This window comes from Nocardioides antri (genome assembly GCF_008373765.1).
GTDB classification, from domain to species: Bacteria; Actinomycetota; Actinomycetes; order Propionibacteriales; family Nocardioidaceae; genus Nocardioides; species Nocardioides antri.
In genome coordinates this window covers 1-54,816 of the sequence record NZ_VUJW01000012.1, presented here as the reverse complement: position 1 = coordinate 54,816, position 54,816 = coordinate 1, and the positions used below count along the sequence as shown (strand labels likewise).

Annotated in this window: 64 protein-coding genes, 1 tRNA gene and 1 other RNA gene (1 of these 66 only partly in view); 44 read left to right on the top strand and 22 right to left on the bottom strand. The window is 71.7% G+C overall.

From position 1 onward, the window contains the following. The 4 genes from smpB to F0U47_RS18765 form a co-directional block, all read left to right on the top strand. Positions 1-106 carry the end of an SsrA-binding protein SmpB gene (smpB, locus tag F0U47_RS18780; RefSeq protein WP_149752014.1) on the top strand. It extends 404 nt beyond the left edge of the window, so only the last 106 of its 510 coding nucleotides appear in the window; its start codon lies off the left edge, out of view; its stop codon occupies positions 104-106. Then, the gene (locus tag F0U47_RS18775) at positions 99-980 is read left to right on the top strand and encodes an amidohydrolase family protein (RefSeq protein WP_149752013.1); all 882 of its coding nucleotides are present in this window, start codon (positions 99-101) and stop codon (positions 978-980) included. The genes smpB and F0U47_RS18775 overlap by 8 nt, the downstream gene beginning before the upstream one ends. 44 nt (positions 981-1,024) lie before the next feature. Then, positions 1,025-1,392, top strand: a transfer-messenger RNA (tmRNA) gene (ssrA, locus tag F0U47_RS18770). Between the two features lie 238 nt (positions 1,393-1,630). Then, complete coding sequence (locus F0U47_RS18765; protein ID WP_149752012.1) at positions 1,631-1,876, top strand: hypothetical protein; 246 nt, start codon at positions 1,631-1,633, stop codon at positions 1,874-1,876. Between the two features lie 27 nt (positions 1,877-1,903). Here F0U47_RS18765 and F0U47_RS18760 read toward each other — a convergent pair whose 3' ends face one another. Then, a complete protein-coding gene (locus tag F0U47_RS18760; protein WP_149752011.1) occupies positions 1,904-3,049 on the bottom strand; it encodes a hypothetical protein in 1,146 nt (381 codons plus the stop codon). A 62-nt stretch (positions 3,050-3,111) separates the two neighbouring features. Continuing rightward, positions 3,112-3,771, bottom strand: a complete 660-nt coding sequence (locus F0U47_RS18755; RefSeq protein WP_149752010.1) for an SDR family oxidoreductase — start codon at positions 3,769-3,771, stop codon at positions 3,112-3,114. Positions 3,772-3,853: 82 nt separating this feature from the next. On the opposite strand from F0U47_RS18755, the gene F0U47_RS18750 reads away from it, so the two are divergent. Genes F0U47_RS18750 through F0U47_RS18735 form a run of 4 tightly spaced genes read left to right on the top strand, consistent with a single transcriptional unit; the run spans position 3,854 to position 7,314 of the window. Further along, complete coding sequence (locus F0U47_RS18750; RefSeq protein WP_149752009.1) at positions 3,854-4,981, top strand: glycerophosphodiester phosphodiesterase; 1,128 nt, start codon at positions 3,854-3,856, stop codon at positions 4,979-4,981. 10 nt (positions 4,982-4,991) lie between these two features. Beyond that, positions 4,992-5,408, top strand: a complete 417-nt coding sequence (locus F0U47_RS18745; RefSeq protein ID WP_149752008.1) for an HIT family protein — start codon at positions 4,992-4,994, stop codon at positions 5,406-5,408. A 59-nt stretch (positions 5,409-5,467) separates the two neighbouring features. Next, on the top strand, positions 5,468-6,238 hold the full coding sequence (locus F0U47_RS18740; protein WP_149752007.1) for an SDR family NAD(P)-dependent oxidoreductase: 771 nt from the start codon (positions 5,468-5,470) through the stop codon (positions 6,236-6,238). 50 nt (positions 6,239-6,288) lie between these two features. Beyond that, on the top strand, positions 6,289-7,314 hold the full coding sequence (locus tag F0U47_RS18735; RefSeq protein WP_149752006.1) for a DUF3048 domain-containing protein: 1,026 nt from the start codon (positions 6,289-6,291) through the stop codon (positions 7,312-7,314). 15 nt (positions 7,315-7,329) lie between these two features. Here the strand turns inward: F0U47_RS18735 and F0U47_RS18730 are convergent, their stop codons facing one another. Beyond that, positions 7,330-8,055 (bottom strand): TetR/AcrR family transcriptional regulator, encoded by a 726-nt coding sequence (locus tag F0U47_RS18730; protein ID WP_149752005.1) that lies wholly within the window; start codon positions 8,053-8,055, stop codon positions 7,330-7,332. 280 nt (positions 8,056-8,335) lie between these two features. On the opposite strand from F0U47_RS18730, the gene F0U47_RS18725 reads away from it, so the two are divergent. The 8 genes from F0U47_RS18725 (at position 8,336) to F0U47_RS18690 (ending at position 16,364) form a co-directional block, all read left to right on the top strand. Beyond that, positions 8,336-8,872 (top strand): hypothetical protein, encoded by a 537-nt coding sequence (locus F0U47_RS18725; RefSeq protein WP_149752004.1) that lies wholly within the window; start codon positions 8,336-8,338, stop codon positions 8,870-8,872. A gap of 150 nt (positions 8,873-9,022) precedes the next feature. After that, positions 9,023-9,583, top strand: a complete 561-nt coding sequence (locus F0U47_RS18720; RefSeq protein ID WP_149752087.1) for a YqgE/AlgH family protein — start codon at positions 9,023-9,025, stop codon at positions 9,581-9,583. 94 nt (positions 9,584-9,677) lie between these two features. Further along, positions 9,678-9,938, top strand: a complete 261-nt coding sequence (locus F0U47_RS18715) for a DUF3039 domain-containing protein (protein WP_223162832.1) — start codon at positions 9,678-9,680, stop codon at positions 9,936-9,938. Then, on the top strand, positions 9,935-11,737 hold the full coding sequence (locus F0U47_RS18710) for a DEAD/DEAH box helicase (protein WP_149752002.1): 1,803 nt from the start codon (positions 9,935-9,937) through the stop codon (positions 11,735-11,737). The genes F0U47_RS18715 and F0U47_RS18710 overlap by 4 nt, the downstream gene beginning before the upstream one ends. Before the next feature lie 59 nt (positions 11,738-11,796). Then, positions 11,797-12,615, top strand: a complete 819-nt coding sequence (locus tag F0U47_RS18705; protein WP_246159696.1) for an ABC transporter ATP-binding protein — start codon at positions 11,797-11,799, stop codon at positions 12,613-12,615. A 43-nt stretch (positions 12,616-12,658) separates the two neighbouring features. Beyond that, a complete protein-coding gene (locus F0U47_RS18700; RefSeq protein ID WP_149752001.1) occupies positions 12,659-13,681 on the top strand; it encodes an iron-siderophore ABC transporter substrate-binding protein in 1,023 nt (340 codons plus the stop codon). Positions 13,682-13,712: 31 nt separating this feature from the next. Next, a complete protein-coding gene (locus F0U47_RS18695; RefSeq protein ID WP_223162827.1) occupies positions 13,713-15,812 on the top strand; it encodes an iron ABC transporter permease in 2,100 nt (699 codons plus the stop codon). 15 nt (positions 15,813-15,827) lie between these two features. After that, complete coding sequence (locus F0U47_RS18690; protein WP_149751999.1) at positions 15,828-16,364, top strand: DUF1697 domain-containing protein; 537 nt, start codon at positions 15,828-15,830, stop codon at positions 16,362-16,364. Here F0U47_RS18690 and F0U47_RS18685 read toward each other — a convergent pair. Next, entirely contained in the window at positions 16,333-17,577 is a 1,245-nt protein-coding gene (locus F0U47_RS18685; protein WP_149751998.1) for an MFS transporter, read from the bottom strand. The genes F0U47_RS18690 and F0U47_RS18685 overlap by 32 nt on opposite strands. Further along, on the bottom strand, positions 17,574-18,080 hold the full coding sequence (locus tag F0U47_RS18680; RefSeq protein WP_149751997.1) for an ArsR/SmtB family transcription factor: 507 nt from the start codon (positions 18,078-18,080) through the stop codon (positions 17,574-17,576). The genes F0U47_RS18685 and F0U47_RS18680 overlap by 4 nt, the downstream gene beginning before the upstream one ends. A gap of 225 nt (positions 18,081-18,305) precedes the next feature. Here F0U47_RS18680 and clpS point away from each other — a divergent pair, with 225 nt between their 5' ends. Further along, on the top strand, positions 18,306-18,590 hold the full coding sequence (gene clpS / locus F0U47_RS18675) for an ATP-dependent Clp protease adapter ClpS (RefSeq protein ID WP_246159700.1): 285 nt from the start codon (positions 18,306-18,308) through the stop codon (positions 18,588-18,590). 17 nt (positions 18,591-18,607) lie between these two features. Continuing rightward, positions 18,608-19,201 (top strand): DUF2017 domain-containing protein, encoded by a 594-nt coding sequence (locus F0U47_RS18670; RefSeq protein ID WP_149751996.1) that lies wholly within the window; start codon positions 18,608-18,610, stop codon positions 19,199-19,201. A gap of 10 nt (positions 19,202-19,211) precedes the next feature. On the opposite strand, the gene F0U47_RS18665 is transcribed toward F0U47_RS18670, so the two are convergent. Genes F0U47_RS18665 through F0U47_RS18650 form a run of 4 tightly spaced genes read right to left on the bottom strand, consistent with a single transcriptional unit; the run spans position 19,212 to position 22,709 of the window. After that, the gene (locus tag F0U47_RS18665; RefSeq protein ID WP_149751995.1) at positions 19,212-19,604 is read right to left on the bottom strand and encodes a universal stress protein; all 393 of its coding nucleotides are present in this window, start codon (positions 19,602-19,604) and stop codon (positions 19,212-19,214) included. Next, positions 19,601-21,115 carry a tripartite tricarboxylate transporter permease gene (locus F0U47_RS18660; protein ID WP_149751994.1) on the bottom strand — a complete coding sequence of 505 codons (1,515 nt, stop codon included), beginning with the start codon at positions 21,113-21,115 and terminating at the stop codon, positions 19,601-19,603. Before F0U47_RS18660 ends, F0U47_RS18665 begins: the two co-directional genes overlap by 4 nt. After that, on the bottom strand, positions 21,115-21,639 hold the full coding sequence (locus F0U47_RS18655) for a tripartite tricarboxylate transporter TctB family protein (protein ID WP_149751993.1): 525 nt from the start codon (positions 21,637-21,639) through the stop codon (positions 21,115-21,117). Before F0U47_RS18655 ends, F0U47_RS18660 begins: the two co-directional genes overlap by 1 nt. Then, entirely contained in the window at positions 21,636-22,709 is a 1,074-nt protein-coding gene (locus tag F0U47_RS18650; protein ID WP_246159695.1) for a Bug family tripartite tricarboxylate transporter substrate binding protein, read from the bottom strand. Before F0U47_RS18650 ends, F0U47_RS18655 begins: the two co-directional genes overlap by 4 nt. A gap of 47 nt (positions 22,710-22,756) precedes the next feature. Between F0U47_RS18650 and F0U47_RS18645 the strand changes: the two genes are divergently transcribed. The 8 genes from F0U47_RS18645 to F0U47_RS18610 all read left to right on the top strand — a co-directional run bounded on the left by F0U47_RS18645 (position 22,757) and on the right by F0U47_RS18610 (position 29,481). After that, positions 22,757-24,442 carry a sensor histidine kinase gene (locus F0U47_RS18645; protein WP_223162826.1) on the top strand — a complete coding sequence of 562 codons (1,686 nt, stop codon included), beginning with the start codon at positions 22,757-22,759 and terminating at the stop codon, positions 24,440-24,442. Then, positions 24,439-25,128 carry a response regulator gene (locus F0U47_RS18640; protein ID WP_149751992.1) on the top strand — a complete coding sequence of 230 codons (690 nt, stop codon included), beginning with the start codon at positions 24,439-24,441 and terminating at the stop codon, positions 25,126-25,128. Before F0U47_RS18645 ends, F0U47_RS18640 begins: the two co-directional genes overlap by 4 nt. Next, positions 25,125-25,709: a sugar O-acetyltransferase gene (locus tag F0U47_RS18635; protein ID WP_246159694.1), complete on the top strand. Its 585-nt coding sequence runs from the start codon at positions 25,125-25,127 to the stop codon at positions 25,707-25,709. The genes F0U47_RS18640 and F0U47_RS18635 overlap by 4 nt, the downstream gene beginning before the upstream one ends. Positions 25,710-25,763: 54 nt before the next feature. Then, entirely contained in the window at positions 25,764-26,714 is a 951-nt protein-coding gene (locus F0U47_RS18630) for an acyl-CoA desaturase (RefSeq protein ID WP_149751991.1), read from the top strand. A gap of 42 nt (positions 26,715-26,756) precedes the next feature. Then, positions 26,757-27,197, top strand: a complete 441-nt coding sequence (locus F0U47_RS18625; protein ID WP_149751990.1) for a M67 family metallopeptidase — start codon at positions 26,757-26,759, stop codon at positions 27,195-27,197. Position 27,198: 1 nt separating this feature from the next. After that, a complete protein-coding gene (locus tag F0U47_RS18620) occupies positions 27,199-27,513 on the top strand; it encodes a MoaD/ThiS family protein (protein WP_149751989.1) in 315 nt (104 codons plus the stop codon). A gap of 2 nt (positions 27,514-27,515) precedes the next feature. Next, the gene (locus tag F0U47_RS18615; RefSeq protein WP_149751988.1) at positions 27,516-28,481 is read left to right on the top strand and encodes a PLP-dependent cysteine synthase family protein; all 966 of its coding nucleotides are present in this window, start codon (positions 27,516-27,518) and stop codon (positions 28,479-28,481) included. A 61-nt stretch (positions 28,482-28,542) separates the two neighbouring features. Beyond that, positions 28,543-29,481, top strand: a complete 939-nt coding sequence (locus F0U47_RS18610; RefSeq protein ID WP_188111423.1) for an alpha/beta fold hydrolase — start codon at positions 28,543-28,545, stop codon at positions 29,479-29,481. A gap of 1 nt (position 29,482) precedes the next feature. On the opposite strand, the gene F0U47_RS18605 is transcribed toward F0U47_RS18610, so the two are convergent. Continuing rightward, the gene (locus tag F0U47_RS18605; protein WP_149751986.1) at positions 29,483-30,514 is read right to left on the bottom strand and encodes an alkaline phosphatase family protein; all 1,032 of its coding nucleotides are present in this window, start codon (positions 30,512-30,514) and stop codon (positions 29,483-29,485) included. Between the two features lie 80 nt (positions 30,515-30,594). Here F0U47_RS18605 and murI point away from each other — a divergent pair, with 80 nt between their 5' ends. The 7 genes from murI (at position 30,595) to rdgB (ending at position 36,166) form a co-directional block, all read left to right on the top strand. Beyond that, complete coding sequence (gene murI / locus F0U47_RS18600) at positions 30,595-31,413, top strand: glutamate racemase (RefSeq protein WP_149751985.1); 819 nt, start codon at positions 30,595-30,597, stop codon at positions 31,411-31,413. A gap of 8 nt (positions 31,414-31,421) precedes the next feature. Further along, on the top strand, positions 31,422-32,216 hold the full coding sequence (locus tag F0U47_RS18595; RefSeq protein ID WP_149751984.1) for an MBL fold metallo-hydrolase: 795 nt from the start codon (positions 31,422-31,424) through the stop codon (positions 32,214-32,216). Between the two features lie 48 nt (positions 32,217-32,264). After that, positions 32,265-33,266 (top strand): ABC transporter ATP-binding protein, encoded by a 1,002-nt coding sequence (locus tag F0U47_RS18590; protein ID WP_188111422.1) that lies wholly within the window; start codon positions 32,265-32,267, stop codon positions 33,264-33,266. Further along, the gene (locus F0U47_RS18585) at positions 33,263-34,078 is read left to right on the top strand and encodes an ABC transporter permease (protein ID WP_149751982.1); all 816 of its coding nucleotides are present in this window, start codon (positions 33,263-33,265) and stop codon (positions 34,076-34,078) included. The genes F0U47_RS18590 and F0U47_RS18585 overlap by 4 nt, the downstream gene beginning before the upstream one ends. A 100-nt stretch (positions 34,079-34,178) precedes the next feature. Continuing rightward, positions 34,179-34,823: a sulfotransferase family protein gene (locus F0U47_RS21365; protein ID WP_188111421.1), complete on the top strand. Its 645-nt coding sequence runs from the start codon at positions 34,179-34,181 to the stop codon at positions 34,821-34,823. Between the two features lie 36 nt (positions 34,824-34,859). Then, positions 34,860-35,567 (top strand): ribonuclease PH, encoded by a 708-nt coding sequence (rph, locus tag F0U47_RS18570; protein WP_149751980.1) that lies wholly within the window; start codon positions 34,860-34,862, stop codon positions 35,565-35,567. Beyond that, the gene (rdgB, locus tag F0U47_RS18565) at positions 35,564-36,166 is read left to right on the top strand and encodes an RdgB/HAM1 family non-canonical purine NTP pyrophosphatase (RefSeq protein WP_149751979.1); all 603 of its coding nucleotides are present in this window, start codon (positions 35,564-35,566) and stop codon (positions 36,164-36,166) included. The genes rph and rdgB overlap by 4 nt, the downstream gene beginning before the upstream one ends. A gap of 7 nt (positions 36,167-36,173) precedes the next feature. On the opposite strand, the gene F0U47_RS18560 is transcribed toward rdgB, so the two are convergent. From F0U47_RS18560 to bcp, 3 genes are all read right to left on the bottom strand, one after another. After that, positions 36,174-36,254, bottom strand: a tRNA-Leu gene (locus F0U47_RS18560). A 32-nt stretch (positions 36,255-36,286) separates the two neighbouring features. Next, positions 36,287-37,573 (bottom strand): hypothetical protein, encoded by a 1,287-nt coding sequence (locus F0U47_RS21360; protein WP_188111420.1) that lies wholly within the window; start codon positions 37,571-37,573, stop codon positions 36,287-36,289. A gap of 25 nt (positions 37,574-37,598) precedes the next feature. Next, positions 37,599-38,081: a thioredoxin-dependent thiol peroxidase gene (gene bcp, locus F0U47_RS18550; RefSeq protein WP_149751978.1), complete on the bottom strand. Its 483-nt coding sequence runs from the start codon at positions 38,079-38,081 to the stop codon at positions 37,599-37,601. A 75-nt stretch (positions 38,082-38,156) separates the two neighbouring features. Here bcp and nicT point away from each other — a divergent pair, with 75 nt between their 5' ends. From nicT to F0U47_RS18515, 7 genes are all read left to right on the top strand, one after another. Next, positions 38,157-39,275: a Nickel transporter NicT gene (gene nicT, locus F0U47_RS18545; RefSeq protein ID WP_246159693.1), complete on the top strand. Its 1,119-nt coding sequence runs from the start codon at positions 38,157-38,159 to the stop codon at positions 39,273-39,275. Then, a complete protein-coding gene (locus F0U47_RS18540; protein ID WP_149751977.1) occupies positions 39,272-39,517 on the top strand; it encodes a DUF3618 domain-containing protein in 246 nt (81 codons plus the stop codon). Before nicT ends, F0U47_RS18540 begins: the two co-directional genes overlap by 4 nt. After that, on the top strand, positions 39,514-39,846 hold the full coding sequence (locus F0U47_RS18535; protein ID WP_149751976.1) for a GroES family chaperonin: 333 nt from the start codon (positions 39,514-39,516) through the stop codon (positions 39,844-39,846). The genes F0U47_RS18540 and F0U47_RS18535 overlap by 4 nt, the downstream gene beginning before the upstream one ends. 231 nt (positions 39,847-40,077) lie before the next feature. Further along, positions 40,078-41,040 carry a WYL domain-containing protein gene (locus F0U47_RS18530; protein WP_149751975.1) on the top strand — a complete coding sequence of 321 codons (963 nt, stop codon included), beginning with the start codon at positions 40,078-40,080 and terminating at the stop codon, positions 41,038-41,040. Further along, entirely contained in the window at positions 41,033-42,034 is a 1,002-nt protein-coding gene (locus F0U47_RS18525) for a helix-turn-helix transcriptional regulator (RefSeq protein ID WP_149751974.1), read from the top strand. The genes F0U47_RS18530 and F0U47_RS18525 overlap by 8 nt, the downstream gene beginning before the upstream one ends. A 79-nt stretch (positions 42,035-42,113) precedes the next feature. Then, complete coding sequence (locus F0U47_RS18520; RefSeq protein WP_149751973.1) at positions 42,114-42,545, top strand: limonene-1,2-epoxide hydrolase family protein; 432 nt, start codon at positions 42,114-42,116, stop codon at positions 42,543-42,545. Positions 42,546-42,687: 142 nt separating this feature from the next. Next, the gene (locus F0U47_RS18515; protein ID WP_223162825.1) at positions 42,688-43,641 is read left to right on the top strand and encodes a PDDEXK family nuclease; all 954 of its coding nucleotides are present in this window, start codon (positions 42,688-42,690) and stop codon (positions 43,639-43,641) included. Between the two features lie 65 nt (positions 43,642-43,706). On the opposite strand, the gene F0U47_RS18510 is transcribed toward F0U47_RS18515, so the two are convergent. Beyond that, a complete protein-coding gene (locus F0U47_RS18510; RefSeq protein ID WP_149751972.1) occupies positions 43,707-45,008 on the bottom strand; it encodes a DUF2786 domain-containing protein in 1,302 nt (433 codons plus the stop codon). Positions 45,009-45,075: 67 nt separating this feature from the next. Continuing rightward, positions 45,076-46,512, bottom strand: coding sequence for a sulfatase family protein (locus F0U47_RS18505; RefSeq protein ID WP_149751971.1), 1,437 nt, complete (start codon positions 46,510-46,512; stop codon positions 45,076-45,078). Positions 46,513-46,790: 278 nt separating this feature from the next. Here F0U47_RS18505 and F0U47_RS18500 point away from each other — a divergent pair, with 278 nt between their 5' ends. Beyond that, on the top strand, positions 46,791-47,492 hold the full coding sequence (locus F0U47_RS18500; protein WP_149751970.1) for a hypothetical protein: 702 nt from the start codon (positions 46,791-46,793) through the stop codon (positions 47,490-47,492). A gap of 152 nt (positions 47,493-47,644) precedes the next feature. On the opposite strand, the gene F0U47_RS18495 is transcribed toward F0U47_RS18500, so the two are convergent. The 5 genes from F0U47_RS18495 to trxA form a co-directional block, all read right to left on the bottom strand. Then, a complete protein-coding gene (locus F0U47_RS18495) occupies positions 47,645-48,655 on the bottom strand; it encodes a zinc-binding dehydrogenase (RefSeq protein WP_149751969.1) in 1,011 nt (336 codons plus the stop codon). A 19-nt stretch (positions 48,656-48,674) separates the two neighbouring features. Beyond that, a complete protein-coding gene (locus F0U47_RS18490) occupies positions 48,675-49,256 on the bottom strand; it encodes a YceI family protein (RefSeq protein ID WP_149751968.1) in 582 nt (193 codons plus the stop codon). Positions 49,257-49,305: 49 nt separating this feature from the next. Continuing rightward, complete coding sequence (locus F0U47_RS18485; protein WP_149751967.1) at positions 49,306-49,638, bottom strand: rhodanese-like domain-containing protein; 333 nt, start codon at positions 49,636-49,638, stop codon at positions 49,306-49,308. A gap of 105 nt (positions 49,639-49,743) precedes the next feature. Continuing rightward, entirely contained in the window at positions 49,744-50,259 is a 516-nt protein-coding gene (locus F0U47_RS18480) for an ester cyclase (protein ID WP_149751966.1), read from the bottom strand. Beyond that, positions 50,256-50,600: a thioredoxin gene (gene trxA / locus F0U47_RS18475; protein WP_149751965.1), complete on the bottom strand. Its 345-nt coding sequence runs from the start codon at positions 50,598-50,600 to the stop codon at positions 50,256-50,258. Before trxA ends, F0U47_RS18480 begins: the two co-directional genes overlap by 4 nt. 71 nt (positions 50,601-50,671) lie before the next feature. On the opposite strand from trxA, the gene F0U47_RS18470 reads away from it, so the two are divergent. Further along, positions 50,672-51,106 carry a MarR family winged helix-turn-helix transcriptional regulator gene (locus tag F0U47_RS18470; protein WP_149751964.1) on the top strand — a complete coding sequence of 145 codons (435 nt, stop codon included), beginning with the start codon at positions 50,672-50,674 and terminating at the stop codon, positions 51,104-51,106. Between the two features lie 28 nt (positions 51,107-51,134). On the opposite strand, the gene F0U47_RS18465 is transcribed toward F0U47_RS18470, so the two are convergent. Beyond that, positions 51,135-51,833: an SDR family oxidoreductase gene (locus tag F0U47_RS18465; RefSeq protein ID WP_149751963.1), complete on the bottom strand. Its 699-nt coding sequence runs from the start codon at positions 51,831-51,833 to the stop codon at positions 51,135-51,137. Between the two features lie 93 nt (positions 51,834-51,926). Between F0U47_RS18465 and F0U47_RS18460 the strand changes: the two genes are divergently transcribed. Both F0U47_RS18460 and F0U47_RS18455 read left to right on the top strand, forming a co-directional pair. Continuing rightward, positions 51,927-52,358, top strand: a complete 432-nt coding sequence (locus F0U47_RS18460) for a winged helix-turn-helix transcriptional regulator (protein WP_149751962.1) — start codon at positions 51,927-51,929, stop codon at positions 52,356-52,358. Positions 52,359-52,458: 100 nt separating this feature from the next. Next, positions 52,459-54,246, top strand: a complete 1,788-nt coding sequence (locus tag F0U47_RS18455) for a SpoIIE family protein phosphatase (protein ID WP_223162824.1) — start codon at positions 52,459-52,461, stop codon at positions 54,244-54,246. A gap of 2 nt (positions 54,247-54,248) precedes the next feature. On the opposite strand, the gene F0U47_RS18450 is transcribed toward F0U47_RS18455, so the two are convergent. Beyond that, positions 54,249-54,716, bottom strand: coding sequence for an MFS transporter (locus F0U47_RS18450; protein WP_149751960.1), 468 nt, complete (start codon positions 54,714-54,716; stop codon positions 54,249-54,251). Between the last annotated feature and the right edge of the window lie 100 nt (positions 54,717-54,816).

The window sequence follows — 54,816 nt, the reverse complement described above, 5'->3', positions numbered from 1 at the left end:
GAAGGGCAAGAAGTCCTGGGACAAGCGGCAGTCCATCGCCGCCCGCGAGTTCGACCGCGAGAAGCAGCAGGAGCTGGGGCGACGGCTCAAGGGCCTGAGTGACTGACGCCGAGGCCGGGTGGGTCCGGGCGTTCTGGCAGGACCTCGGCCTGCCCGGGCTGATCGACCTCCACGTCCACTTCCTGCCGCCGCCGATCGAGCGCGCCGTCTGGCGCGAGTTCGACACCGGCGGCGCCAAGATCGGGCGGCCATGGCCGATCCGCTACCGGCAGTCGCAGGAGGAGCGGGCCGCGCTGCTGCGCGACTTCGGCGTCCGGTGCTACCCGACCCTTCCCTACGCCCACAAGCCCGGGGTGGCGTCGTACCTCAACGAGTGGTCGCGTGCCTTCGCCGCCGACGTGCCCGAGGCGCTGTGGACCGCCACGTTCTACCCGGAGCCCGAGGCGCCGGCGTACGTCGAGGACCTGGTCGCCGACGGCGTCCGGGTCTTCAAGATCCACCTGCAGGTGGGGGAGTTCCACCTCGATGACCCGTTGCTCGACCCGGTGTGGAAGACCCTCGAGAGTGCCGGGACGCCGGTCGTCGTGCACGCCGGCTCCGGCCCCGTCGGCAACGAGTTCACCGGTCCCGCGTCGACGGCGCGGCTGCTGGCCCGGTTCCCGCGGCTGGTGCTGGTCGTCGCGCACATGGGCACCCCGGAGGCCGAGGCGTTCCTCGAGCTGGCCGAGCAGTACGACGGCGTCCACCTCGACACCTCGATGGCGTTCACCGACTTCTTCGCCGAGCGCCACGTCTATCCGCGGGAGCTGCTCCCGCGGCTCGCGGCGCTCCAGGGGCGGGTGGTGTACGGCTCGGACTTTCCCACGCTGCCGTTCGCCTACGTCGACCAGCTCGGGTGGCTCGCTGGCCTGGGCCTCGGCGACGACTGGCTGCGGGCGGTGTGCTGGGGCAACGCGGCGCGGCTGCTGGGAATCCCGTGAGCGTTCTGTCGGTTGGAACCGTAAGATGGACACATAACTCAAGAGGGGCTGATCGGTTTCGACTTGGGACGTTAGTTCCAGGGGAAGCGGGTCGAGGAGCCAGCGTCATCTCGTAAACGATCGCTGGAAACCAATAACTGCCAACAACAAGCAGTCCTTCGCTCTCGCCGCCTGAGCGGTGATCGAAGCGTCAGACAGGGCATCCGTCTCCGTCCCTGATCCTGGCGTCGACTAGGAGACTTGCTGGCCAGACCCCCGTCGGGAGGGTCGGCCGGGACTCTTTCCCGACTAGGCCTGTCGGCGACGTGTCAGTGCGAGCGCCGGGGCCGATAAAACGACATCACTGACTGCACCCGGAGAAGACCTGGTTCGACGCTCGAGGACGCGGGTTCGATTCCCGCCAGCTCCACATGACGCATCGGCGGCGCCTTGCGGCGCCGCCGTTGTCTTTTTTGGGGCGTGCGGTGGGGCGTGGAATACCCGGTCGACCGGGTATTCCACGGGTTGTCGGCCACTGCAGAGGCGGACAACCCGCGGGAGAGGCGGACAACCCGCGGGAGAGGAGGACAACCCGCGGGAGAGGCGGACAACCCGCGGGAGAGGCGGACAACCCCGGCACCCACCGCACCTAGCCGTGGCACGATCGCCTCATGGAGCCGGTTGTCGACCTCGTGCCCAAGGTGAAGGGCAGTCTCGCGATGGGGGCGTCGGCGTACGGCGCCTCGGCCGTCGGTGCTGCCGCGCTCGGCGCTCTGGCCATCGGAGCCGTCGCCGTGGGGGCGGTGGCGATCGGTCGGCTCGCCCTCGGCGAGGGCCGGATCAAGAGGCTCGTGATCGACGAGCTCGAGGTCAAGGTGCTCCGGGTCGGCTCGTTCGAGCAGCTTGCAGAGGACTAGAGCCAGCCCCAGACGGCGGCCAACAGATCATCCCGCGCCCTCGAGGTCGGGCCAGTGCGCGATCCACGCCTGGCTGCCGTCTCCGCCATCAGCGACGAGGAGCACCGCGGCGTCGGAGGAGGCAACAGCCAATGCCCCGTCGCCTGCCGGCGCTGCCGGGAGCTCCACCCGCGACCACGTCGTGCCGTCGACGGAGCCCCACAGCTCGGACACCGCGCCGTCGGTCACCGTGGTCAGCACCCCGCCCGGCCCGCTGGTCGCGCTCGTGACCGCCGGCGCGCCGGGCGCCTCCGGGTCGGCCCCGCCGAAGGCCCCGGCACGGTGCCAGCCGGCGCCGTCGCGCACCCAGCTCCCGAACCCGGGACCGCGCACCCCGACGGCCACGACCGAGCCCTCGAGCAGGACGGCCCGGTAGAGGTCGTCGTACTCGGCGGTGTCCGGCACCGGCTCCCGCACCCAGTCGCGGCCGTTCGTCGAACGCCACGCCACCGGCACCCGGTCGAGGGCGTCCTCGCCGGTGCTACCGCCGACGATCGTCCATCCCGACCCGTCCCACACCGCGCCGCGTGCCAACGGTGCGTCGGAGCCGTCACCGACCAGCCCCGGCGCGCGCTCGACCAGGTGGAAGCGGCGCGGGGAGACAGCGACCCAGGCCGCCGGGCCGGTCCGCCGGTTGCCGGTGATCAGCCACCCGTCGTCCCCCGACGTCACCGGCCCGACGTTGACGGCCGACGGGCCGCCGTACTGCTCGAAGGGAGCGGCCACGTCGACCCACACGCCGCGACCCTCGGGCCGGAAGGTCACGACCCGCGGGTTGCCGTGCGCGCCCCCGGACATCGCCCCGACCGCGACCGGGACCGTCCCGCGGCACGCGACGGTGGCGAGCACAGCGCGGCCGCCCCAGTACGTCGACGTCGGGAAGCGGACCTCCCCCCAGGACCGGCCGTCGGGGGACGTCCACGCCGCCGGCCGGCTCGCACCGCCCGGACCGAGGAGCCCGCCCACGACGACCCACCGGTCGCCGCACCATGCCGCATCGCGCACGGCGACCCTTCGGCCGCGGGGTGCCTCCGGCAGCGCGACCTCCCTCCACTCGACGCGCACCTCGGACACGGCCGGTGTCGCCGGGGGTCCGTCGTCGGATGAGTCACCGCTGCAGGCGGTCATCCCCACGGCGAGCACGATCGCTGCCAGCGTGGCGGAGCCCGGTGGCCTCGATCCCGGGAGCACAGCCCCTAGCCCGCGGCGGCCTGCGCAACGGCGTCACGCACGGGTACGTCGCCGGCCACCAGGTTCCATTGGTGCCCCACCGAGGAAGCGTCCTCCTGCACGGCCGCGAGGACTGCTGCGACGTCGGCGCGCGGGACCGGCGCCCGATCCACGTCCGATCCGAGCGCCACCCGTCCGGTCGGCGGGTCGTCGGTGAGCAGTCCCGGTCGGACGATCGTCCAGTCGAGGTCGGACGCTCGCAGCGCCGCGTCGGCGTCGCGCTTGGCCTCGACGTAGGCCCTCCAGACGTCGCCCGAGTCCGCGGGGACCGGTTTGTCGACATCGATCGCCGACACCTGCACGAACCGCCGGATCCCGGCGAGGCGCGCGCCCTCGACGGACTTCAACGACCCCTCGAGGTCGACGGTTCGCTTGCGCTCCTTGTTGCCGTCCGGTCCGCCACCCGCCGCGAAGACCACGGCGTCGCACCCGTCGAACGCCCGGGCGAACGCGGGCGCCTCGTCCTGCTCGATGTCGAGCAGCCGCACCTCTGCTCCGGCGTCCTCGAGGTCGCTGCGGTAGTGCTCGTTGCGCACCAGCGCGACCGGCGCGTGACCGGCCGTGACGAGGAGCGGGTGGAGCAGGCGGGCTATCTGTCCGTGGCCACCGACGATCGCGACGCGCATGTCACCAACGTACGTGCCTCAGGGCGATCAGCGTTCACCGTGCGCTCAGCCGGCCGCCACCTCCGGCTGGTCAGGTGACGCCATGACCTCTCGGTTCCCACTCCCGTCCCGGTGTGCCCTCGTGGCCGCCTCCGCCCTGGCTGCGCTGGCGATCACGCCCGTGACCGCCCCTGCCGACGCCGCGCGCCCGGTCGAGCAGGTCGACGACCCGCTGGTCCTCGGGCACCGCGGCGCGTCCGCCTACCGCCCCGAGCACACGCTGGCCGCTTACGAGCTCGCCGTCGCCCAGGGCGCGGACTACGTCGAGCCCGACCTCGTCCCGACCAAGGACGGCGTCCTGGTGGCCCGCCACGAGAACGAGATCAGCGGCACCACCGACGTCGAGCAGCACCCCGAGTTCGCCGACCGCAGGACCACCAAGACCATCGACGGCCGGCCGGTCACCGGCTGGTTCACCGAGGACTTCACCCTCGCGGAGCTGAAGACGCTGCGAGCGGAGGAGCGCATCCCCGCGGTGCGGCCGGGCAACACCGCCTACAACGGCCTGTACGAGGTGCCCACCCTCGAGGAGGTGATCGGGCTCGTCGAGGAGCTCGAGGCCGAGACCGGTCGCGAGATCGGGATCGCCCCGGAGACCAAGCACCCCACCTACTTCGACTCGATCGGCCTCTCGATGGAGGAGCCGCTCGCGGAGGCCCTCGAGGCGCACGACCTCGACGACGCCGACGACGCGGCCGTCGTCCAGTCCTTCGAGATCAGCAACCTGCAGGACCTCGACGCGATGGTCGACACCCCGCTCGCGCAGCTGCTCGACGGGTCGGGCACGGCGCCGTACGACCAGGTCGCGGCCGGCACCGGCGTCACCTACGACTCGATGCTGACGAAGAAGGGTGTCAAGGAGATCGCGAGGTACGCCGACTGGCTGGCGCCGTACAAGCTCTGGGTCGTCCCGCGGACCGCGGCCAACGAGCTGGGCACGCCCTCCAACGTCGTCGGGCTGGCGCACCGGGCGGGTCTGTCGGTGGTGGTCTGGACGATGCGGGCGGAGAACCAGTACCTCCCGGTCGAGTGCCGGGTCGGCACCGACCCCAACGCGATCGGCGACCTCGGGTGCGAGGTCTCGGCGTACCTCGACGCCGGCGTGGACGCGTTCTTCACCGACCACCCGGACCTGGGCGTCGCCGCCCGCGACGCCTGGACCGCGGGCTAGCCTCTCGATCATGGCCGGGTGTGTCTTCTGCGAGATCGTCGCGGGGGACACCCCGGCCGACGTCGTGCTCGACGAGCCGGACCTGATGGCCTTCCTGGACCGCCGCCCGGTCTTCAAGGGCCACGTCCTGCTGGTGCCCCGGACCCACGTCGAGACGCTGCCGGACCTGCCGGCCGACCTGCGGGACGGCTTCCTCGCGGCCGCCCAGCGGCTGGCCTCGGCGGTGGTCGACGGGCTCGGGGCGCAGGGCAGCTTCGTCGCCATGAACAACGTGGTCAGCCAGTCGGTGCCCCACCTGCACTGCCACGTCGTGCCCCGCACGAAGGGCGACGGCCTGCGCGGGTTCTTCTGGCCGCGGACGAAGTACCGCGAGGGCGAGGCCGCGGACTACGCCGATCTCCTGCGGCGGACCCTCGGGTCGGGGTGACCCGTTCTGGCCGTAGGCTGTCGAGCCGCCAGACGCGAGGACGCGAGGAGACAACAGCCATGGGTCGTTTCGACGGACGAGTCGCCGTGATCACCGGAGCAGCACGCGGGATCGGGTTCGGCACCGCCACCCGCTTCGCCGAGGAGGGCGCGTCGGTCGCGATCGTCGACCTCGACGAGGGCGCGGCGAGCGAGGCGGCCGCCAAGCTGCCCGTCGCTGACGGCGCCAAGGCGATCGGCGTCGGGGCCAATGTCTCCGACTCCGCGTCCGTCGACACGGCGATCGAGCGGGTCGTCTCCGACCTCGGCGGCATCCACATCCTCGTCAACAACGCCGGCATCACCCGTGACAACCTGCTCTTCAAGATGACCGAGGAGGACTGGGACCTGGTCATGGGCGTGCACCTCAAGGGCGCGTTCCTCATGACCAAGGCTGCCCAGAAGCACTTCGTGGAGCAGAAGTACGGCAAGATCGTGAACATCTCGAGCATCTCTGCGCTCGGCAACCGCGGCCAGGCCAACTACTCCGCCGCGAAGATGGGCGTCCAGGGCCTCACCCGCACGCTCGGCATCGAGCTCGGCCCGTTCGGCATCAACACCAACGCAGTCGCGCCCGGCTTCATCGCCACCGAGATGACCGACGCCACCGCCGCCCGCCTCAAGCTGGACGTCGACGAGTTCCGCCGCCTCAACGCCGAGGCCAACCCGGTGCGCCGCGTCGGCTACCCGGAGGACATCGCGGCAGCGGTGTGCTTCCTGGCCAGCGACGAGGCGTCCTACATCACCGGCCAGACGCTGTACGTCGACGGCGGCATCAGCCTCGGCACCTGATCCAATAGTTCCTAGAACGACCATCCACCACCGACCGATGGGAGTCCGACGTGCGTGACGCGCGCCAGCTCATCCGCATCACCGCCACCCTGACCGCTCTCACCCTGGGCCTCGCCGCCTGCGGCGGAGACGACAAGAGCGAGGGCGACGGTGGCGACGACCCGAAGGCGGTCGCCAGCTCCGAGGGAGACCCCGACACCTGGCCGCTGACCGGGCTCCCCGTCCAGGGCGGTGACTCCGCCGAGCAGGACCACCCGGTCCTCGTGCTCAAGCTCGACAACACCGAGGCCAGCTCGCCGCAGGTCGGTCTGTCGCACGCCGACCTGGTCGTGGAGGAGCTCGTCGAGGGCGGGATCACCCGCCTCGCGGCGTTCTACTACTCCGACATCCCCGGCGACGTCGGCCCGGTCCGGTCGCTGCGAGCCAGCGACATCGGCATCGTGGCGCCGGTCGACGGGGCGATGGTGGCCAGCGGCGGCTTCGGCGAGACGGTCAAGCGGATCAACGACGCCGGCATCCGGATCTTCAACGAGGGCAGCGCCGGGTACTACCGCGAGGCCAGCCGCAGTGCGCCGTACAACCTCTTCACCGACATGAAGAAGGTCGCCAAGGCGGCGGAGGACGGCGAGGAGGCGCGGCCGGTCGACTACCTGCCGTGGGGCACCGAGGGTGACCTCCCCGACGGCAAGCCGGCCAACACCCTGACCGCGGACTTCGGCTCGCACGCGACCAGCTGGACGTTCCAGAACGGCACCTACGTCAACCAGAACTCCCACGCCGCAAGCGGCGACGAGTTCCCGGCCGACAGCGTGCTGGTGCTGCGCGTGGAGGTCGGCGACGCCGGCTACACCGACCCTGCCGGCAACCCGGTGCCGGAGACCCTCTTCGAGGGCAGCGGCAGGGCGCAGCTGTTCCACGGCGGCCAGGTCGTGGAGGGCACGTGGAGCAAGGACAAGCTGGACTCTGCCCTGGAGCTGGAGACCAAGGACGGCAAGCTGACCGTGCCCGCCGGCCGGGTGTGGATCGAGCTGGTCCCCGTCGACGCCAAGGGCGGCTCCGTCACCTTCGGCAAGTAGGTCCCGAGACGTTCCTCAGTCGACCTCGCGGTCGTCCCCACCGGGGACGGCCGCGAGTCCGTTCGGCATCGCGACGTCGTTCTCGACCATGAGCTGCACGCCCGAGAGCAGGAACGCGATCGCGACCTCCACCCGCTCGGCGGCCGCCTCGGGGTCGGACGCCGTGGCGACGGACTCCCCGGCCGACGACATCGCGCCGAAGAAGATCCGGGCGTAGGTCTGGAGCATCGGCTCGTCGAGCTCCCACTGCCCCGCCTGGAGCACCGAGCGCACGATGTCGAGCACATTGGCGAAGGTGGAGCGCTCCTCCTGCTCGCGGAAGCGCTCGTAGCCGAGCACGGCAGGGCCCTCCTGGATCACGATCCGCCGGTAGCGCGGCTCCTGCACGACGTCGAGGAACGCGCGGAGGCCCTCGAGCGCCTTCACCCACGGGTCCTTCTGGCCCCGCAGCGCCTTCTGGATCCGCTTCGCGGCGTCGTCCTCGACCCGCTCGAAGACGGCCTCGAACAGCGCCTGCTTGCCGGAGAAGTGATGGTAGAGAGCACCCTTGGTCACCCGGGCGCCCGCGACGATCGCGTCGAGCGAGGCAGCGGCGTAGCCGTGCTCGGTGAACCGCTCCTCGGCGACGTCGATCAGGGCGCGCTTGGTGGAGGCGGAGTACGCCGCCCTGCGGGTCGCCCCCGACACGCTCGGCACCTTCGGCACCTTGGGGACCAGTTTCGACACCGATGCCTTTGCCACCGCGACAGCATATGTCGTGCGTCACGTTCTGCTGACCCGAGTGTGACCTGCGTCAGTGGCGCCCACCACATGGTGCGCGAAAGCCCCGAAAGTACGGGGGTTCCGGGTGTTGGGGATCACGCGGCCGGGTGTTTGGCGTACCCGGATTCGGACGCATACTGTCAGTACGTACCAACGGTATGTCGGCCCGTCCGGATCCCCCGGACACCTATGAAGGCCGGCACCACGGCTGAGTTCCTCGGGGGAATTGGCTGCCGTTCGAGCAGTAAAGGAGCTGACCATGACCTGGACGGCCTTCAACAACCGGGGCGAGACACTCCGCTCCGTGATCGCCGCCGCGGCGCAGCGTCGGGACGGAATCCTCCCGATGGACGTGCCCGGTGTCGCCGAGCGGTTCGACGACGAGCTGGACCTCCTCGGTGCCCTGATGCTGAAGTGGCACACCCGCCTCGCGGGCCACATCGACAGCGAGATGTCCGTGCAGCCGATGGACCTCGAGTCCGCCGTCGCGACCGGGTGGGCCCGGACCGCGGAGGAGCTGCACGGCGTACGCCTGATCCTCGACCACTACCGCGCCCAGCCCGTGGACGACGCGATGGCCCAGGCCGTCGCCCGGTTCACCGCGAAGGAGCACCACTACCTCGCTGCGATGGCCGGCCGTGCCGGTGTCGCGAAGGAGGAGGGCCACGCGGTCGGTGCTCGCATCGAGGAGCGCGCCCGGAACACCCGGCCCGGCACCCCCGCCATCGACCTCGTCGAGGACGAGCGGCCGCGGATGCCCTTCCTCGAGCGTCTGCGCGCGGTCGTCGCGGCCTGACGGACACACCTGCACACCCGGTCTCCCACCGGGTCTCCCTGACAACAGCCCCGGGGTCGACACCCTCCTCCCTCCCGTGTCGCCCCGGGGCTGTTGCCGTCCCCGTGGCGCCGGCGCCGGTGAAGCCGTGATGATGGGAGGGTGAAGCACATGGTCGGAGGGCTCGAGGCAGGCATGCTGCTGCTCGCCAGCCCGGACCTCCTCGACCCCAACTTCGCCGACACCGTCGTGCTCCTGCTGGACGTCAACGACGAGGGGGCGCTGGGGGTCGTGCTGAACCGCCCGAGTGCGCTGCCGGTCTCGGAGGTGCTCGGCGAGTGGGGCGACGTGGTGGAGGAGCCCGAGGTGCTCTTCCAGGGCGGCCCCGTCTCGACCGACGGCGCGCTGGCCGTCGCGCTGGCCACCCCCGGCGGGGAGGACGCGGTCGGGTTCCGGGCCGTCGCCGACCGGCTCGGCCTGCTCGACCTCGACACGCCGACGGAGCTCGTCGTCGGCACCGTGGAGCGGCTGCGGATCTTCGCCGGCTACGCCGGGTGGGGGGCCGGTCAGCTCCAGGAGGAGATCGAGGAGGGCAGCTGGTACGTCGTACCCGGCCTTCCGGAGGACGTCTTCCGGCTCGACACCCGCGACCTATGGCGCGACGTCATGCGCCGCCAGCCGGGCGACCTCGCCATGCACGCAACGCGGCCGGCCGATCCTGAGCTCAACTAGCGGCTGCCCCCGAATGACGCCCTCCGGGTCAGTCGCGCGGCAGCACGGTCTGCGACCCGCTCGCGCAATCCCATAGAGTGGGGCGGTGACCACGATCGGCTTCTCGACAGACACGGACGTCCGGGAGGACCGCCGTACCGTCCCGACCGACGAGGGTGACCACGAGCGCTTCTCGCACTACGTCGAGAAGGACAAGCTCACCGAGGCGATGGTGATGGGCACCCCGGTCCGCGCGCTGTGCGGGAAGATCTGGGTGCCGAGCCGGGCGCCCGAGAAGTTCCCGGTGTGCCCGGAGTGCAAGGAGATCTGGGAGGGCCTGTCCGACGGCCCCTCCGACCCGGGCTCCGGGGAGTGACGGGGCCCGACGACGCCCTGCCCCTCACGTCCCTCGGTCCGGCCTGGCCGGAACGAGCGGCCTGGGGCACGGCGCCCTCCCTCCGCGCCTGGCAGGCAGCCGCGCTGCGCGACTACCTCGAGCGGTCGCCGCGCGACTTCCTCGCCGTGGCCACGCCCGGCGCGGGCAAGACGACGTTCGCGCTCTCGGTCGCGGCGGAGCTGCTCGGCCGACGTCAGGTCGACCGGATCATCATCGTCGCGCCGACCGAGCACCTGAAGCTCCAGTGGGCCGAGGCGGCGGCGAAGGCCGGGCTCCCGATCGATCCGGCGTACTCCGCCGGCAAGGGCCGGATCAGCAGCGACTACGTCGGCGTCGCGGTCACGTACGCCGGCGTCGGGGTCAACCCGCTCGCGCTGCGGATCCGCGCCGAGCGCTTCAAGACCCTGGTGATCCTCGACGAGATCCACCACGCCGGTGACGCGCTCAGCTGGGGCGAGGGCGTGCGCGAGGCGTTCGAGCCGGCCGCGCGCCGGTTGGCGCTGACCGGCACGCCGTTCCGGTCCGACATCAACCCGATTCCGTTCGTCACCTATGCGCCGGACCCGGAGAAGGGACCCGGCGTCCTCGTCTCTGTCCCCGACTACACCTACGGCTACGCCGAGGCGCTGGCCGACCACGTCGTGCGTCCCGTCCTCTTCCTCGCCTACTCCGGCGAGATGCAGTGGCGCACCCGCGCCGGCGACGAGGTCGCGGCGAGCCTGGGGGAGCCGCTGACCAAGGACATGACCGCGCACGCGTTGCGCACGGCGCTCGACCCTGCCGGCTCGTGGATGCCGGCCGTGCTCGAGGCGGCCGACAAGCGGCTGTCGGAGGTACGCCGTCATGTGCCCGACGCCGGCGGGCTGGTGATCGCGACCGACCAGGACTCCGCACGTGCGTACGCCAAGCTCCTGAAGGCGATCACCGGCGAGTCTGCGACGGTCGTCCTCTCCGACGAGAAGGCGGCGTCGAAGCGGATCGCCGAGTTCAGCGCGAACGACAGCCGCTGGCTGGTCGCCGTACGCATGGTGTCGGAGGGCGTCGACGTCCCGCGGCTCTCCGTCGGCGTCTACGCCACGACCACCTCCACGCCGCTGTTCTTCGCGCAGGCGGTCGGCCGCTTCGTGCGGGCCCGGACCCGCGGCGAGATCGCGTCCGTCTTCCTGCCGTCGGTGCCCCGCCTGCTCGGGTTCGCCGGCGAGCTGGAGCTCCAGCGCGACCACGTGCTCGGGCGCAAGGTGAGCGACGACGGGGACATCTTCGCTGCGGAGGACGACCTCCTGGCGAAGGCGCAGGCGGGGGAGCCCCATGACGCAGCGTCGGCCGACCTTCTTTCCCAGCCGTTCGAGGCGCTCGGCTCGCAGGCCCGCTTCGACCACGCTCTGTACGACGGCGCGCAGTTCGGCCACGAGGGCGAGGTGCACGTCGGGTCGGACGAGGAGATGGACTTCCTCGGCATCCCCGGCCTGCTCGACCCCACCCAGATGAAGGACCTGCTGCGGCAGCGCCAGGCAGACCGTGCCAAGACCCGCCGCCCCAAGGCGGCCGAGCCGGACACGGTCGAGCAGGTCGCGACCCACGAGCAGCTCGCCGTGATGCGGCGCGAGCTCAACGGCCTGGTCGCCGCGTGGAACCACCGGACGGGCCAGCCGCACGGCGTGACCCACGCGGCGCTCCGCAAGGAGTGCGGGGGGCCGGCGGCGGCGATCGCCAACGCCGAGCAGCTGCGCGCGCGGATCGACCGGATCCGGGAGTGGGCGGTCCGCAAGTCATCCTGAGGATGACGTGAGCCACCCCACAGGCAAGGCTTGCCTTACTTAGGTTAGGCTCACCGGCTGTGACCACGACTCTGATGGAAGCCGGTGCCCTGGCGGGGCACGACCTCGTGCTGGGCTACCAGCGCACGACGGTCGTCCACGGCGTCTCGGTCCGGCTCGAGGCCGGCACCGTGACCGCCCTGATCGGACCCAACGGCAGCGGCAAGTCGACCGTGCTCCGGTCGCTCGCGCGACTGCAGCCGGTCGCCGCCGGGCGGGTCACCGTGGGAGAGCAGGACGCGACGCCGCTCAACGCCAAGGAGTTCGCGCGCCGGGTCACGCTGCTGTCGCAGTCGCGCCCGCACCCGTCCGGCCTGTCGGTGCGCGACGTCGTCGCCTTCGGCCGGCACCCGCACCGGAGCCGGTTCGCGGGCCTCTCCGACGCCGACCGGGCGGCGATCGACCACGCAATGAGCGTGACCGGTGTCGGCTCGATGGCGGAGCGTTCGGTCGACGAGCTCTCGGGCGGCGAGCTGCAGCGGGTCTGGCTGGCGACCTGCCTCGCCCAGGACACCGGCGTGGTCCTGCTCGACGAGCCGACCAACCACCTCGACCTGCGCTACCAGGTCGAGACCCTCGATCTGGTCCGCGACCTCGCGGACCACCACGGGACGGCGCTCGGCGTCGTCCTCCACGACCTGAACCACGCCGCGACCGTGGCGGACCAGGTCGTGCTCCTGCACCGGGGCCGGGTCCGCGCCGTCGGCGCACCCACCGACGTGCTGACCCAGGAGAACCTCTCGGAGGTCTACGGACTCCCGATCCGCTGCCTGGTCGACCCGGAGACCGGCACCGTGCGGGTCGAGGCCCAGGGCAGGCACCACCAGCGGCGCCGTTGAGGCCCGCCACCACCGAGCCCACCACCACACACAAGAGGAACCGATGAAGACACGATCGATCGCGGCTGCCCTGACGGCGCCGCTCGCCCTGCTGCTGGTCGCCTGTGGCACCACGGAGTCGGGCGGCGACGACGAGGCGCCCCGGGCCAACGACTCGGCGGACTGCGCGAACGACCAGACCGAGACCGCGACCGGCCCGGTCAGCCTCACCGACTCCTACGGCCGCGAGGTCGAGCTGGAGCAGCCGGCCGAGCGGGTGGCGGTCCTGGAGTGGCAGCAGGTCGAGGACGTCCTCTCGCTGTGCCTCACCCCGGTCGCCGTCGCCGACGCCGAGGGCTACTCGACGTGGGACACCGCGGAGGAGCTGCCGGAGGGCGTCACGGACGTCGGCACTCGCGGCGAGCCGAACCTGGAGACGTTGTTCGGCACCAACCCGGACCTGGTCATCGTCGAGGCCTACACCGCCGACGACGAGATCATCAAGCAGCTCGAGAAGTACGACGTCCCGGTGCTCGCCACCAAGGGCGCCGACGCCAAGGACCCGATCCAGAACATGCTCGACACCTTCGAGCTGATCGCCCAGGCCACCGGGCGCGAGGAGCGGGCCGACGTCGTGGTCGACGACTTCAACGCCTCGCTCGAAGAGGCCAAGCAGACCATCGCCGAGGCCGACGTGGCGACCGACTCGTTCGTCTACTTCGACGGCTGGATCCAGGGCGGCAACGTCGCGATCCGGCCGTTCGGCCAGGGCTCGCTGATGGGCGAGCTCGGTGAGGCTCTCGGCCTCACCAACGCCTGGAAGGGAGAGGTCGACCCGGCGTACGGCCTCGGCCAGACCGACATCGAGGGCATGAGCGAGGTCGGCGACGCCACGTTCTTCTACACCGGCACCACCGACCCGGCCGGCGACGTCAACGCCGAGCTGGCGAAGAACCGGGTCTGGCAGCAGATCCCCGCCGTGGAGGAGGGCCGGTCCCACGCGTTCCCCGAGGGCATCTGGACCTTCGGCGGCCCGCGCTCGGCCCAGCGGGTGATCGACGCGTACGTCGACCTGCTGACCCAGTAGCGAGCCCAGTAGCGAGCGGGGACGAGGGATGGTGGTCGAGCAGCAGCTGCCGGAGGCCACGGCACCGGCCGCCGCCGGCGAGCAGGTCGGTCGCGCAGGCGCCGTCGGCGCGACCGGCGCCCTGGTGCTGCTCGTCACCTCCCTCGTCGTCGTCTCCGGCTGGCACCTGACGCAGGGCACGTCCGGGATCGGGGCGGGCGACCTCCTGCGGTGGGTGTCCGGCCGGGGTACGAGGGAAGCCGGCGACATCCTGCTCGGGTCGCGGGTCCCGCGGCTCGCCGCGGGCATCGCGGTCGGCTTCGCGCTGGGCGTCGCGGGCGCGCTGTTCCAGTCCCTGGCGCGGAACGCGCTGGCCTCGCCCGACACCCTCGCCGTGACCGGCGGCGCCTACCTCGCCGTCACCACGGTCGCCGCGTTCGGTCTCGCCGTCCCGCTGTGGGCGTCGGGCCTGACGGCGTTCGTCGGCGGGATCACCGCCGCCGGCCTGGTCCTCGGCCTGGCCGGTGGCGCCGGGACCTCGACGACCCGGTTGGTGCTGGCCGGATCCGCGGTCGCGCTCGCGCTGCAGGCGGCGACGTCGACCCTCCTCATCCTCTTCGACGAGGAGACCACCAGCCTCTTCGCGTGGGGGAGCGGATCGCTGAGCCAGCTCGGCCTCGACGCGTTCCGGCAGGCGGCGCCGGTCGTGGTCCTCGCCACCGGTTGTGCGCTCCTGCTCGCCCGCCGCCTCGACCTGCTCGGGCTGGGTGATGACAGTGCCGCGGTGCTGGGCGTGCCCGTCCGCGGAACCCGGGCCGCCGGCACCGTCCTCGCCGTCGTGCTGACGGCCGCGAGCGTGACCCTCGCCGGCCCCATCGGTTTCGTCGGCCTGTTCGCGCCGGTCATCGTCCGGCTCGCCGGTAGCGCCGTGCCCGCCCTGCGGCGGCACCTCGTCCTGATCCCCGCCGCCGGCCTGATGGGTGCCTTGGTCGTCGTGCTGGCGGACGCTCTGCTGCGGGCGTTCCTCGGCGCGGACGAGGCGATCTCGATCCCGACCGGCATCACGACCACCATCGCGGGCGCGCTGGTGATGATCCTCCTGGCCCGGCGCAGCCGCGACTCCGGCCCCGCGAAGCAGCCGGCAGCGGCCCGGGTCGGCGTCCGTAGCCGGCTGCGGTTCGCCGTGGTGCTCGGGATCGTCCTCGCCGCGGCCATCGGGGTCGCGCTGCTCGGGCTGCTCGGCGGAGACACCTGGCTGCGGACCGGCGACCTCGCGCTGTGGCTCAACGACGAGGGCGAGCCGCTCGTCAGGTTCGCGCTCGACGAGCGCGCGCCGCGGGTCGCGGCGGCCGTGCTCGGCGGTGCCGCGCTCGCGCTGTCCGGCTCGATGGTGCAGTCGACCTGTCGCAACCCGCTGGCGGAGCCGGGCATCCTCGGCATCACCGGCGGTGCCGGCGTCGGTGCGGTCGTCGTCGTGACCGGGAGCGTGACCGCGGCGCCGTCCAACAACGCCGTGCTGGTTGGCGCGGTCCTCGGAGCGCTGGTCTCGTTCACGCTCGTCTACGGGCTGGCATGGCGGCGAGGCCTGGACGCCGATCGGCTGCTCCTGATCGGGATCGCCACCTGGTACGGCGCTGCCTCGCTCACGACCTTCCTCCTGGTCCGCTCGAACCCGTGGGACACGCCCCGCATCTACACCTGGCTGTCCGGTACGACCTACGGCCGCACCTTCGACCAGGTCGTGCCCGTCGCGGTCGTGCTGGCCGTGGCGATCCCCCTCGCCTGGGTGGTCCGACGCGAGCTGGACCTGCTCGCCCTCGACGAGGACACGCCACGGCTGGTGGGTGTCGGCCTCGAGCGGGTGCGTCTCCTGGTGCTGCTCGTCGCCGCGCTGCTGGCCGCGACCAGCGTTGCCGCGGTGGGCGTGGTCGGCTTCGTCGGCCTGGTCGCGCCCCACATGGCCCGCGCCCTCGTCGGCGGCCGCCACAGCCGATCGGTTCCCGTCGCCGTGCTGGTGGGCGCAGTCCTGCTCGGTGGCGCCGACCTGATCGGCCGCACCGTGATCGCTCCCGCCCAAGTGCCGGCGGGGCTCGTCGTCGCGCTGATCGGCGCACCGTACTTCGTCTACCTGCTGGCCCGCTCCCGCGCGTAGGACAGACTGACCGGCATGCCGTCGTACGTCGCGTTCCTGCGGGCGATCAACCTCGGTGCGAACCGGAAGTTCGCCAAGGCGGACATCGTCGCGGCCACCGAGGCCGCCGGCGGCACCGACGTCGAGACCTACATCAACACCGGCAACGTCCGGCTGACCTCGCGCTTGCGCTCGCGGCAGCGCGTCGAGGCGGCGCTGGAGGAGGCCTACCTCGCCCGGGCCGGCTTCGCCGTACCGACGCTGGTGTTCAGCCCGACCGAGCTGGCGGAGATCGCCGCGGACGCCGAGGACCTGACGAGGCCGGACCTGGAGCGGCACTACCTCTACCTGCTCAAGGACGAGCCGGCGAAGGACCGGGTCGACGTCCTGCTCGCGAAGGAGGGCGCGGCGGATCGGGTGGTGGTGCGCGGGCGGGCCGTGCACCTGCTGCTGGGGCCGGGCTACCGGACCGGTGCCGTCGACCCGTGGGGCGTCGAGAAGGCGCTCGGCGTCGTCGCCACCAACCGCAACCTCAACGTGGTCACGACACTGGCTCGGAAGTGGTGCTCGTAGCGTCGGCGCGCGTCATCGTGCGCACCGACCGCGAGGCGAGCGTCGCGAAGGAGATCAGCACGTAGGCGACCCCCGCGGCCAGGATCATCTCCTGGAGGCCGAACGCCGCGCCGAGCGGGCCGAACGCGAGCTGGCCGGCAGGGATCGCGATGAACGAGCCGAGCATGTCGTAGGAGTAGACGCGCGACAGCATGTCCGGCGGGACGTGCTCCTGCATCGCGAGCTCCCAGCCCAGGCCGAAGATCTCGATGCCCGCACCGCCGACGAAGGCTGCGACAACGACGACCCAGAGCTCGTCGGTGACGCCGAGGGCGATGAGCGGCGCGCCGTGGAGCGCGCAGCCGAGCATGCCCCAGAGGAGGGGGCGGCGCAGCGGCACGCGGAGGAACACCAGGGACGTCACCACCAGGCCGCACGCACCGGCCGAGAGGATCAGCGCCCAGCCGTCCACCCCGATCGCGCTCACGTTGGCGTACGCCGGGCCGAGCGTGCCCCGGCCGCCGCTCGAGAGGGCGTTGAGGACACCGAAGGCGAGCACGATGATCCACAGCCACGTCGTGCCGCGGAAGAACGCCCAGCCGATCTTCAGGTCCGTGAAGATGCCGGTCTTGTCGGCGCGGGGAGCGGGCGGCGGGAGCTTGATCGGCAGCAGCAGCGCGGCGGCCAGGAGGTAGGTGACGCCGTTGACCGCGATCGCCCAGCCGGCCCCGACGCCGACCACGAGCGCGCCGCCGAGCGCGGGTGCGAGGACCAGCGCGATGTTGCGCAGCAGTCCGTTGAGGACGTTGGCCTGCTGGAGCGAGTCCTTGGGCGCGAGCTGGGGGAGGAGCCCGGCGAGCGCCGGCTGGTTGGCGGCCGCGGCGACACCGTTGACGGCGGTCAGGACGACGAGCTGCCAGATCTCGGCGTGCCCGCTGAGGATCAGCGCGGCGATCGCCAGCTGGGTGATGCCGGCGGTGACGTTGCTCAGCTGGATGATCAGGGTGCGCCCGAACCGGTCGGCGAGCACGCCGCCGATGAGCAGGAAAGCGACCATCGGGATGCTGTGGGCGGCGAGCACGGCACCGAGGGCGCTGGGGGAGTCGGAGACCTCGAGCACCGCGAACGCCAGGGCGATGCCGCCCATGAAGTCGCCGATCATGTCGACGGCGCGGGACCCGAAGTACCAGCGGAACCGACGGTCCCGCAGCGGGGCGAGGGCGGAGCCCTTCACGACTGCTCCATCCGGAAGGCCGCGACGGTGAGGTTGACCGGGATCGTCCCCTCGGTCCGCGGCCGCTGCGCCTGCTCGTGCAGCAGTCGCGACGCACGCTCGACCATCTCGGCCACCTCCTGCCAGGTCTCCTCGGTCACCCAGAGCTCCGCATCGGTGAAGCTGCCCCGTCCCGGGCGCCGGTGCTCGAACCGCCGCAACAGCTCCTGCGCCATCGCGTGCACCTGTGCGGTCAGGTCCGCCGGGGACGGCTTGGGCTCGGGCCGCTCGTGGGGGTAGCGGTACCGCTTCGCCACCCCGCCCCGGATCCGCTCCTCACCCTCGACGACCACCAGGTCGGCGTCGTGCAGCAGGCGCAGGTGGTACGACGCGTTGGCGTGCGTGATCCCCAGCTCCCGGGCCACCTCTGCCGCGCTCATCGCCGTCCCCGTCAGCAGCGAGAGCATCCGCAGCCGCAGCGGGTGGGCCGTCGCCCGCAGGGTCGAGATCCGCTCGTCGGACATCGCGCCGCTCCTACTGCCAAAGGTATGTTGGGGAGTATCCGCTGGTCAGTGAACCACCGGTTCGGCGTACTGTCAAACGATTATTGGGGAGTCGGGGGCCGTGGGCGGCCGCGCGTGCTGTAACTACGTGTTATGGNNCCATAACACGTAGTTACAGGTGTGGCCGGCCGGGCCGACTCCCCCCTGTGCCACCATGGGCGGGTGACGACCGCGAGCCCTGTCGAGGTGGATCCGGGAGTCGAGCAGGACGTGACTCCGGACGACGTCACGCTGGCCGACACGCCCTGGGTGACGGTGGTGTGGAACGACCCGATCAACCTGATGTCGTACGTCGCGTACGTGTTCCAGAAGTACTTCGGCTACTCGAAGAAGAAGGCGGAGAAGCTGATGCTCGAGGTGCACCGCGACGGGAAGTCGGTGGTGAGCAGCGGGAGCCGCGAGGAGATGGAGCGCGACGTCCAGGCCATGCACGAGTACGGCCTGTGGGCCACGCTCTCCAAGAGCGACTGACGGGAGCCCCCACGACCATGGCGGGATTCGTCCGGCACCGCCGGAGCAAGCGCATCATCGCGACCCTGACCGGGTTCGAGGCCGACCTGTTGCGGTCCCTCGCGGCCCAGCTGGTCGAGCTGCTGCGCAACGAGGCGGCGGTGCCCCACGAGGCGGCCGACCCGATGGAGGAGCTCTTCGCGGGCAGCGGATTCTCGGGTCCGACCACCGAGCCCGACGACCCGGTCCTCGCCCGGCTGTTCCCCAACGCCTACCGCGACGACGGCGACGCGGCGGCGGAGTTCCGGCGGTTCACCGAGGGCACCCTCCGCGACGGCAAGGCCCGCGCCGCCGGGACGATCATCGACACCCTCGAGGAGGCCGGCCTGCCGCCGGAGCCCGGCTCCGACGAGATCACGATCGACGTCGACCTCGACCTGCCGACCGCCGAGGTCTGGATGCGTGCGCTGACCGACCTCCGGCTCGCCCTCGGCACCCGCCTCGAGGTCGAGGAGGGCGACGAGGACTACTGGTACTCCCTGCCCGACGACGACCCCCGCGGCCAGGCCCACCACATCTATGAGTGGCTGGGCTACCTCCAGGAGACGCTCGTCCTCGCCGTCGCCGGCTGAGGCGCCGAGGTCAGCGCTCGGGCTTCACCGCCAGCACCGGGCACGGCGCGTCGAGGATGACCCGCTGCGTGATGCTGCCGAGCAGGAGCTTGCCCACCGGCGACCGGTGCCGGACGCCGACGACGATCAGGGTGGCCTGCTCCTCCTCGGCAGCGGCGAGGACGGCGTCCGCGATGTCGGGCACCACGTCGTGCCGTACGGCGACGTCGAGGCCCTCGCCGGTGAGGGTGCTGCGGACCGCCTCGACCTCCTCGTCCGCCGCGAAGTGCGTGTCGACGTAGCTGTCGCCGCGGGTGGCGTTGACGATGACCAGCCGGGTCCCCGAGTCGCGGGCTGCTGCAGTCGCATGGGTGAGGGCGGCCCGGCCGTACTTGTCGGGTGTGTAGGCGGCGACGACGCTCATCGGTTGACCAGCTCCTCGGTGTCTTCGGCGGTCTCTTCAGTCGCAGCGGGGGGCCGGCGGAGACCGTTGACGGCCATCGCCACCAGGAGCAGCGCGATGACGGCGTAGACCACGACCGCGACCGGCTCGCCCCACAGGGTGCTCACCTCGCCCTGCGACAGGGCGAGCGCCTGGGTCAGCTGCTCCTCCAGCTTCGGACCGAGGATGACCCCGACGATCAGGGGCAGCACCGGCACTCCGAAGCGTCGCATCGCCAGGCCGAGCACGCCGAACACCAGCAGCAGGGCGACGTCGAACGCCTGGAAGTTGACCGTGTAGGCGCCGAGCGTCGCGAAGAACAGAATGCCCGCGTAGAGGTAGGGCCGCGGGATCTGGAGCACCTTCGCCCACAGCGGGGCCATCGGCAGGTTGACCACCAGCAGCAGCAGGTTGGCGACCACCAGGCTGGCCAGCAGCGCCCACACCAGGTCGGGCTCGTTCTCCAGCAGCAGCGGTCCTGGCACGATCCCGAAGCTCTGGATGGCGACCAGGATGATCGCGGCCGTCGCCGTGGTGGGCAGGCCCAGCGTGAGCAGCGGCAGCAGGGTGCCCGCGGCGGAGGCGTTGTTGGCCGCCTCCGGCCCGGCGACGCCCTCGATCGCGCCCCTGCCGAACTCCTCGGGGTGCTTGGTCAGCTTCTTCTCCGTGATGTAGGAGAGGACGGTCGGCACCTCGGCGCCGCCGGCCGGCACCGCGCCGAACGGGAAGCCGAGCGCCGTGCCGCGCAGCCACGGCTTCCAGGACCGCCCCCAGTCGTCCTTGCTCATCCACGGCTGGCCGACCGGGATGATGTCCAGCGGCTTGCGGCGCAGGTGCGCCGCCACCCAGAGCGCCTCGCCGATCGCGAAGATCGCCACGGCGACCACGACGATGTCGATGCCGTCGGCCAGCAGCGGCTGGTCGAAGGTCAGCCGCGCCTGGCCGGTGGTGGTGCCGACCAGCCCGATCGCCAGGCCGAGGAAGAGCGCGATGAAGCCGCGCAGCTTCGACGAGCCGAGCACGGCGCTCACCGCGAACAGCGCGAGCAGCATGATGGCGAAGTACGACGGCGCGCCGAGCTTGACGACGACGTCGGCGACCGTGGGCACGAGCACCCACAGCAGCACGGTGCCGATCGTGCCGGCCACGAAGCTGCCGATCGCCGCGGTCGCCAGCGCCTGGGCGGCCCGGCCGGACTTGGCCATCTTGTTGCCCTCGATGGCGGTGACCACCGACGAGGACTCACCAGGGGTGTTGAGGAGGATCGACGTCGTGGACCCGCCGTACATCCCCCCGTAGTAGATGCCGGCGAACATGATGATCGCGCTGTCCGGACCCATGGTGAGGGCGACCGGCAGCAGCAGGGCCAGGGTCATCGCGGGGCCGATGCCGGGAAGTACGCCGACGGCGGTGCCGAGCAGCACGCCCAGCGTTGCGAAGAGCAGGTTCTCCGGGGTGAGGGCGGCTTCGAAGCCGTTGAGCAGCATGTCCATCAGAGGACTCCGTCCAGGATGCCGGCGGGGATCGGGATCCCGAGGACGACGTAGAAGAAGTACCAGCTGCCGACCGAGAGCGCGGTGCCGATGGCCAGGTCCCGGACGTGGGACCGGCTGCCGAGCACGCCGGCGCAGCCGGCGAAGAGCAGGGCGCCCGTGATCGCCCAGCCGAGGAAGTCGATGAGCACGATGTTGACGACCAGGACCGCGGCCAGCAGGCCGACGGTGCGGAGGTCCGTGCCCTGGGTGAGGTCGATGTCCTCGCCCTCCTCGGCCTCCGGCCGGTCGCCCCGGGCGGTCGCGACCGCCAGCAGCACGCCGAGGAGCACCAGCACCGCACCGACGACGTACGGGAGCGCGTAGGGCTGCACGGGCTGGTCGGCGAAGCCGTCCTCGAGCCCGACGGCGTCGTACAGGACGTAGCCCCCGGTCAGGACGAGGAACCCGGCGAGGCCGTACTGGGCCTTGTCGACGACCGGGCGGCTGCCCGGCTCGTTCCGTTGGGTGGTGGTGGTGCTCATGTCAGTCCCAGCTCCTCGAGGGTGTCTGCCACGCGGGTGTCCTGCTCGACGAGGAAGTCCTCGAACTCCTCGCCGGTCGCGAAGTTGTCGCTCCAGCCGTTGGCCTCGAGGGCCTCCTGCCACTCCGCGGTGTCGTGCATGTCGGTGAACAGGTCGACGAGGTAGGCGCGCTGCTCGTCGGAGATGCCGGGCGGCGCCAGCACGCCCCGCCAGTTGGTGAAGACCAGGTCGACGCCGGCCTCGGTGAGCGTGGGGGCGTCGACGCTGTCGAGCCGCTCGTCACCGGAGACCGCGAGCACGCGGAGGGAGCCGTCCTCGATCTGGCCCTCGAACTCGCCGAGCCCGGACATGCCCACGTCGACCTTCTCGCCGAGCAGGGCGGTGGTCAGCGGACCGCCGCCGTCGTACGAGATGTAGTTGACGTCCTTGGGGTCGATCCCGACCTCGGCGGCCAGCTGCATGGGGAACAGGTGGTCCGGTCCGCCGGCGCTCGAGCCGCCCCCGACCGAGATCGATCCGGGATCGGCCTGCCAGGCCTCGACCAGGTCGTCGACCGTCTTGAACGGCGAGTCGGCGGGCACCAGGATGCCCTCCTGCTCCTCGACCAGGCGGGCGATCGGCGTCATCTCCCGCGGCGTCGCCTCCGACTTGTTCGTGTAGACGGCGCCCACGACGCCGAGCCCCATCACCATCACCAGGTCGTCGGCGCCCTCCTCGTTGAGGAGTCGCTGCATGGCCACGGTGCCGCTGGCACCGAGGACGTTCGTGATCTCGAAGCGTCCGGTGAGCTCGTTGTCCTCCAGGGCCTTCGCCGCGGCGCGACCGGTGAGGTCGTAGCCGCCGCCGGGGCTGTTGGGGATCATCATCCGCAGCCGGCGGTTGTTCGGGTCGTCGGAGCCGCGGGTGACCCCGCAGCCGCTCGCGACGACCGCGACGGCCAGTGCGGTCAGGAGCGCCACCAGCACGCGCCACCGGGGCGCGGGAGCCGGGCGACTCGGGTGCATACGAACCTCCAGGGGGACCAGGGGGAAGTGGTCGTGACAGGCGTCACGCTCGATCCGTGCCAGCATGTCTGCCACCTGTGGCGGCCGTCACTCTTGCGAACGCAAAGGAGGTTGTGGACGTTGTGGTCACGCTGAGCACGCTGGGTTCACACCTCGGCTGGCGCCGCGGCGAGCTGACGCTGGCCGCGAAGGTGCTGCTCCTGCAGCTCGTGGTGATCGCGGTCCTGCTCACCGCGGTCGGCGTGCTGAGCGTCCGGCAGTCCAACGCCGACTTCGCCGACGACCAGGGCGCGCAGATGCGCTCGGTGGCCGAGTACGTCGCCACCCTGCCCGGCGTGCGCGGCCAGCTGCAGAGCGTGGAGGACGGCCAGGTTCCGGCCAGCACCAACCCGCAGAGGCTGGCGCCGTACGTCGAGCAGGGCGTCAGCCTCTCCAGCGCGACAGACGTGATGGTGGTGTCGCTGGAGGGGGTCGTGCTGGCGGCCACCGATCCGAGCCGGGTCGGTGACCGCGCGGCTCTCGGCGACAGCGACGGGCTCGAGGGACGCGGTTGGACCGGCGACGTCGAACCGGACGACGAGCGTGCCGTGGCGCACCACGCGCCGATCATCTCCGAGGTCGACGGCTCGCTGCTCGGCATCGTGGCGGCCGAGCAGACCTATCCGTCGCTGGCCGACCAGATCGCGACGGCTGCGCCCGATCTGGCGCTCTTCCTCGGCCTGGGGGCCCTGCTCGGCGTCGCCGGCACGTGGGTGGTCTCCCGGATGGTCCGTCGCTCCACGCGCGGCCTCGGCACCACGGAGCTCGCGAACCTCGCCGACCACCGCGAGGCGCTGCTGCACGCGATCCGGGAGGGCGTGGTCGGCGTCGGCACCGACGGCCGGGTGACCGTGATGAACGACGCCGCCCGCGCCACGCTCGACCTGGACGCCGGGCCCGACCCGGTCGGACGTCCGGTCGACGAGCTCGGCCTGGACCCGCACGTCGTCGCGCTGCTCACCGGCGAGGGGGCTGACGTCAAGGACGCGGTGGCACTGGTCGGCACCCGGGTGGTCGTCTTCAACCGCGGTCGGGCGTCGACCGGCGGCCGCGGCATCGGCACCGTGACCACCCTGCGCGACCGCACCGAGCTGGTGTCGCTGCAGAGCCAGCTCAGCTCCAACCTGTCGATCACCGACACCCTCCGCGCCCAGACGCACGAGTTCGACAACCGGCTGCACACGATCTCGGGCCTCGTGCAGCTCGGTGAGTACGACGAGGTGGCGACCCTCGTCGGCACCCTCACCCAGCACCGGGCGGACGTGAACGAGCGGGTGTCGAAGCGGCTGCACGACCCGGCCGTCGCCGCCCTCGTCATCGCCAAGCACGCGGTGGCCGAGGAACGAGGCGTCGCCCTCGAGCTCGACCCCGGCTCGCGGCTCCCCCCGCTGGCGCCCGACGAGGTCGCCGACCTGACGACGGTGCTCGGCAACCTCGTCGACAACGCGATCGACGCCGCCGCCGGGTCGCAGGACCCGCTCGTGGAGCTCTGGATCCTCGCCGACGGCGACACCCTGCACGTCCGGGTCCGGGACAACGGGCCCGGGGTGCCGGCGGACCTGCGGGAGGCGATCTTCGTCCGCGGCTTCTCCACCAAGCCCGACGTGCTCGGGGGCCGTGGGATCGGGCTCCCGCTGGTGCGGCTGATCTGCACCCAGCGCGGCGGCACCGTGACGATCGAGGAGGCCGACACCGGGGGAGCCGAGTTCCTGGTCGAGCTCCCGCTCGCCACCGCGGCCGACGAGGATGACGGCTCATGATCCGAGTGCTCGTCGTCGACGACGACTTCATGGTGGTGCGGATCCACTCCGCGTTCGTCGAGCGCACGGAGGGCTTCGAGGTCGTCGGCACGGCGCACAACGGCGCCGACGCGCTCGCCCTCGCGGAGACGCTCGCGCCCGACCTGGTGCTGCTCGACGTGCACCTCCCGGACATGTCCGGGCTCGAGGTGCTCGAGCGGCTCCGCGCCCTGGGGCGCAGCGTCGCGGTGGTCATGGTGACCGCCGAGCGCGGTGCGGCGGCCGTGCGCTCCGCGCTCCACGGCGGTGCGATGCAGTACCTCGTCAAGCCGTTCGAGTACGACGACCTGGCCGACCGGCTGCGCCGGGTCGCCGCCGCGCTGGCCAGCCTCCCGGCCGAGGACGCGGAGGAGCGCGTCGACCAGGCCGCGATCGACCAGGCGTTCGGCGCGGGACGCTCCGCGGTCGACGTACCCCCGGTGCTGCCGAAGGGGCTGAGCCCCGAGACGGCCGAGCTGGTCCTCGCCGCCGCCCGGGAGGCGGAGGAGATCTCGGCGTCCGAGGCCGCCGAGGCGGTGGGCCTCTCCCGGGTCACCGCGCGCCGCTACCTCGAGCACTTCGTCGACACCGGGGCGGCCGAGGTGCGGCTGCGGTACGGAGGCACCGGGCGACCCGAGCGCCGCTATCGGGTAGGAAAGGGGAGGTGACCAGCGACCAGCGAACCAGTGACCAGCGGACCATGAAGGAGCGGATGCTCGCAGGCGAGCTCTACATCACCGACGCTGAGATCCTTGCGGACCAGGTGCGGTCGCAGGAGCTGATGGCGGACTACAACGCGACAGCGCCGGGGGAGGGCGACCGTCGCCGGCAGCTGCTCGAGGAGCTGCTGGGCTCGGTCGGGGAGAACGTCGAGATCCGCCCGCCCTTCTACGTCGACTACGGCTCACGGATCACGGTCGGCGCCCGCTGCTTCGCCAACTTCGGCCTGACCGCGCTCGACGTCGCGCCGATCACGATCGGCGACGACGTGCAGATCGGGCCCCACGTGCAGCTGCTCACGCCGACCCATCCGCTGGCCGCGGGTGCGCGCAGGGACAAGTGGGAGGCGGCCGCGCCGATCATGATCGGCGACAACGTCTGGCTCGGGGGCGGAGCGATCGTGCTGCCGGGCGTCACGATCGGTGCCGACACGGTCGTCGGCGCGGGTGCGGTCGTCACCAAGGACCTGCCCGCCGGCGTGCTCGCTCTCGGCAACCCGGCGCGCGTCGTACGCCGACTGGAAGGCTGACCGGCGGGTACCACTACGCTCGCAACCCAGCCGACTGCGTCCCCCGGAGACCCCATGACTGCGATCGACCAGGCAGACCAGACGGCAACGCCAGCCGACGAGCGGGTCACGCTCGGCGAGGACGTCCAGTCGCTCCGCGAGCGCATCGCCCTCGCGTCCTTCATCGGCCTGCCGTTCGTCGCCTTCCTGGTCGCGATCCCCATCGCCTGGGGTGGCTGGCTCGGCTGGAGCGACGTGGTCATCACCATGGTGATGTACTCCCTGACGCTGCACGGCGTCACCGTCGGCTACCACCGGTTCTTCACCCACAAGTCCTTCAAGCCGAACCGCGCGGTCAAGATCGTCCTCGCCGTCCTCGGCTCGATGGCGATCGAGGGTCCGGTCATCCGGTGGGTCGCCGACCACCGCAAGCACCACAAGTACTCCGACCGCGAGGGTGACCCGCACTCGCCGTGGCGCTACGGCAACTCGCTCCTCGGCCTCACCAAGGGCTTCCTCTGGGCCCACATGGGCTGGCTGTTCGACCCCGAGCAGACCCCGATCGAGAAGTACGCCCCCGACCTCGCGAAGGACCGCGACCTGGTCCGGATCTCCCGGATGTTCTGGATGTGGGTGCTGGTCTCGATCCTGCTCCCGCCGGTGGCCGGATTCCTGCTGACCTGGTCCTGGCAGGGCGCGCTGACCGCGTTCTTCTGGGGCACCGTCGTCCGGATCGGCCTGCTCCACCACGTGACCTGGTCGATCAACTCGATCTGCCACGTCGTCGGCGAGAGGCCGTTCCGCTCCCGCGACCGCTCCGGCAACGTCTGGTGGCTGGCCATCCCGTCCGGCGGCGAGTCGTGGCACAACCTCCACCACGCCGACCCCACCAGCGCCCGCCACGGCGTCAAGCGGTGGCAGCTCGACACGTCCGCGCGGGTGATCTGGGTCCTCGAGAAGCTCGGCTGGGTGCGCGAGGTGAGATGGCCCACTCCGGAGCGGATCCAGGCGAAGTCCGTCGCCTGAGCCGATTCCGGGGCGACGGTCCCCACGCCCTACGCTGGAGCGGTGCTGACCATCGACCAGGCGACGTACGACGCCATCGTCGCCCATGCGAAGCGGGACCATCCCGTGGAGGCGTGCGGCATCGTCGCCGGCCCCGAGGGCAGTGACCGGCCGGAGCGGCTGGTCGAGATGGTGAACGCCGCCGGGAGCCCGACGTTCTACGAGTACGACTCCACCGACCTGCTCGAGCTCTACAAGGACCTCGACCGGCGCGACGAGGAGCCGGTGGTCATCTACCACTCCCACTCGGCCACCGAGGCCTACCCGAGCGTCACCGACATCAAGCTGGCCAGCGAGCCGGGCGCCCACTACGTGCTCGTCAGCACCCGCGAGCACGGGAATAACGACGGCCCGGTGGAGTTCAGGTCCTATCGAATCGTCGACGGAGTCGTGACCGAGGAAGAGGTCGCGGTCGTCCCCACCCTCACGAGGAGCGAGTCCTAGCATGGCCATCGAGGTCCGGATCCCGACCATCCTGCGCACCTACACCGGCGGGGAGAAGGCCGTCACCGCCGACGGGGCCAGCCTGGGCGCGCTGATCGACTCGCTCGAGGCCGACCACCCGGGCATCAAGGAACGGCTCGTCGAAGACAAGAACGGCACTGTCGACCTGCGCCGCTTTATCAACATCTACGTCAACGACGAGGACGTCCGGTTCATCGGCGGCCTCGATGCCGAGCTGAGCGACGGCGACCAGGTCGTCGTGCTCCCCGCAGTGGCCGGCGGAGCCGGCGATCCGGCGCAGCTGCCGGCCCACTAGTCATGGTCCGCTACGACAACCTCCTCGCCTCGGTCGGCAACACGCCGCTCGTCGGGCTGCCGAGGCTGTCCCCCGGTGTCCAGCCGGACGGGACCGAGGTGCGGCTCTGGGCCAAGCTCGAGGACCGCAACCCGACCGGCTCGATCAAGGACCGCCCCGCCCTGCAGATGGTCGAGCAGGCGGAGAAGGACGGCACCCTCCGTCCCGGCTGCACGATCCTCGAGCCGACCTCCGGCAACACCGGCATCTCGATCGCGATGGCGGCCAAGCTCAAGGGTTACCGGTGCGTCTTCGTGATGCCCGAGAACACCAGCGAGGAGCGGCGCCAGCTGCTGCGGATGTGGGGCGCGGAGATCGTCTCCAGCCCGGCCGCAGGCGGCTCCAACGAGGCGGTCCGGGTCGCCAAGCAGATCTCCGCCGAGCACCCCGACTGGGTGATGCTCTACCAGTACGGCAACGACGGCAACGCCCTCGCCCACGAGCAGGGCACCGGCCCGGAGATCCTCGAGGACCTGCCGTCGATCACCCATTTCGTCGCCGGCCTCGGCACCACCGGCACCCTGATGGGCGTCAGCCGCTTCTTCCGCAAGGCCAAGCCGGACGTCCGGATCGTCGCCGCCGAGCCGCGCTACGGCGAGCTCGTCTACGGCCTGCGCAACCTCGACGAGGGCTTCGTCCCCGAGCTCTACGACGCGTCGCTGATCGACTCCCGCTTCTCGGTGGGCCCCCGTGACGCCGTACGCCGGGTGCGCGAGCTGCTCGAGCTCGAGGGCATCTTCGCCGGCATCTCGACCGGCGCGATCCTGCACGCCGCGCTGGGCCAGGCCGCCAAGGCCGTCAAGGCCGGCAAGTCCGCCGACATCGCGTTCGTCGTCGCCGACGGCGGCTGGAAGTACCTCTCCACCGGCGCCTACGAGGGCACCGTCGACGAGGCCGAGGACCGCCTCGAGGGCCAGCTCTGGGCCTGAGGCGCCAGCGCTCCGGACGCCGAGCCGGTTGCTCCGGACGAAAGCGGGAACCTTGCACCCCGTGAGAAAGCACCTCCCCGGCTGGCCGTCCGTGACCGACGAGCTCCTCGAGACGAGCGGCCGCCCGGCCAGGATCCTGAGCGCTCCCGCCCGCGGGACGACCGGGCTCAGCCCCCAGCTGCTGGTGCACGGTCTCGGCGCCTCGTCGGTGACGTGGGTGGAGGTGATGGAGGGTCTCTCCGAGCACGGCCCGGTGGTCGCCGTCGACCTGCCGGGCTTCGGGCGCACGCCCCTCACCGACGACGATCCGCTCACCATCCGGGGATACGTCGACTTCGTCCTCGGCGTCGCCGACGACCTCGGCTGGGAGTCGTTCACGCTGCACGGCAACTCGATGGGAGGGCTGATCGGCACGATGCTCGCTGCCCGGCACCCGCACCGGGTCGACCGCCTCGTGCTGGTGTCACCGGCGCTGCCCCCGCGCACGCCTCTCGGGCTGCTGAGGCCGAGTCGCGCCACGATCGACGGGATGGTGCCGCTGGCGGTCTCGTCGGTCACCGCCCTCGCCCTCGGAGTTGTCGGGCTGGCCGGGCCAGGACTGGACGCCCGCCGCAACCGGGCGATGCTCAAGCTGATCTACCCCGACCCGGACGGGGTCGACCGCGCGGTGCTCGACCTCATGGCCGCCGACTTCGCCGAGGAGATCGAGGGCGTCGACCGTCGTCGCGCGCTCCTGGCCGCGACGCGCTCGATCTCGGCCCTGTGGGCCGACCCCCGGCGCTGCTGGCGCGCCGTCCGGAGGATCCAGGCCCCGACGTTGCTGGTGGGCGGGACGAAGGACGCCCTGGTGCCGGCGAGGGTCCTGCGCTCGGTCCTGGCGACGCGGCCGGACTGGGAGGGCCACGTCCTCGACGACCGGCGCCACGCGCTGATGCTCGAGGACCCCGAGAGCTACCTCCGGATCTTCGACGGGTGGCAGGCCGCCTCGCTGGCGGCGTAGGTCAGCGGGTCCAGGTCAGCGACTGGTCGGCGCCCCAGAGGCTCCCCGGCACCGGTCCCAGCCCGAGCAGGCTGGCGCTGAGGTTGGCGAGGTCGCCGTTGCGGATGGGCTGGGCGCCGTCGAACAGGATGCGGTCGCGGCCGGGGTCGGCGTACGTCGGGTTCAGGGCGTAGAGGTCGCCGCGGGTCACACCCGGTCCCCAGATGAGAAACGGCACCCGGTAGTTGCACAGGCAGGTCTCGTCCCGGTGGTCCGTCGTGCCGGCCCCGCCGCCGTGGTCGGAGGTGAGCACGATGACGACGTCCCCGAGCCGCCGCGGGTGGCTCTTGATCGTGCGCAGGAGGGTCCCGATCAGCCGGTCCGCCTTGCGGACCGCCCGTAGGTAGGCGGGACTGAGCCACCCGTGCGCGTGGCCCGCCTCGTCTGGGGCGCCGAGGTGGAGGAAGGTGAACGCGCGGTCGTGCCGCAGCAGGTCGCGTCGTGCGGCGTCGGTAACGGCGCGATCGCCGTCCTGCACGATCGTCGAGCGGTTGACCGAGAGCGGCCAGGAGCGCTGGAAGAGGGAGAACTTCGACTCGGTGGCGAAGAGCGCCGTCCTGCCGCCACCGCTGTTCACCCGGGTGAAGATCGAGGCCACGTCGCCACCGGCGGCCTCCTGCACGGTGGTCCGCGAGCGGTCGCGGTTCCAGGTGACCCCGTGGCCGCCCTCGGCGGCGTCGATCCGACGCCCCGTGAGCATGCTGGTGTGGTTGGGCAGGGTCACGGTCATCTCGACCTGGCTGCGGGCGTTGCGGGTGCTCGCGCCCTGGCGGAGCAACCGATGGAGGTTCGGCGCGCCGTCCGGTCCCGTCCGCCTCAGGGCGCGCACGTCGAGGCCGTCGACGGAGATCGCGAGGACCTGGCGGTCGAACGCCGCGAACCGCGCGGCCGGCGGCGACTGCTCGGGGGCGCTGGCGGCAGACGGCGAGGACAGCGTGGCGACGAGGGCCAGGGACGCAGCGACGGCGAGCCGTCGTCGGGCGGTGGTGGTCACGGGCGGCCACGGTACCGATGGACGTGACCTCGCTCGCTTAATGCGGCGTGGCGCGTCGGCGAACGCTTACCCTGGGAGCCGTGCCACCGCTGCCCCGTGACGTCGATGCGCCCATCGGGATCTTCGACTCCGGGTTCGGCGGTCTCACCGTGGCGCGGTCGGTCATCGACCAGCTGCCGCACGAGTCGCTGCTGTACGTCGGCGACACCGCCCGCCAGCCCTACGGCCCGAAGCCGATCGGCGAGGTGCGCGAGTACGCCCTCGAGTGCCTCGACCACCTGGTCGAGCAGGGTGTCAAGGCCTTGGTGATCGCCTGCAACTCCGCGAGCGCGGCGATGCTGCGGGACGCGCGCGAGCGCTACGACGTCCCGGTGATCGAGGTGATCTACCCCGCGACGCGGCGCGCGGTGGCCGCGACCAAGAACGGGCGGATCGGCGTGATCTGCACGCGCTCCACCGCCGAGTCGATGGCCTACGACGACGCGTTCGCCGCTGCGCCGCACCTCCAGCTCGCGACCCGCGCCTGTCCGCGGTTCGTCGACTTCGTCGAGTCCGGGGTGACCGGGGGCGACGAGCTGCTGGCGGTGGCGCACGAGTACCTCGACCCGCTGACCGAGATGGGCGTCGACACGCTGATCCTCGGCTGCACCCACTACCCGCTGCTCACCGGTGTCGTCTCCTACGTGATGGGCGACCAGGTGACGCTCGTCAGCAGTGCCGAGGAGTGCGCCAAGGACGTCTACCGGGTCCTCGCCGACACCGGCCTCATGCGCGAGAGCGGCGAGGCGTCGTACTCCTTCGTGACGACAGGGTCGCCCGCCGAGTTCGAGACCATCGGCCGCCGGTTCCTCGGCCCCGAGCTCGCGGCTGCTGACCAGTTCGTCGGCGGACTGGCATGATCGGTCAGATGGGGAGCGCAATCGTTGCCGGGTCGTTCCGGATGACGGTGGTCGGGTGCTCGGGCTCGTACCCGGGACCCGACTCGCCCGCGAGCTGCTACCTGGTCCAGGCCGAGGTGGGCGACCGCACGTGGAGCCTCGTGGTCGACCTCGGCAACGGCGCCCTCGGCGCGCTGCAGCGCTACGTCGACCCGCTCGACGTCGACGCGGTGCTGCTGAGCCACCTGCACGCCGACCACTGCGTCGACATGACCAGCTACTACGTCCTGCGGAAGTACCACCCCGCCGGCACCCAGCCGATGATCCCGGTCTGGGGGCCGAGCGGCACCGCGAAGCGGCTGGCGCAGGCCTACGACCTCCCCACCAACCCGGGCATGCGCGAGGAGTTCGAGTTCCACACCTACGACGCGCCCTTCTCCGTCGGCCCGTTCGACATCGAGGCGTTCGCGGTCGACCACCCGGTCGAGGCCTACGGCATGCGGATCTCGGTCGAGACCGACATGGGTCGCCGTACCCTCGCCTACAGCGGTGACACCGGGCCGACGCCGTCGCTGCTCGACATCGCCGCCGACGCCGACCTGTTCCTCTCCGAGGCGTCGTTCCGGCACGGCGACGACAACCCGCCGAGCCTCCACCTGACCGGCACCGAGTGCGGCGAGACCGCGGCGAAGTGCAAGGTCAAGCGCCTCGTGCTGACGCACGTGCCGCCGTGGCACGAGCCGCAGGGGATGCTCGCGGAGGCGGTCGCCGTCTACGACGGTCCGACCGAGCTGGCCTTCCAGGGCGCCGTCTACGACATCTGAACGCCCGCTTCACGCGTTCTTTTCATCCCGTGGGGCAGGCTGTGGCCCATGATCACGGTCGATCACCTCACCAAGGCGTACGGCGGGTTCCGCGCCGTCGACGACGTCAGCTTCGTCTGCCAGCAGGGCCGCGTCACCGGCTTCCTCGGTCCCAACGGCGCCGGCAAGACCACCACCATGCGCGTCATGGTCGGTCTGACGCCGGCGACCAGCGGGCAGGTCACCATCGGCGGCCTGGACTACGCCCACATCCCCAACCCCGGCCGCCACGTCGGCGTGCTGCTCGACGCCTCCGCCCAGCACGGCGGCCGCACCGGGCGGGAGATCCTCACGCTCGGCGCGCTCGCCATGGGCCTGCCGTCGGCGCGGGTCGACGAGATGCTCGCTCTGGTCGGGCTCTCGGACGTCGAGGCGAAGCGGCGGATGCGCAACTACTCGCTCGGCATGAAGCAGCGGCTCGGCATCGCGCACGCGCTCCTGGGTGATCCCGAGGTTCTCATCCTCGACGAGCCGGCCAACGGGCTCGACCCGGCAGGCATCCGGTGGATGCGCGGCCTGCTGAAGTCGTACGCCGACCGCGGCGGCACCGTCCTCCTCTCCAGCCACCTGCTCAACGAGGTCGAGCTGATCGCCGACGAGATGATCCTCATCGGGCACGGCCGGATCGTCGCGCAGGGGGACAAGAAGTCGCTCCTGGCCGGCGCCCAGGGTGCCGCCACGTCGCTGGTGATGTCCCTCGACAACACCGCCCTCGCGACCGAGCTCGCCCGGCGCGGCCACCTCGTCGACCCGATGGGCGACGGGCTGCGGGTCAACGCCCCGACCGAGGAGGTCGGGCGGGCCGCGCTCGCGGCGGACGTCGTGCTGACCGACCTGAGGAACGGCGGGGTCGGCCTGGAGGACCTGTTCCTCGAGCTCACCTCGGCCACGGCACGGGACGGGGCGGGCGCCGTACCTCCGCCTCCGCCGCCGCACGGCGTGCACGTGCCGCCGACGCCGAACATGCCGCCCGTCGACTCGCCGCTGACCCCTCCCGGAGGCCACCGATGAACAGCACCGCTGCTCCTGCCGCCCCGACCCTCGACATCTCCGGCACCCGGCCGATCCCGTTCTGGCGGCTCGTGCTGGTCGAGCTGCGCAAGACCTACGACACCCGCGCCGGCTTCTGGCTGCTCTTCACGATCGCGCTGCTGATCTCGCTGCTGCAGGTCGTGCAACTGGTGGCGTTCCTCGTCCAGGACTTCGTCTTCACCACGTTCACCGACTTCACGGGCAACGTCTGGCTGGTGTCGCTCGTGCTGGTGCCGATGCTGCCGATCCTCCTCGTCACGACCGAGTGGACGCAGCGGACCGCGACGGTCACCTTCGCCATCGAGCCGGTCCGGATCCGCGTGATCCTCGCCAAGCTGGCGGTGGCGGTGCTGCTCGCGCTCGCGGCCGTGGTCCTGATGTTCGTGGTCGCGACGGTGTGCACGGCCATTGCCGACCTGGCCAAGCCCGAGCTGACCGAGTGGCGGGTCGAGAAGGAGTTCCTGTTCGTCGGCGCGCCCCTCACGGTGCTGACGACGACGGTGTTCGGGTTCGCGGTGGCGTGCCTGCTGCTGAACACGCCGGCGGCCATCGTGCTGTTCCTGATCACGTGGTACGCCTCGGTCGGCATCTTCGCCGCCGTGGCAGCGCTGATCCCGGCCTTCGCCGACGTGTTCCCGTGGGTCACCCTGCAGGTCAACGTGCTGCTGCTGGCCGACGGCGCGCCGTCGGACGCCGAGGAGTGGGGGCACCTCCTGGTGAGCCTCGGCCTCTGGATCGTCCTCCCGCTCGCGGTCGGCCTGTGGCGGATCCTCAACGCCGAGGTGAAGTAGGGGACAACCGCGCGCCCGGACTTGTCACCGGGACGCAAGGTTCGGGCGCTGATCCGCGCGACGCCGGTGCACACCCGATGCGCGGGCTACCTTGCGCCGCATGGCTCCTCGGGTGGTCGGCGCAGGTGTGGGACGCACAGGCACGCTGTCGCTCAAGACCGGGCTCGAGCGGCTGCTCGGCGGGCCGTGCTACCACGGCAGCGACGTCTTCACCCGGCCCCGCCACATCAGGATCTGGCGCGCGGCCGCTCGCGGCGATGCTGTCGACTGGGCTGCTTTCCTCGACGGCTACGCCGCCGTCGTCGACTGGCCGGCCGCCGCGTTCTGGGAGGAGATCTGCGCCGCGTTCCCCGACGCGGTCGTGCTGCTGTCGACGCGGGAGTCGGTCGACGCGTGGCACCGCAGCGCGGACGAGACGATCTTCCGGTACGCACCGCTGGCGCGGGTGAGCCCGGTCGTCCGGATGTTCTCCGAGGTCCTCGCGGCGCGGTTCACGCCGGATGCCCGGGACCCGGAGGAGGCGAAGGCGGCGTACGAGCGCCACAACGCGCACGTGCGTGCGACGGTGCCGCCCGACCGGCTGGTCGAGTGGTCGCCGGGCGACGGCTGGGAGCCGCTCTGCGCCGCGCTCGGCCTGCCGGTGCCGGACGAGCCGTTCCCGCGGGTCAACACGAAGGCCGACTGGGACCGGCTCCCCCGGGTGTGGGCTCTCGGCGCCCGGATGCTGGAGCGGGTACGTCGCTGAGCGCCCTGGGTGGGGCGGCGGCTAGGTTTCTGCCTCATGAGTACTCGTGAGGACGGCCGCGCGGACGACGAGCTGCGCCCGATCAAGATCACCCGCAACTGGCTCGACCACCCGGCGGGGTCGGTGCTGATCGAGTTCGGGAAGACCCGGGTCCTCTGCGCGGCGTCGGCGTCCGAGGGCGTGCCGCGCTGGCGCAAGGGCAGCGGCCTCGGCTGGGTGACGGCGGAGTACGCCATGCTCCCCGCGTCCACCAACACCCGCTCCGACCGCGAGTCGGTCAAGGGCCGGATCGGCGGCCGCACCCACGAGATCAGCCGCCTGATCGGCCGGTCCCTGCGCGCGATCATCGACTACCAGGCGCTCGGCGAGAACACCATCCAGCTCGACTGCGACGTGCTGCAGGCCGATGGCGGCACCCGCACCGTCGCCATCACCGGCGCCTACATCGCGCTCGCCGACGCCTGCGCCCACCTCGGCGTCACCAACGCGCTCACCGGCTCGGTGGCGGCGGTCAGCGTCGGCATCATCGACGGCGTGCCGCGGCTCGACCTGCCCTACGTCGAGGACGTGCGGGCCGAGACCGACATGAACGTCGTGATGACCGGTGACGGCGCCTTCGTCGAGGTGCAGGGCACGGCCGAGGGCGCGGCGTTCTCGAGGGCCGAGCTCGACGCGCTCCTCTCCCTCGCGGAGAAGGGCTGCGCCGACCTCACCCGGATGCAGCGGGAGGCGCTCGCGTCGTGAGGATCCTGGTCGCCTCGCGCAACGCGAAGAAGCTCGAGGAGATGCAGCGGATCCTCCGCGAGCACCTCACCGAGGTCGAGGTGCTCGGCCTCGACGACGTGGCGCCCTACGACGAGCCCGTCGAGGACCAGCCCACCTTCGAGGGCAACGCGCTGCTCAAGGCGCGGGCCGGCGTGGCCAGCTCGGGGCTGCCGACGCTGGCGGACGACTCCGGTCTCTGCGTGGACGCGCTCAACGGCATGCCGGGCGTGCTCTCGGCGCGGTGGAGCGGGCCCCCCAAGTCCGACGACCGCAACAACGAGCTGCTGCTCGCCCAGCTCAGCGACGTTCCGGACGAGCGGCGTACGGCCCACTTCGCCTGTGCCGTCGCCCTCGTCCTGCCCGACGGCACCGTCCGAGTCGTCCACGGCCGGATGGACGGCCGCATCGTCCGCGAGGTGCGGGGGGGCGGTGGCTTCGGCTACGACGTGCTCTTCGAGGCCGACGACATGCCGGGCGTCACCACCGCCGAGCTGACGCCAGACGACAAGGACGCGATCTCCCACCGCGGCAAGGCGTTGCGGCAGATCGCGCCGGTCGTCGCCGACCTGCTGCGCTGATCGCGGGTGCCGGAGGCGGGATTCGAACCCGCACGCCCTCGGGCACAGGTTCCTAAGACCTGCGTGTCTGCCGTTCCACCACTCCGGCGTGGTGCCGCCATGATCCCAGGTGGGACGGCGTCACTGCTCCCAGACCCAGGTCTCCAGGACGTCGTAGTAGGTCTCGCGGAACTCCGAGTCGCCCTGCTGGAAGCTGCCGGTGATGGAGTACTGCTCGTCGCCGGAGATCACCAGGTAGGCGATCTGGTGCACCTCGAAGCCGTTCGCGTTGGTCCACTTGAGCTCGACCCCGACCGCCGTCTCGCCGCCGATCTCCATCGGGTCGATGTCGACCGGCGTCGCGCCCGTCGACTGCTCCAGCACCGTCTTCCACTGGTCCCTCAGGTTGTAGACGTCGGTCTCGCCGCGGGCGGAGGACGATTCGACCAGGATGTTGCCGCGGGCCTGGGCGATCGAGTCGCCGGGAGCGGCGATGCTGTCGATCGTCCCCGTGGTGTCCTCGGTGTCGGCGGTCAGGTCCTGCCAGTCGCTGCTGGGGAACGTGTAGTGGTAGCCGTTTCCCTGGAGCGTGAGGGCCGGGTCGGTGGTGACGGTGCTGCTGGTCTCGGTCGAGACGCTCTCGGAGCCGTCGGTGGTCGTGCCCTCGTCGGTCTGGCCCGTGTCCTCACCGGCGGCCGGGTCGTCGTCACCGCCGGACAGCGCGATGATCCCGATGACGGCCACGACGCCGAGGACCACGACCGCGACGATGGCTCCGACGATGATGCCGGCGTTCGACTTCTTCGGCGAGGGCGTGCCGTAGCCCGGGCTCGCGGTGTAGGCGTACGGCGACGCCGGGCCGCCGTACTGCCCGGCCGACTGCGCCGGCTGGTGGGACGCAGCGGGCGCGCCGGGCGAGGGCCACTGCTGGGCGGGTGAGTACTGCGCCGGCGCCTGACCCGGGGCCCCGCTCGTGACTCCGCCACTGCTCGGCCAGCCGGTGGGCGCCGGCGGCTCGGGCTTGGAAGGCTGCTGCACGGTCGGTCCGGTGGCCGCGGCCGGCGGCTCGGCGGTGTAGGCGTCCGGCCGGAGCCGGGCGGCGAGGCTGACCGGGACCCGGCCGAGGGCGTAGCCGAGCACGGCGCACGCCCACTGCGACCCGGCCACGTCGGCGCTGCCCCGGTCGCGCGAGAGACGCTGACCGGCGGTCTCGACGGCGTCCTCGACACTGGCGCCGGAGTCGAGCATCGACACCATGCCCTGGAGCGCGCCCAGCCGGACCGCGTCAGTGAGGAGGTTGATCGTGCCTGTCGAGGCGCTGCCCTCGTCGAGGTAGTCGTCGAGCGCGCCGCGGAACGCATCGGCCTCGGCGAACAGCGACTCACCATGGTCGCGCGCCAGCTGCCGGAGGCTCTCGTGCAGTTCCATCGGTGTCCCTTCGTCGCGTCGCCGGTCAGGCGACGCCCAGCTCCCTGCGCAGCTTGGCGACGTGTCCGGTCGCCTTGACGTTGTACTGCGCGACCTCGATCTTCCCGTCCGGGCCGACCACGAACGTCGACCGGATCACGCCCTCCACGATCTTGCCGTAGAGCTTCTTCTCGCCGTAAGCACCGTACGCCTGGTGCGCGACGAGCTCGGGGTCCGAGAGCAGGGGGAAGGTGAGGCCGTCACGCTCGCGGAACTTCGCCAGCTTGGACGGGCTGTCCTTCGAGATCCCGAGCACCGTGAAGCCCGCGGCCTGGAGTGCGTCGAGCGAGTCGGTGAAGTCGCAGGCCTGCGTCGTGCAGCCCGGAGTCATGGCGGCCGGGTAGAAGTACACGATGACCCTCCGCCCCTCCTCCAGCAGCTCGTAGAGGTTGACGTCGCCCTCCGGGTCGGCGGCGAGGGTGAAGTCGGGGGCTGGGTCGCCCACCTCCAGACGGGCAGGTCCGGTCATCGTTGCTCCTGTCGGGTCGGACGGTTTGTGGCTTCTCGTTTGTTATTGCAAGCGACCCGCAATAACGTACGGCGCGTGCCTGCTCATCACATCACCCCGGGCCATCCGGCCGCTCACCCACCCGCCGGACGATCGGGCGACCGCCGGGCACTGGTCGGCCTGCTCGGCGCGGTGCTCGGCCTCAACGTGGTCGGCTGGGGGGTGCTCCTCCTGGTCGTCGCCCCGCAGGAGCTCAGCCTGGGGGACTCGCGCGTCTTCGGCGTCGGCGTCGGGGTGACGGCGTTCCTTCTCGGCGCTCGTCACGCCTTCGACGCCGACCACATCGCGATCATCGACAACACGACCCGCAAGCTCGTCGGCGAGGGGACGCGGTCGCTCGGCACCGGCTTCTGGTTCGCGCTCGGTCACTCGAGCGTGGTCTTCGGGCTGTCGCTGCTGCTCGCGATCGGGGTGCGGGCCGTCGCCGACCCGGTGCAGGACGACGGCTCGGCGCTGCAGCAGTCGCTCGGCGTCGTCGGGTCGCTCGCTGCCGGAACCTTCCTGATCCTGATCGGGCTGATGAACCTCAGCGCGCTGGTCGGCATCGTCCACGTCTACCGCCACCTCAAGGCCGGCACCTTCGACGAGGACGAGCTGCACCACCACCTCCACAACCGCGGCTTCCTCGCTCGCCTGTTCAAGCGGGCGATCGCGCGCGTGCGCAAGCCGTGGCACCTCTACCCGGTCGGACTGCTGATGGGACTCGGCTTCGACACCGCCACCCAGATCGCTCTGCTGGTGCTGGCCGGCGGCACCGCCGCCTATGCGCTGCCGTGGTACGCAGTGCTCGTCCTGCCGGTGCTCTTCACCGCCGGCATGACGCTCTTCGACACGATCGACGGGCTGTTCATGACCAGGGCCTACCGCTGGGCCGTGCTCGACCCGGCCCGCAAGCTCTTCTACAACTTCAGCGTCACGGCGCTGTCCGTGGCGATCGCCCTCTCGATCGGCGCGATCGTGCTGCTCCAGCTCATCGCCGAGGAGTTCGACCCGGCTTCACTGCGCTGGGTCGCCGGGCTCGACCTCAACTACGTCGGCTTCATGCTGGTCGCGGTGTTCGTGGTGGCGTGGGCAGCCAGCGTCGGCGCCTTCCAGCTTCTCGGCAGGCGGCGGGCCGCGGCCGCCGCGGTCGGCATTGATAGCCTGCCCCGGTGAGCCAGCAGCCGTCTGACATCGAGCGCGAGATCGAAGAGACCCGGGAGCGTCTGGCCGGCACGATCGACCAGCTCCTCTACCGGACGAGCCCGAAGACGATCGTCAGCCGCGAGGTCGCTCAGGTGAAGGCGTACTACGTCGACCCTGTGACCGGTCCGCGCACCGACAACATCCTCAAGACCGTGGGTGGTGTCGTCGGCGTCGTCGCGGTGTTCGTCCTGATCCGCAAGATCGTCCGATGAGCAGGGGGTCGGACAAGACCCCCATCAAGATGCTCCACGACCGCATCCTGTGCGAGTCGGACACCGAGGCGGGGGAGCGCCGGTCGTCGGGCGGGATCGTGATCCCGGCGACGGCGGCGATGGGCGCGCGTCGACTGGCGTGGTCGCGCGTGGTCGCGGTCGGACCGCACGCGCGGTCGATCGAGGCCGGGGACAAGGTCCTCTACGACCCCGAGGACAAGGCCGAGGTCGAGGTCTCCGGTGAGCTCTACGTCGTGATGCGGGAGCGCGACGTGCACGCCGTCGCGGCCGGCAGGCTCGGCGACGAGGCGGCAGGCCTCTACTTGTAGGTCGCGTGACCTTGTCGGCGTGGAACGCGTTACCTCCCCGGTGAGGCGCGCCACGCTGACCGTTGCCGCCCTGCTCGGTTCGCCTGGACGCCGGAGGAGATCGAGCAGCAGCTCGTGAGCACGGTCCACCTCCAGGGGTCGTAGGCTCGCTCTGCGGCGGTTCGGCCGCGACTGTCGACGCGGCTTGGGAAACTGGCCGTGGCAAGGTCGACGTACTCGGGAGGAGGCACCGTGGCTGCCAAGACGCCGGGCCGCGACCAGCGGGCCCCGATGGAGCGCCTGGTGCGGATCGCCGCCACCCTCCGCGAGCGCGGTGCGGTGGGGGAGACCGGTGAGCGGCTCGCGGAGATCGCGGGGTTCGACGGCGCTCGCGCCATGGACCAGCTCAAGCGCGACATCCGGTCCCTGACCGACCTCGGCTGGCAGATCGACAACATCGCCGGCCAGGGCGAGAACGCGCGCTACCGCATGCGGACCGTCGACAACCGGCTGCGGGTGCGGCTCACCCCGCCCCAGCAGCGGGCGCTCCAGCGCGCCGTGCTCCTCGCCGACCGCAACGACCTGATCGACCGGCTCGGGCTCGGCGACGCTGCGGGTCCGTCGGACGACCCCGGTGTCGTCGCCGGCGTCCCCACCACCGGTCATGACGCCGCTCTCGCGGCCGTGCTGCGCGCCGTGCGCCTGGGCTGCCGGGTCCGGTTCATCTACAAGGGGTCGCCGCGCGTCGTGCACCCGGAGTCGGTGCGGTCCCAGAACGGCACCTGGTACCTCCGCGGCCAGGAGGACCCGACCGACGGCAGCACGAACGAGCCGCCGGTCAAGGCGTTCGTCGTGGCCCGGATGAGCGACGTGACCGCGGACGAGCCCGGGACCGCCCGGCCCGTGCGCGCCGCCCGGCACCCCGGGCTCCACCCGATGAGCTGGCAGATCGACCCGCCCGTCGAGGTGACGCTCCAGACCACGACCGAGCACCAGCCCGACGTGCACCGCTGGCTCGGCGAGCCCGCGTCGGAGGAGGTCGGACCCCCGACGGGCGCAGGGAGCCGGACCGTCACCATGCGCTACGTCGTCACCCACCGTGCCGCGCTCCGGGCGCGGCTCTACGAGCTCGGCCGACGGGTCGCGCTCGTCGGGCCGGAGGACGTACGCCGCGAGCTGCTCGATGAGCTCGTCGAGCTGAAGGGCGGTGACTGACGTGCCGACGCCGAGGTACGCCGCCCGGTTCGCCCGCCTGCCCGAGGTGTTCGAGGTCCTCCTCGCCCACCCCGACGGTGTCCCGCTCCCGAAGCTCGCCGAGGAGGTCGGCGTACCTGCCGACGAGCTGCAGGAGGACCTGCTCGCGTTCTTCACCGCCGACCTCGTCACCGGCGACCCGATGCTCGGCCTGTGGCGTCCGCCGGTGCTGGAGTTCCTCGGCACCGACGGCGACTCCGACATCGACCCCCGCGACGCCGACATCGTCCGTATCGTCAACGACCGCCCGACCGAGGAGCTCGGGGTCGAGTACGTCGACGCCTCCGAGCTCGCGCTCGTCCACACCGCGGCCGTGGCCCTCCAGGAGGTCGAGCCGGACGATGACCTCGCCGCCGCGATCGACGTCCTCACCGAGACGATGGTCGGTGCGTCGGGCGGGCAGCCGGAGCCCCCGGCCTGGAACGAGCCGCTCCGGCCGATCCAGGAGGCCCAGCGCCACCGCCGCGCCGTCCGCATCGTCTACTCCCGCACCTGGCAGCACGGCGTGTCGACGCGGGCGATCCACCCCTACCGGCTGGTCCAGACGCGCCGCGGCTGGGAGGTCGACGCCGGTCCGCCCGACTCCGCCGGCCACCTCCGCACGTTCCTCCTCTCCGGCATCCGCGAGGTCGAGAGCCTCGAGGAGACCTTCGAGCTCCCCGACGGCCTCGCCACCATGCTCGACGAGCAGCGCGCGACCACCCCCGTCCGGATGGTCCTCCCGCACGGGTCCCGCTGGGCAGCCGACATGTACGCCGAGAACGTCACCGTCCTCCGCGCCGACGAGGACGACGTCGAGGTCGAGCTCGACCTGCTGCCGCCCCTGGTCGACCGCGTCGGCATGCTGCTCCTCGCCGCCGGCCCCGGCGCGTTCGCCCTCGACCCGCCCGAGGTCGTCAACGCCGGCGCGGTGCTGGCGGAGGAGCTGCTCGTGCACCACGGGATGCAGCGGTAGGGGTCGCTGCGCTGGTCGATCACGAGAACTGATCGGGACGGGGTGTTCGCCTTCGCGCTGGCCGCCTATCGTCGTACTCGTGACTGCTCCGTCTCATCTCGTCGTCGGTGACCCCACGGTGACCGTGACGGCGTTCTTCGCGGCGCTGGAGGACCGCGCCGTCAAGCAGGCGCTGGCGTTGGCCGACGACCGGATCGTGTGGCGCAACACGTCGTTGCCGACAGTGCGTGGAAAGCTGGTGGGTCGGATCCTTCGCGGGCTGGACCGCGACTGGATGAGCATCGGGGCCGACTTCCACCACGTGGCGGCCGCCGGTGACGTGGTGCTCACGGAGCGGACGGACCACCTCCGGATCGGGTCCCTCGAGATCGAGTTCTGGGTCTGCGGCACCTTCGAGGTGCGGGACGGTCGGATCGTGCTGTGGCACGACCACTTCAGCTGGGGCAACGTCCTGGTCGGCACACTGCGCGGTCTGTTCCGGATGCGCCGCCGCTCGCGCCGCGCCCGCTGACCCGGTTGGCGTGCGATCTTGCGTCACCACGTGACGCGAAATCGCACGCTTGACGTAGCGGATGCGGCGGCCGGTCGTGGTCCATCCACAGCCGGACGACGAGGGGTCGCGGGTCCGGGCCTCCTCTTGCCAAGGTCGCGGCGTGCGCTTCGACCTGACCGACCCCGACCTGGACCACCTGTTGCGGTGGGTCCAGCAGGGCGTGGTGTCGCGGCGTCAGATCGAAGGGATGGGCGGCCGACACAGTGACATCCGGCGGATGATCCGCCGCCGTGAGCTCACCTCCGTCCACCCCGGTGTCTACGTGAACCACACCGGTCGGCTCACCCGCGGGCAGCGTGAGTGGGCCGCTGTGCTCGCCGCGTGGCCGGCGGCACTGACCGACGACTCCGCGCTGCCCCGGCCGACGAGCCCGGCGATCCACATCGCGGTGCATCCCGGGCGGACACTGGAAGTCCCGCCGTTCGTCGTACCGCACCGCACTGCTCATCTCGACGACCTGGTGGACTGGCGGGCTGGCCCGCCCACCGTGCAGCTGGAGCATGCGTTGGTCAACGTGATGTCGCAGCACCTGCGAAGGCAGGACGTGGAGGGGGCCTACGCCGCTCTGACGTCCACGGCGTTCACCCGCCGCACCACCCCGGACCGGGTGATCTCGACCCTGGGGTCGCGCGCTCGCGTCGCCGGGCGGGCGCTCATCACGGAGATGGCGCAAGACCTGCGCGACGGAGCGTGCTCGGTGCTGGAGCGGGGCTACCTGCACCGGGTCGAGCGGCCGCACGGCCTTCCGCGAGCCGATCGGCAGGTCCGCAGCACTGCGACCGGGTCGGCCACCTACCAGGACGTCAGGTACTCGAGATACGGCCTGATCATCGAGCTGGACGGGCGCGGCTATCACGACAACCCGAAAGCCTGGGACGACGACGCCCGGCGGGACCTCGCGGGGCTCGCTTCCTCGGAGGTCCTGACTGCGCGCGTGACCTACGGACTGGTGTTCCGCGAGCAGTGCCGGACCGCTGTGTGGATCGCGACCATCCTCGGCAGGCGCGGTTGGGGCGGGGAGCTGAGGCGCTGTCCTGAGTGTCCGCCGCGCTAAGCGTGCGATGTCGGGTCACCCGGTGACGCAGGATCCCACTCTGATGGGCTCGCCCTCGGCGACCCTCAGCCGGCCTCGCCGAGGGCCTTGTCCTCGCCGAGCCTGGCGCGGTCGGCGGCGCGGAGGCCTTCCTCGGCGGCGCGGGGCGCGTCGTTGACCTTGGTACGGCGGTCGGCGGCCCAGGTGCCGCGGATGTTGTTGCGGCGCAGCGCCTCGGCGAAGAAGTCGTGGACGTCGAGCTCCTTCTGGCGTACGGCGAGTGCGGTCTCGGTCGAGGTGGGGCCGTCGGTGTCGACGCCCGCCTCGGCGAGCGCGGCCTGGCGGGCCTCGTCGAGACGCTCGCCGATCCGCCACGCGTAGGCCTCGTAGAACGCCAGCCGGGCGGTGATGGTGGCGACCGGGCGGGCGACGTAGCGCCGACGCGAGGCGTCCCACACGGTGCGCTCGTCGCGGGCGCCCGACCTCAGGTGACGCTCGCAGTCGGCGACCATCTGGACGAGCAGCGACTCGTACATCGCCTTGGTGACGGCGATGTCGGACGGGAAGCCGTGCATCGTGAGGGCGGTCGAGTCGTGGCTGATCGTGCACCGGATGTCGTTGGCGTGGGCGATGTTGAGCAGCAGCCGGACGTAGCGGGCGAGGCCTCGCTTGCCGCGCTCGCCGATCCGGTAGTTCTCGGCGACCGGCTGCTCGCGTCCCTCCTCCTTCGCGGTGTGGGCGCGGGCGACGGCGAGCGCGACCGAGTGGCGGGTCGCGAACGACTGGGCCTTCGACAGGAATGCTGCACGCTCGTGCTCGTTGCTCGCCCGCTCGGCCTGACGGAGCAGCTTGGCGAGCCGGGCGAGGGTGCCGTCGTCGACGGTGTGGACGACCTGCTCGAGCCCCTCGGCGGCGTAGGCGAGCTGGAGGAGCTGGGCAGTGACCGGCAGCCCGGCGTCCTCCAGCAGCCGCAGGAACGTCGCCCGCCAGGCCGGCGTGTGGTGCTGCTCGCCGGAGAGGTGGTGGGTCAGCTCGTGGAGCACGACCGTGGCCCGCAGCGCCCACCGGCCTCCGACGGCGTACGGCGGCAGCGCGATGGTCTGCGTCGCCGGCTCGTAGGTCGCCATCCGCGCACCGGCGCGCGGCCGGACGGTGACCACCTGCTGCTCGCGGCCGTCGTAGTCCTTGCCGTCCGCGCGCAGCCGGGCGAGCACGGCGTCGAGGTAGGTCGCTGCGGATCCGGGCTCGGTGAACCGCAGGTCCGGTCCCGGCTCGTAGGTCTGGCCGTCGACGGTGACCGTGGGGCGCTCGGGAGTGGTGGAGTCGAGCCACGCCGTGAGCCGGTCCTCAGCGGCGTAGACCGCACGCTGGTCGGGGTCCCTCGTCATGACCACGAGTCTGCCGGGTGGGCCCGACACTCGCCGTCCAGCCGCGCGGAGCCTGGGGACAAGCTTCTCAGCCCACCGGCGGCAGCGGTCCGAACACCCGGTTGCACTCGGCCGGGCCCGAGCAGCCGGACAGCACGGCAGTGCGTCGGGCGAGGGCGACCCGGATCGACGCGTGGCTCTGCCGTCGGATCAGGTTCGTCCGCTGGCCCGGGTCGCTCTCCAGGTCGTAGAGGAAGCCTCGGTCCGGGCGGCCGACGGGGGCGGCGTAGACGTAGTCCCGGGTTCGCACGCCGCGCCACCACCAGCCGGGCGATGCGTCCTCTCGCTGGTCGCCCGTCTGGATGAGCAGGGTGTCGCGGACCGTGTCGTCGACGGCACCGATCGGGAGCCCATCGAGCCTCCGCCCCGGGGTGGCCCCCGCCCACGTGACGAACGTCGGCACCAGGTCGACCAGCGAGACGGGAGTGTCGTCGCGGGTGCCGGGCGCGATGCCGGGTCCGCGGACGACGAGGGGCACGCGCAGGGAGCCCTCGTAGAGCCGGTTCTTGCCGAGGATGCCCTGCTCGCCCAGCTGGTAGCCGTTGTCGGAGGTGAAGACGAAGTAGGTGTGCTTCAGCTCGCCCGTGCGCCGGAGGAGGCGGACCGTCCGGGCGACCGCGTCGTCGACCGACCGCAGCGCGCGCAGGCGGGCACGCGTGTGGTCGATCAGCCAGCGGCGCTCCGCGGCGGTACCGCGGAAGTCGCCCTCTCGGATCACCCGGGGGAGCGCGTGCGCGTGGGCGTCGGCGTACTTGCGCTGGTAGACGGGGTGTATCTGGTGCGGCCTGCCCGGGAGCTTGGCGGCGTGCGGGGCGACGTGGTTGATCCACTCGAAGAACGGCTTGCCTGAGCGGTGGGCCCTCCGGATGGACCGGTCGGTGAGCTCCTGGACCGCCTCCGTGATGTAGGTGCCGCTGAACCGGGTGCCGCCCTCGAACCGGGTCGGGCGCAGGCCGTAGGCGTACTGGGAGGTGAGCTGCGGCTCCCAGACGTCCCAGCCGGGTGGCCGGCGGCCGCCGGACTGGTGGTAGTAGTTGAGGTACTTGCCGTGGAAGCCGTTGTGGTAGCCGGCTTCGTGCAGCCAGCGCGCGACGGTGTTCCGCGGTCGCAACAGCGACTGGTAGCCGCCCCAGGGGCCTTCGTTGTGCCGGACCCCGTTGTTCTGGGCGAGCTGACCGGTCGCCAGAGACGCGCGGGCGGGGCAGCAGATCGGGTGGGGCGAGATCGCGTTGGTGTAGGTCACGCCCCGGGCGACGAGGAGCCGCCGGACGTGCGGCAGGTAGCGCAGCTCGTCGGCCCGCATGTCGTCGGTGAGGATCAGCACGACGTTGGGGCGCTGCACGCCGGAGGGGTACGGCGCACCCTGCGCAGCCGGGCTCGGGTCGCCGCCCGGGGCCACCAGGCCGATCACGGCACCGGCCAGTGCGAGGAGGCAGAGGAGCGACCCCCGGATGGCGCTGAGCACTGTGAAATCCCCCTGGTCGTGGCGTCGGCGGGTGCCCACCCTGCCGAGGGCACGAAGGGGGATCGTAACGGGCGGCCCCTGGCTTCGGAGGATCCGCCGGAAGATCACCCGCCGGCGTGCTCCCCGCGGGCGCTGCGGCGTGCCGACCGGTCCGGGATGGCGGTCCTGGTCCCTTCGGACTACGCAGGAGCTCTTACGGCCCGACCTGGTCGCAGCGCCCGCGGCGGCACCTCGTCAGCCGCTACGTTCTCCACCAACGGCGGCTTGGGAGGGCTTGAGTGGGAACTTGGGGAGAGGCGTACCTGACGCGGTTGCGTGGGTGCGCGGGTCGGCTCGAGCGGGAGCTCGCCGACATCAGCGACCGGGACCGGGCGGTGCGCCTGGTCGAGGACGACGCGCGCCTGGTCGAGAAGGGGTTCGCCGACGGTCTGCTCAGCGTGGAGGCGGCGAGCCGGGTGCGGACGCTCGACCCGTTGCAGGCCGACGCCTGGCTCGTCGAGGGCGAGCCGGCCCGGCCGCGCTGGGAGCTGCTGTCCCAGCTGGCGGCGTACGTCGAGCTGCTCCGGGGCGGTTATCCGGAGCCCGTGGTCCGGTTCGCGACGTCCGAGAGCGAGCTGGGGCTCGACCTCGCGGCGGTCGACGACGACGGTCGGGTCCTGCTGCTCGGCGTCGCGCGGGCGGAGCCGCTGGAGCTCGCGAAGCTCGAAGCGCTGGTCCCGACGTTCGAGGACGAGGGCGCGGGGTTCACGGTGACCGTGCCCGGCCACGACGCGCGGGAGCTCGCCCGCCAGCTGTGGGCCACCCGGGCGCCGTACCTCTGGCTCGTCGCGGCCGGAACGCGCCGCCTCCACCGGGTGCAGTACGGCCGGACCATCCGGCTGACGCCGGTCGCGGAGCTGCCCGAGCCCGAGGACCTGTGGCCGTTCGGCGTGCTCGGCCCGACGCCCCGGATCGCGCTCGTCGAGCCCGTCGCGGGCTGATCGCCGCGGCCCACGGGAAAGTAAGACGCCCGCCGGCGTCTCGGGTCACCAGCGGGCGTTAGAACCAGTGTGCACCCGGCGCGACCGATTTCTAGTCCGTCCAGGCAAATTTCCCTCGCCGCGGCCGGATTCATCCGATCGGACGAGCCCGGTCACGCGGTCGGGTCGATGACGACCTTCCCGATCCGCTCCGGTGAGTCGAGCCTGGCGTAGGCCCCCGCGATGCCGGTCAGGGGGTGGACCGAGTCGACGAGGGGCGACCAGCGACGGTCGGCGACCTGCCCGAGCAGGGCGCTGAAGTCGCGGGGACTGCCCATCGACGACCCGAGGATGTCGACCTGCTTCCAGTACACCGACTGGACCCTGAGCGAACCGGTGGCGGCTGCCGCCTGGCCGACGACGGCCAGCCGACCGCCCGGCCGGAGGCCACCGACCATGGGCTGCCACAGGGCACCGGTGGGATCGAGGGCCAGGTCGGCGCCCCCGTCCGTGACGTCGGTGACGTACGCCGCGACGTCGGTCGTCGTGCGGTCCACGACCGTGTCCGCCCCGAGGGAGAGGGCGCGCTTCGCCTTCTCCTCCGTGGAGGTGACGGCAATGACGCGCGCCCCCGACGCGGCAGCGATCTGGATGGCCATGGTCCCCACGCCCGACGAGGCCGCGCCGACGACGACGGTCTCGCCGGCCGCGAGCCGCCCGCGGGTCACCAGCGCCCGCCAGGCCGTCACGCCGGCCATGGGCAGGGCGGCTGCTTCCGCCCACCCCATGTGGTCGGGGACCGGGTGGACGTTGGCGACGGGGACGGCGACGTACTCGGCGTGGGTCCCATGGGTGGGGGAGCCGAGGATCTCGTAGTCGGGGCCGGGAGCCACCTCGCTGGGGCCCCAGAACAGGGACGGGGAGATGATCACGGAGTCGCCCTCCCCCACGCCGCTGTCGCGCGCGGTCGCGCCGACCTCGACGACCTCACCGGCGCCGTCCGCGCCGAAGATCGCGCCCGGTGACTCCTCCTCCCGGCGCGCGAGCATCATCGCGTCCAGCCGGTTGAGCGCCGCTGCGCGGAGGCGGACGAGCACCCAGTCCGGCGGTGGGACGGGGACGGGGACGTCGGAGACGACGACCGGCGGGGCGGAGGGATCGGTCTGAACCACGGCAGCCTTCATGGCGTCTGCCCTTCTCTCGTCAGGCCGTCCGGAGCACCGTCTCGAGGTCGATCTCGATCTGGACCTCCTTCGAGACCAGCACGCCCCCGGCCTCCAGAGCCATGTTCCAGGTGACGCCGAAGTCCTCCCGGTTGACCTTGGTCCGCGCCGAGAACATGGCGCGGTCGCCTCCCCACGGGTCGCGGACGTAGCCCTCGAAGGACACCTCGAGCGGCACCTGCCGCGTGACTCCGTGGATGGTGAGCTCGCCGTCGATGCGGCCGCTGGTGCCGTTCCACTCCACGGAGGTGCTGTGGAACTCGGCCGTCGGGTAGGCCGCCACGTCGAAGAGCTCGGGGGACCTGAGGTGCTCGTCGCGGACCTCGCTGCCGGAGTCGACGCTGGCCATGTCGATGGTGACGTCGACCCGGGAATCGGTCATGTCCTCGGCGATGACGACGGCGCCGGTGACGCCGGTGAAGCGGCCGCGGACCTTGGTGACCATGAAGTGCCTGCCGATGAAGGCGACGTCGGTGTGGCCGGGGTCGATGTCCCAGGTGCCGGCGGCGGGAAGGACCTGGCCGTCGATGGTCCGGGTGGGGGTGGTGCTGGTCGTGCTCATGGTGGTTCCTCTCGGATGGTGGTGTCTTCTGGGAGCTACGTCGCCGCGGCTACGCCGCGGCGCTCTCGGTCGGGTTGCCGGCCTCGACCCAGTCCTGGATGCCGTCGCCGTACTTGCGGACGTTCGTGTAGCCGAGGCGCTCCAGCCGGGCGGCGACGGCCTGGCTGTTCCCGCACGCGGCGTTGGAGCAGTAGGTGACGATCTGCGCGTCCTTGTCCGGCAGGAGGTCGGCGGCGCGGGCGTCCACCTCGTCCTCGACGAGGTTGACGGCGCCGGGAAGGTGCTGGGCGGCGTAGTAGGCGGGCGGGAGCGCGTCGACGAGGACGACTGTCCCTGCGTCGATCAGCTTCTCGAGGTCGGGGCGGGAGATCAGCGTGGTCATGGCGTTCAGCCTTTCCTATAAAAGTGTGTGCGCACGCACATTAATCGAGACCGTGGCATTTCGCAAGTGCGTGGCTGCGCACCTTTCGCTCCGAGGTGGACCGGGTCACGCTGCCGTCAGGGGTGACAGCTGCTCCATGGCCACCTGAGCCACCGTCCGGTTGCGCTCGAGCTGCGCGGCGAGCCCGGCGCGGTCGTCCTGGAGCCAGACCTCGACGATTCGACCCTCGGCGACGCGGAAAGTGGTGGAGCCCATCTCGGTGAGCGGCAGGCCTGTGGGTGGATGGCCGTTGATCGGCCCCCGGTGCCGACCGTGCCGACGCCAGCGCACGAAGACGTGGTCGCCGTCGCAGAGCAGCTCGGTCACGACCAGGCGGGAGTCGCCGAGCGCGTCGAGCTGTGATCGGAGGGTCCCCGCGTAGTCGCTCGGCGTCCGTCGGGCCGTGCGAGGCAGGAAGCCCGTCACGTCGTGGAAGATCACGATGCCGGACATGAGCCGTTGCGCCGCGTCCGCGTCGCCCGTCACCTGGACTAGAGCCAGGAATCTCGTGACAACGGCGCCCGGGAGGGTGAGCCCTGGGAGGTACGGGACGTGGCCCGGTCGGACCTCGAACGTCCTCATGGCGTGGGCTCGGGTGCCTTGACGTAGCCGTCGAGGTCGCGCAGGAGTGCCCGCTTCGGCCTGGCTCCGCGGATCTGGCGCTCGACCTCGCCCCCGACGTACAGGTTGAGGGTCGGCATGCCCGTGATGCGGTAGGTGCTGGCCGTGACCGGGTTCTCGTCGACGTTGAGCTTGACGATGCGGAGCGTGTCCTCGTTCTCGTCGGCGATCTGCTGCAGGATCGGGGCGAGCTGCAGGCACGGGCCGCACCACGGCGCCCAGAAGTCGACCAGCACGGGGACGGGTGACGCGAGCACCTGGCTCGCGAAGTCGGCGTCGGTGACGTGGGAGATGTTGCTCATCGGATCTTCCTTCGTGGGGGGTGAATCGACAATGCGTTCGCACGCACGCTTATTCCGGTAGGTTTCGGTCCATGGCCGTGGATCCCGTCGCTGCGTGGGCCGGCCTGCTGCGCACCCATGCCGCGGTGGTCCCGAAGCTGGAGCGAGCGCTCGTGCCCACCGGGCTCCCGTTGACGTGGTACGACGTGCTGCTGGTCACCAACGCCGCGCCGGATCGACGGCTGCGCATGAGCGAGCTCGGGCGCCAGGCCGTGGTGAGCAGGGAACGGGTGAGTCGGGTGGTGACCGAGCTCGAGTCTGCGGGCCTGGTCGAGCGTCAGCCGAACCCGGACGACAAGCGGTCGTCCTTCGCGGCGATCACGCCGGAGGGCCGGCGGCGGCTGCGGCAGGCCGCGCCCGTCTACCTGGAGGCCGTTCGCGAGCACTACCTGGCGCACCTCACGGACTCCGAGGTCAAGGTCCTCGCCCGTGCTCTCGGCAAGGTCGTGGTCGCGGAAGAGGCCTGAGCGCCCGCCGTTGTCGCACATGACGCCGTCAGCCCAGCTGGGGGTACAGGACGGCGATCGGCGCTGCCAGGCCGCCCTTGACCTGTCGGGAGAGCTCGTCGGCGAGCACCTCGTGGTCGCCGGCGACGAGGCCGGCGTACGCGGCAGCGACGACGTCTGCGGGGTCGTTCTTGTCGGCGTCGATGCCGGTCGTCATCGGGGTGTCGGTGTAGCCGACGTGGAGTGCGACCACCTGGGTTCCCTGGCCGGCGAGCGCGAGCCGCTGCGTGTTGGTGGCGGACCAGAGGGCGGCCTTGGTCGCGCTGTAGGCATCGCCCACCGCAAGCCAGCTGAGGACCGAGAGGACGTTGAGCACTGCCCCGCCTCCGTTGCGCTCGAGGACCGGCCCGAAGGCATTGGTGACCTCGAGCTGTCCCCAGAAGTTCGTCTCGAAGAGCGCGCGCACGGCCGACAGGTCGGGGTGGAGGAGGGAGCTCCCGTTCGCCGCACCGGCATTGTTGACCAGGACCGTCACGTCGCTTGCGACCTCGGCGGCCCGGGCTGCGGACGCGGGGTCGGTGACGTCGAGCACGAGCGGCACGACCCGCGGGTCGTCCCACGCCTTCGGAGCGCGCGCGGTTGCGTAGACGCGGGTGGCGCCGTGGGCGAGTGCCTGGCCGACGAACTCGCGGCCGAGGCCGCCGTTCGCCCCGGTGACGAGGACGACTGCGTCCTTGATGTCCGTCATCGCTATCCCTTCTCGGAGGTCCTCACTGGGCGGTAGTGAGTTGGGAAAACCAACCAACTCGGTTTGATATTCCAACCTTGATAGACTTTCCTCATGTCAGTTGCCGCGGAGCCTCGCGAGTGCTCGATCGCCCGGACACTCGAGCTGGTGGGGGAGCGATGGACGCTCCTGGTCATCCGCGAGCTGATGGTGGGATCGCGCCGGTTCGAGGAGATCGCTCGCTACACCGGGGCGCCGCGCGACGTGCTCACCGCTCGCCTGCGCAAGCTCGAGGCGGACGGGCTGGTCGAGCGCCGTCCCTACCAGCAGCGGCCCCCGCGCCTCGACTACCACCTCACCCCGCTCGGCTGGTCCCTGCTGCCGGTCATCACCGTGCTGCGCGAGTGGGGGGATGACCACCTCGCGGGCGCGGACGGTCCCCCTCTGGTCCTCCGGCACACGTGTGGCGCGACTCTGCGGGCGGTCGTCTGCTGCTCGGCGTGCGGTGAAGAGGTCCGAGCCAGGGATCTCGCTCCGGTCGGCTGACCGCCGCCAGACGGGCTCTTCCCGGATTCCGCGGCGAGCCGGTCAGCCGCCGCCGTACGCTCTCGGGACAGACGGCCCGGCAGAGAGCTCGGTGGCAGCGGTGACAGGACGCGCAGGGTCGCGGGGTTCTCGGTGGACTTCCGACGTACGTCCGCGCGGGGACCTCGGCCGCTACCTCCTAGCCCTCGTCCTCGTCGGCGCGGCGTACTACGTCGGCGCCCGGGTGGGCCTGACCCTGTCGCTGGTCGAACGCAACGTGACACCGTTGTGGCCGCCCACCGGCATCGCGGTGGCTGCGTTCCTGATCGTCGGGCGGTCGTTGTGGCCAGGGGTCGCCCTGGCCGCGTTCGCGGTGAACCTGCCGATCAGCGAGGGAGCGTTGGCTGCTGCGGTCACGGCTGCCGGGAACACCCTGGCCCCGCTGGCAGCGGTCGTCCTCCTCGACAGGGTCGGCTTCCGTCGGCAGCTGGACCGCCGGCAGGACGCCCTGGCCATCGTCTTCCTGGGCGCTCTGGCGAGCACGCTCATCAGCGCGACGATCGGCGCGGGAACGCTGGTGGTGTCAGGAGCGATCGGCTCCGACCGGCTGCTCAACGCCTGGGCGGTGTGGTGGACGGGCGACGCGATGGGAGTGCTGATCATCGCTCCGTTCCTGCTGTGCCTGCCTCTCTTCTGGGAGCTGCCTGCCTGGTCGCCGGCCCGGTGGCTCGAGGCGGTGGTGATCCTCGTCGGCGCGGGTGTGACGATCACGTGGGCGGCCCAGTCCGAGCTGCGGACGCTCTACCTGCTCCCGCCCATCGTGGGCTGGGCAGCGTGGCGGCTCCAGCTGCGTGGTGCCGCACCGACCGCGCTCGTCGTGTCCCTGGTGGCCACGTGGTCGGCGACCCAGGGCGATGGCTGGTTCGCCCGCGAGTCGGTGTTCGAGCGGATGTTCACGCTCCAGACCTTCAACGCCTCCATCGCCCTCACCTCGTTCTTCCTCTCTGCCCTCGTCAGCGAGCGGAACCGGACCGCGGCCGCGCTGGAAGCGGCGACCGTCGAGCTCGAGGACCGGGTCGAGCGGCGTACTGCCCAGCTGTCCGCCGCGAACGCCCGGCTGGTCCAGGAGATCCGGGAGCGGTTCGAGGCAGAGGAGCAGCTGAGCCAGGAAGAGGCACGGGCCCGCCGTGAGCACGAGATCGCCGAGATCCTGCAGCGGAGCCTGCTCCCCGACCGGTTGCCGCAGATCCCGTCGGTGGCCCTGGCCGCGCGGTACGTGCCGGCCACCTCCGACGTGGAGGTGGGAGGCGACTGGTACGACGTGATCCAGCTTCGCGACGGACTCATCGGGCTGGCCATCGGCGACGTCGCCGGCCACGGTCTCTCGGCGGCCGCGACGATGGGGCAGATGCGCATGGCGCTGCGGGCGTACGCCGTGCAGGACCCGTCCCCGGTCTCCGTGATGAGCGGCGTCCACCGCCTCGCGACGCGCCTCTCGACTCCGGAGATGGTGACCCTCATCTACCTCGTGTACGACCCGGCCACGGGGACCTTGTGCTTCGCCAACGCCGGACATCCGCCTCCGCTGGTCTTCGGCGGCGGTGAGAGCAGGTACCTGGAGGAGGCGCTCGCGCCGCCGCTCGGGGTGACGGCCGAACCGGACTTCGCCGAGGACCAGCAGCACATGGAGGCCGGATCAACCCTGCTGCTCTACACCGACGGGCTGGTCGAGCGGCGCCGGGAGTCCATCCAGCTCGGACTCGACCGGCTGGTCCTCGCTGCCGAAGCGCACCGGGACACCGACGTCGACGCGTTGTGCGACGGCATCCTGTCGTCGCTCATCGACCCGCACCAGGTCGCCGACGACATCGCGGTCCTCGCCATGCGTCCCTTCTTCGCTCCCGGCTGACCTCACGGCCGGACCGGGGTCGCCGAGCACTCCTGGGCGTGCTGTGCCAGGACCGCCCGGCGGCGTGCCGTCGGCGGGCAGAAGGGGAGCGCGACGCAGGTCACGACGGCGGCGCCGACCAGCGCGATGGCATGGCTGGCCTGGCCGATGACGACACCGGCCAGGCTGGGCCCGACCAGGGTGCCGACGGTGAGGGCGGTGCTGACCGCGGCCAGCCCGGCGGCGGGGTGTGACTCGAACACCTCGGCGTTCCAGACTCCGTGCGCGGCGATGACCGTGGCGAAGAACGCGCCGAACAGGAGGGCCGCGACGAGAGCCGTGGCGGGGTCTGCGGTGGCTGCGCCCAGCAGTCCGAGCGCGGCCGCGAGCAGGACCGTCGCGCCGAGGTAGCTGGATCGCAGCCCCAGCCTCGCGAACGCGAACCCGCTCAGCGACCCGAGGACGCAGGCGAAGCCGCAGGCGGGGGACACCCCCCCCGCAGGGGGGGGGGCCCTGCCCGGCTGGTGCCTCGCGGCGCCGCCGGAGGGCCCCCCCCCCCCCCCGGCCGCCCGTCACGAACCCGGCCAGCGC

Coding starts and splice junctions, on each gene's coding strand:
- F0U47_RS18765 (WP_149752012.1), top strand. CDS start 1,631: ATGGAGCCGGTTGTCGACCTCGTGCCCAAGGTGAAGGGCAGTCTCGCG.
- F0U47_RS18755 (WP_149752010.1), bottom strand. CDS start 3,771: ATGCGCGTCGCGATCGTCGGTGGCCACGGACAGATAGCCCGCCTGCTC.
- F0U47_RS18750 (WP_149752009.1), top strand. CDS start 3,854: ATGACCTCTCGGTTCCCACTCCCGTCCCGGTGTGCCCTCGTGGCCGCC.
- F0U47_RS18745 (WP_149752008.1), top strand. CDS start 4,992: ATGGCCGGGTGTGTCTTCTGCGAGATCGTCGCGGGGGACACCCCGGCC.
- F0U47_RS18740 (WP_149752007.1), top strand. CDS start 5,468: ATGGGTCGTTTCGACGGACGAGTCGCCGTGATCACCGGAGCAGCACGC.
- F0U47_RS18725 (WP_149752004.1), top strand. CDS start 8,336: ATGACCTGGACGGCCTTCAACAACCGGGGCGAGACACTCCGCTCCGTG.
- F0U47_RS18720 (WP_149752087.1), top strand. CDS start 9,023: ATGGTCGGAGGGCTCGAGGCAGGCATGCTGCTGCTCGCCAGCCCGGAC.
- F0U47_RS18700 (WP_149752001.1), top strand. CDS start 12,659: ATGAAGACACGATCGATCGCGGCTGCCCTGACGGCGCCGCTCGCCCTG.
- F0U47_RS18690 (WP_149751999.1), top strand. CDS start 15,828: ATGCCGTCGTACGTCGCGTTCCTGCGGGCGATCAACCTCGGTGCGAAC.
- F0U47_RS18680 (WP_149751997.1), bottom strand. CDS start 18,080: ATGTCCGACGAGCGGATCTCGACCCTGCGGGCGACGGCCCACCCGCTG.
- F0U47_RS18670 (WP_149751996.1), top strand. CDS start 18,608: ATGGCGGGATTCGTCCGGCACCGCCGGAGCAAGCGCATCATCGCGACC.
- F0U47_RS18665 (WP_149751995.1), bottom strand. CDS start 19,604: ATGAGCGTCGTCGCCGCCTACACACCCGACAAGTACGGCCGGGCCGCC.
- F0U47_RS18660 (WP_149751994.1), bottom strand. CDS start 21,115: ATGGACATGCTGCTCAACGGCTTCGAAGCCGCCCTCACCCCGGAGAAC.
- F0U47_RS18655 (WP_149751993.1), bottom strand. CDS start 21,639: ATGAGCACCACCACCACCCAACGGAACGAGCCGGGCAGCCGCCCGGTC.
- F0U47_RS18650 (WP_246159695.1), bottom strand. CDS start 22,709: ATGCTGGCACGGATCGAGCGTGACGCCTGTCACGACCACTTCCCCCTG.
- F0U47_RS18640 (WP_149751992.1), top strand. CDS start 24,439: ATGATCCGAGTGCTCGTCGTCGACGACGACTTCATGGTGGTGCGGATC.
- F0U47_RS18630 (WP_149751991.1), top strand. CDS start 25,764: ATGACTGCGATCGACCAGGCAGACCAGACGGCAACGCCAGCCGACGAG.
- F0U47_RS18620 (WP_149751989.1), top strand. CDS start 27,199: ATGGCCATCGAGGTCCGGATCCCGACCATCCTGCGCACCTACACCGGC.
- F0U47_RS18615 (WP_149751988.1), top strand. CDS start 27,516: ATGGTCCGCTACGACAACCTCCTCGCCTCGGTCGGCAACACGCCGCTC.
- F0U47_RS18595 (WP_149751984.1), top strand. CDS start 31,422: ATGGGGAGCGCAATCGTTGCCGGGTCGTTCCGGATGACGGTGGTCGGG.
- F0U47_RS18590 (WP_188111422.1), top strand. CDS start 32,265: ATGATCACGGTCGATCACCTCACCAAGGCGTACGGCGGGTTCCGCGCC.
- F0U47_RS18585 (WP_149751982.1), top strand. CDS start 33,263: ATGAACAGCACCGCTGCTCCTGCCGCCCCGACCCTCGACATCTCCGGC.
- F0U47_RS21365 (WP_188111421.1), top strand. CDS start 34,179: ATGGCTCCTCGGGTGGTCGGCGCAGGTGTGGGACGCACAGGCACGCTG.
- rph (WP_149751980.1), top strand. CDS start 34,860: ATGAGTACTCGTGAGGACGGCCGCGCGGACGACGAGCTGCGCCCGATC.
- F0U47_RS21360 (WP_188111420.1), bottom strand. CDS start 37,573: ATGGAACTGCACGAGAGCCTCCGGCAGCTGGCGCGCGACCATGGTGAG.
- bcp (WP_149751978.1), bottom strand. CDS start 38,081: ATGACCGGACCTGCCCGTCTGGAGGTGGGCGACCCAGCCCCCGACTTC.
- F0U47_RS18535 (WP_149751976.1), top strand. CDS start 39,514: ATGAGCAGGGGGTCGGACAAGACCCCCATCAAGATGCTCCACGACCGC.
- F0U47_RS18510 (WP_149751972.1), bottom strand. CDS start 45,008: ATGACGAGGGACCCCGACCAGCGTGCGGTCTACGCCGCTGAGGACCGG.
- F0U47_RS18495 (WP_149751969.1), bottom strand. CDS start 48,655: ATGAAGGCTGCCGTGGTTCAGACCGATCCCTCCGCCCCGCCGGTCGTC.
- F0U47_RS18490 (WP_149751968.1), bottom strand. CDS start 49,256: ATGAGCACGACCAGCACCACCCCCACCCGGACCATCGACGGCCAGGTC.
- F0U47_RS18485 (WP_149751967.1), bottom strand. CDS start 49,638: ATGACCACGCTGATCTCCCGCCCCGACCTCGAGAAGCTGATCGACGCA.
- F0U47_RS18480 (WP_149751966.1), bottom strand. CDS start 50,259: ATGAGGACGTTCGAGGTCCGACCGGGCCACGTCCCGTACCTCCCAGGG.
- trxA (WP_149751965.1), bottom strand. CDS start 50,600: ATGAGCAACATCTCCCACGTCACCGACGCCGACTTCGCGAGCCAGGTG.
- F0U47_RS18470 (WP_149751964.1), top strand. CDS start 50,672: ATGGCCGTGGATCCCGTCGCTGCGTGGGCCGGCCTGCTGCGCACCCAT.
- F0U47_RS18465 (WP_149751963.1), bottom strand. CDS start 51,833: ATGACGGACATCAAGGACGCAGTCGTCCTCGTCACCGGGGCGAACGGC.
- F0U47_RS18460 (WP_149751962.1), top strand. CDS start 51,927: ATGTCAGTTGCCGCGGAGCCTCGCGAGTGCTCGATCGCCCGGACACTC.